The 55,940-nt window shown below is 66.9% G+C and carries 55 protein-coding genes (1 of these 55 running past the window's edge); 13 read left to right on the top strand and 42 right to left on the bottom strand.

What is annotated here, in order from left to right; all coding sequences use genetic code 11:
* A partial coding sequence (locus HTS88_RS22020) for a hypothetical protein (RefSeq protein ID WP_217432676.1) occupies window positions 1–190 on the top strand: 190 nt, incomplete at its 5' end.
* 144 nt (window positions 191–334) lie between these two features.
* Here the strand turns inward: HTS88_RS22020 and tyrS are convergent.
* Genes tyrS through HTS88_RS16690 form a run of 3 tightly spaced genes read right to left on the bottom strand, consistent with a single transcriptional unit; the run spans window position 335 to window position 4,639 of the window.
* Window positions 335–1,648 carry a tyrosine--tRNA ligase gene (gene tyrS / locus HTS88_RS16680; protein WP_174180312.1) on the bottom strand — a complete coding sequence of 438 codons (1,314 nt, stop codon included), beginning with the start codon at window positions 1,646–1,648 and terminating at the stop codon, window positions 335–337.
* A gap of 33 nt (window positions 1,649–1,681) precedes the next feature.
* Window positions 1,682–3,910 (bottom strand): HelD family protein, encoded by a 2,229-nt coding sequence (locus HTS88_RS16685; protein WP_174180313.1) that lies wholly within the window; start codon window positions 3,908–3,910, stop codon window positions 1,682–1,684.
* Window positions 3,911–3,961: 51 nt separating this feature from the next.
* Window positions 3,962–4,639, bottom strand: coding sequence for a DNA-3-methyladenine glycosylase (locus tag HTS88_RS16690; RefSeq protein WP_174180314.1), 678 nt, complete (start codon window positions 4,637–4,639; stop codon window positions 3,962–3,964).
* A gap of 114 nt (window positions 4,640–4,753) precedes the next feature.
* On the opposite strand from HTS88_RS16690, the gene HTS88_RS16695 reads away from it, so the two are divergent.
* Window positions 4,754–6,268 (top strand): DNA-3-methyladenine glycosylase 2 family protein, encoded by a 1,515-nt coding sequence (locus HTS88_RS16695; RefSeq protein WP_174180315.1) that lies wholly within the window; start codon window positions 4,754–4,756, stop codon window positions 6,266–6,268.
* Window positions 6,265–6,759 carry a methylated-DNA--[protein]-cysteine S-methyltransferase gene (locus HTS88_RS16700; protein WP_174180317.1) on the top strand — a complete coding sequence of 165 codons (495 nt, stop codon included), beginning with the start codon at window positions 6,265–6,267 and terminating at the stop codon, window positions 6,757–6,759. Before HTS88_RS16695 ends, HTS88_RS16700 begins: the two co-directional genes overlap by 4 nt.
* Before the next feature lie 8 nt (window positions 6,760–6,767).
* On the opposite strand, the gene HTS88_RS16705 is transcribed toward HTS88_RS16700, so the two are convergent.
* The 10 genes from HTS88_RS16705 to argC form a co-directional block, all read right to left on the bottom strand.
* Window positions 6,768–7,535: a maleylpyruvate isomerase family mycothiol-dependent enzyme gene (locus HTS88_RS16705; protein WP_174180319.1), complete on the bottom strand. Its 768-nt coding sequence runs from the start codon at window positions 7,533–7,535 to the stop codon at window positions 6,768–6,770.
* Between the two features lie 9 nt (window positions 7,536–7,544).
* The gene (locus tag HTS88_RS16710; RefSeq protein ID WP_174180321.1) at window positions 7,545–8,081 is read right to left on the bottom strand and encodes a pyridoxine/pyridoxamine 5'-phosphate oxidase; all 537 of its coding nucleotides are present in this window, start codon (window positions 8,079–8,081) and stop codon (window positions 7,545–7,547) included.
* Window positions 8,082–8,229: 148 nt separating this feature from the next.
* Complete coding sequence (gene argH, locus HTS88_RS16715; protein ID WP_174180323.1) at window positions 8,230–9,645, bottom strand: argininosuccinate lyase; 1,416 nt, start codon at window positions 9,643–9,645, stop codon at window positions 8,230–8,232.
* Window positions 9,645–10,850: an argininosuccinate synthase gene (locus HTS88_RS16720; protein ID WP_174180325.1), complete on the bottom strand. Its 1,206-nt coding sequence runs from the start codon at window positions 10,848–10,850 to the stop codon at window positions 9,645–9,647. Before HTS88_RS16720 ends, argH begins: the two co-directional genes overlap by 1 nt.
* A 46-nt stretch (window positions 10,851–10,896) precedes the next feature.
* Window positions 10,897–11,427: an arginine repressor gene (locus HTS88_RS16725; protein WP_174180327.1), complete on the bottom strand. Its 531-nt coding sequence runs from the start codon at window positions 11,425–11,427 to the stop codon at window positions 10,897–10,899.
* The gene (gene argF / locus HTS88_RS16730; RefSeq protein WP_174180329.1) at window positions 11,427–12,437 is read right to left on the bottom strand and encodes an ornithine carbamoyltransferase; all 1,011 of its coding nucleotides are present in this window, start codon (window positions 12,435–12,437) and stop codon (window positions 11,427–11,429) included. The genes HTS88_RS16725 and argF overlap by 1 nt, the downstream gene beginning before the upstream one ends.
* Window positions 12,434–13,648 carry an acetylornithine transaminase gene (locus tag HTS88_RS16735; protein WP_246256389.1) on the bottom strand — a complete coding sequence of 405 codons (1,215 nt, stop codon included), beginning with the start codon at window positions 13,646–13,648 and terminating at the stop codon, window positions 12,434–12,436. The genes argF and HTS88_RS16735 overlap by 4 nt, the downstream gene beginning before the upstream one ends.
* A gap of 53 nt (window positions 13,649–13,701) precedes the next feature.
* Window positions 13,702–14,655 (bottom strand): acetylglutamate kinase, encoded by a 954-nt coding sequence (gene argB, locus HTS88_RS16740; protein ID WP_174180333.1) that lies wholly within the window; start codon window positions 14,653–14,655, stop codon window positions 13,702–13,704.
* Between the two features lie 55 nt (window positions 14,656–14,710).
* Window positions 14,711–15,877 carry a bifunctional glutamate N-acetyltransferase/amino-acid acetyltransferase ArgJ gene (gene argJ, locus HTS88_RS16745; protein WP_174180335.1) on the bottom strand — a complete coding sequence of 389 codons (1,167 nt, stop codon included), beginning with the start codon at window positions 15,875–15,877 and terminating at the stop codon, window positions 14,711–14,713.
* Window positions 15,874–16,905: an N-acetyl-gamma-glutamyl-phosphate reductase gene (gene argC / locus HTS88_RS16750; protein ID WP_174180337.1), complete on the bottom strand. Its 1,032-nt coding sequence runs from the start codon at window positions 16,903–16,905 to the stop codon at window positions 15,874–15,876. The genes argJ and argC overlap by 4 nt, the downstream gene beginning before the upstream one ends.
* Window positions 16,906–17,050: 145 nt before the next feature.
* On the opposite strand from argC, the gene HTS88_RS16755 reads away from it, so the two are divergent.
* On the top strand, window positions 17,051–18,016 hold the full coding sequence (locus HTS88_RS16755) for a quinone oxidoreductase family protein (RefSeq protein ID WP_174180339.1): 966 nt from the start codon (window positions 17,051–17,053) through the stop codon (window positions 18,014–18,016).
* An 80-nt stretch (window positions 18,017–18,096) separates the two neighbouring features.
* Here the strand turns inward: HTS88_RS16755 and pheT are convergent, their stop codons facing one another.
* Window positions 18,097–20,640 carry a phenylalanine--tRNA ligase subunit beta gene (gene pheT / locus HTS88_RS16760; RefSeq protein ID WP_174180340.1) on the bottom strand — a complete coding sequence of 848 codons (2,544 nt, stop codon included), beginning with the start codon at window positions 20,638–20,640 and terminating at the stop codon, window positions 18,097–18,099.
* Window positions 20,641–20,642: 2 nt separating this feature from the next.
* Window positions 20,643–21,704, bottom strand: a complete 1,062-nt coding sequence (gene pheS / locus HTS88_RS16765) for a phenylalanine--tRNA ligase subunit alpha (RefSeq protein WP_174180341.1) — start codon at window positions 21,702–21,704, stop codon at window positions 20,643–20,645.
* A gap of 212 nt (window positions 21,705–21,916) precedes the next feature.
* On the opposite strand from pheS, the gene HTS88_RS16770 reads away from it, so the two are divergent.
* From HTS88_RS16770 to HTS88_RS16780, 3 genes are all read left to right on the top strand, one after another.
* Window positions 21,917–22,402 carry a hypothetical protein gene (locus HTS88_RS16770; RefSeq protein ID WP_174180342.1) on the top strand — a complete coding sequence of 162 codons (486 nt, stop codon included), beginning with the start codon at window positions 21,917–21,919 and terminating at the stop codon, window positions 22,400–22,402.
* A gap of 3 nt (window positions 22,403–22,405) precedes the next feature.
* The gene (locus HTS88_RS16775; RefSeq protein ID WP_174180343.1) at window positions 22,406–23,098 is read left to right on the top strand and encodes an SIMPL domain-containing protein; all 693 of its coding nucleotides are present in this window, start codon (window positions 22,406–22,408) and stop codon (window positions 23,096–23,098) included.
* 65 nt (window positions 23,099–23,163) lie between these two features.
* Complete coding sequence (locus HTS88_RS16780; protein ID WP_174180344.1) at window positions 23,164–24,276, top strand: Rv2578c family radical SAM protein; 1,113 nt, start codon at window positions 23,164–23,166, stop codon at window positions 24,274–24,276.
* Here HTS88_RS16780 and HTS88_RS16785 read toward each other — a convergent pair.
* The gene (locus HTS88_RS16785) at window positions 24,273–24,722 is read right to left on the bottom strand and encodes an NUDIX domain-containing protein (RefSeq protein ID WP_174180345.1); all 450 of its coding nucleotides are present in this window, start codon (window positions 24,720–24,722) and stop codon (window positions 24,273–24,275) included. The two genes, HTS88_RS16780 and HTS88_RS16785, sit on opposite strands and share 4 nt — an antisense overlap.
* A 162-nt stretch (window positions 24,723–24,884) precedes the next feature.
* Here HTS88_RS16785 and HTS88_RS16790 point away from each other — a divergent pair, with 162 nt between their 5' ends.
* Both HTS88_RS16790 and HTS88_RS16795 read left to right on the top strand, forming a co-directional pair.
* Entirely contained in the window at window positions 24,885–26,093 is a 1,209-nt protein-coding gene (locus HTS88_RS16790; RefSeq protein WP_174180347.1) for an MFS transporter, read from the top strand.
* A gap of 156 nt (window positions 26,094–26,249) precedes the next feature.
* Window positions 26,250–26,525, top strand: a complete 276-nt coding sequence (locus HTS88_RS16795) for a GlsB/YeaQ/YmgE family stress response membrane protein (RefSeq protein ID WP_009358633.1) — start codon at window positions 26,250–26,252, stop codon at window positions 26,523–26,525.
* A gap of 124 nt (window positions 26,526–26,649) precedes the next feature.
* Here the strand turns inward: HTS88_RS16795 and HTS88_RS16800 are convergent, their stop codons facing one another.
* The 4 genes from HTS88_RS16800 to infC form a co-directional block, all read right to left on the bottom strand.
* Entirely contained in the window at window positions 26,650–27,561 is a 912-nt protein-coding gene (locus HTS88_RS16800; protein ID WP_174180348.1) for a TrmH family RNA methyltransferase, read from the bottom strand.
* A gap of 64 nt (window positions 27,562–27,625) precedes the next feature.
* The gene (gene rplT, locus HTS88_RS16805; protein WP_013600575.1) at window positions 27,626–28,012 is read right to left on the bottom strand and encodes a 50S ribosomal protein L20; all 387 of its coding nucleotides are present in this window, start codon (window positions 28,010–28,012) and stop codon (window positions 27,626–27,628) included.
* A gap of 119 nt (window positions 28,013–28,131) precedes the next feature.
* A complete protein-coding gene (rpmI, locus tag HTS88_RS16810; protein ID WP_009358635.1) occupies window positions 28,132–28,326 on the bottom strand; it encodes a 50S ribosomal protein L35 in 195 nt (64 codons plus the stop codon).
* Window positions 28,327–28,441: 115 nt separating this feature from the next.
* On the bottom strand, window positions 28,442–29,443 hold the full coding sequence (gene infC / locus HTS88_RS16815) for a translation initiation factor IF-3 (protein ID WP_251424736.1): 1,002 nt from the start codon (window positions 29,441–29,443) through the stop codon (window positions 28,442–28,444).
* Between the two features lie 386 nt (window positions 29,444–29,829).
* Here infC and HTS88_RS16820 point away from each other — a divergent pair, with 386 nt between their 5' ends.
* Window positions 29,830–30,228 (top strand): DUF1844 domain-containing protein, encoded by a 399-nt coding sequence (locus tag HTS88_RS16820; RefSeq protein ID WP_174180349.1) that lies wholly within the window; start codon window positions 29,830–29,832, stop codon window positions 30,226–30,228.
* Between the two features lie 139 nt (window positions 30,229–30,367).
* On the opposite strand, the gene HTS88_RS16825 is transcribed toward HTS88_RS16820, so the two are convergent.
* The 8 genes from HTS88_RS16825 to HTS88_RS16860 form a co-directional block, all read right to left on the bottom strand.
* Window positions 30,368–31,666: an MFS transporter gene (locus tag HTS88_RS16825; RefSeq protein ID WP_174180350.1), complete on the bottom strand. Its 1,299-nt coding sequence runs from the start codon at window positions 31,664–31,666 to the stop codon at window positions 30,368–30,370.
* A 55-nt stretch (window positions 31,667–31,721) separates the two neighbouring features.
* Entirely contained in the window at window positions 31,722–32,603 is an 882-nt protein-coding gene (locus tag HTS88_RS16830) for an SseB family protein (RefSeq protein ID WP_174180351.1), read from the bottom strand.
* Window positions 32,604–32,617: 14 nt separating this feature from the next.
* Window positions 32,618–33,364: a bifunctional 1-(5-phosphoribosyl)-5-((5-phosphoribosylamino)methylideneamino)imidazole-4-carboxamide isomerase/phosphoribosylanthranilate isomerase PriA gene (gene priA, locus HTS88_RS16835; protein ID WP_174180352.1), complete on the bottom strand. Its 747-nt coding sequence runs from the start codon at window positions 33,362–33,364 to the stop codon at window positions 32,618–32,620.
* A gap of 39 nt (window positions 33,365–33,403) precedes the next feature.
* On the bottom strand, window positions 33,404–33,544 hold the full coding sequence (locus tag HTS88_RS16840) for a hypothetical protein (RefSeq protein ID WP_174180311.1): 141 nt from the start codon (window positions 33,542–33,544) through the stop codon (window positions 33,404–33,406).
* 18 nt (window positions 33,545–33,562) lie between these two features.
* Window positions 33,563–34,393, bottom strand: a complete 831-nt coding sequence (gene hisH, locus HTS88_RS16845; RefSeq protein WP_343045001.1) for an imidazole glycerol phosphate synthase subunit HisH — start codon at window positions 34,391–34,393, stop codon at window positions 33,563–33,565.
* Complete coding sequence (gene hisB, locus HTS88_RS16850; RefSeq protein ID WP_066274905.1) at window positions 34,390–35,016, bottom strand: imidazoleglycerol-phosphate dehydratase HisB; 627 nt, start codon at window positions 35,014–35,016, stop codon at window positions 34,390–34,392. Before hisB ends, hisH begins: the two co-directional genes overlap by 4 nt.
* A gap of 60 nt (window positions 35,017–35,076) precedes the next feature.
* The gene (locus HTS88_RS16855; RefSeq protein WP_174180353.1) at window positions 35,077–36,195 is read right to left on the bottom strand and encodes a histidinol-phosphate transaminase; all 1,119 of its coding nucleotides are present in this window, start codon (window positions 36,193–36,195) and stop codon (window positions 35,077–35,079) included.
* A gap of 73 nt (window positions 36,196–36,268) precedes the next feature.
* A complete protein-coding gene (locus HTS88_RS16860; protein ID WP_174180354.1) occupies window positions 36,269–36,685 on the bottom strand; it encodes a LysM peptidoglycan-binding domain-containing protein in 417 nt (138 codons plus the stop codon).
* Between the two features lie 323 nt (window positions 36,686–37,008).
* Here HTS88_RS16860 and lexA point away from each other — a divergent pair, with 323 nt between their 5' ends.
* The gene (lexA, locus tag HTS88_RS16865; RefSeq protein WP_174180356.1) at window positions 37,009–37,743 is read left to right on the top strand and encodes a transcriptional repressor LexA; all 735 of its coding nucleotides are present in this window, start codon (window positions 37,009–37,011) and stop codon (window positions 37,741–37,743) included.
* 149 nt (window positions 37,744–37,892) lie between these two features.
* Here the strand turns inward: lexA and HTS88_RS16870 are convergent, their stop codons facing one another.
* Together HTS88_RS16870 and hflX are read right to left on the bottom strand one after the other, a co-directional pair.
* Window positions 37,893–39,950, bottom strand: a complete 2,058-nt coding sequence (locus tag HTS88_RS16870) for an ATP-dependent DNA helicase (protein ID WP_174180358.1) — start codon at window positions 39,948–39,950, stop codon at window positions 37,893–37,895.
* On the bottom strand, window positions 39,943–41,526 hold the full coding sequence (gene hflX / locus HTS88_RS16875) for a GTPase HflX (protein WP_174180360.1): 1,584 nt from the start codon (window positions 41,524–41,526) through the stop codon (window positions 39,943–39,945). Before hflX ends, HTS88_RS16870 begins: the two co-directional genes overlap by 8 nt.
* 445 nt (window positions 41,527–41,971) lie before the next feature.
* Between hflX and HTS88_RS16880 the strand changes: the two genes are divergently transcribed.
* Window positions 41,972–42,595, top strand: a complete 624-nt coding sequence (locus HTS88_RS16880; RefSeq protein WP_174180363.1) for a class I SAM-dependent methyltransferase — start codon at window positions 41,972–41,974, stop codon at window positions 42,593–42,595.
* Here the strand turns inward: HTS88_RS16880 and dapF are convergent.
* From dapF to HTS88_RS16910, 6 genes are all read right to left on the bottom strand, one after another.
* Window positions 42,567–43,511 (bottom strand): diaminopimelate epimerase, encoded by a 945-nt coding sequence (gene dapF, locus HTS88_RS16885; RefSeq protein WP_174180364.1) that lies wholly within the window; start codon window positions 43,509–43,511, stop codon window positions 42,567–42,569. The two genes, HTS88_RS16880 and dapF, sit on opposite strands and share 29 nt — an antisense overlap.
* A gap of 32 nt (window positions 43,512–43,543) precedes the next feature.
* Window positions 43,544–44,443, bottom strand: a complete 900-nt coding sequence (gene miaA / locus HTS88_RS16890; RefSeq protein ID WP_174180366.1) for a tRNA (adenosine(37)-N6)-dimethylallyltransferase MiaA — start codon at window positions 44,441–44,443, stop codon at window positions 43,544–43,546.
* A gap of 3 nt (window positions 44,444–44,446) precedes the next feature.
* Window positions 44,447–46,006: a tRNA (N6-isopentenyl adenosine(37)-C2)-methylthiotransferase MiaB gene (gene miaB, locus HTS88_RS16895; protein ID WP_174180368.1), complete on the bottom strand. Its 1,560-nt coding sequence runs from the start codon at window positions 46,004–46,006 to the stop codon at window positions 44,447–44,449.
* Between the two features lie 18 nt (window positions 46,007–46,024).
* Window positions 46,025–46,648, bottom strand: coding sequence for a regulatory protein RecX (locus tag HTS88_RS16900; protein WP_377086860.1), 624 nt, complete (start codon window positions 46,646–46,648; stop codon window positions 46,025–46,027).
* Window positions 46,649–46,651: 3 nt separating this feature from the next.
* Complete coding sequence (recA, locus tag HTS88_RS16905) at window positions 46,652–47,707, bottom strand: recombinase RecA (protein ID WP_066274884.1); 1,056 nt, start codon at window positions 47,705–47,707, stop codon at window positions 46,652–46,654.
* Between the two features lie 190 nt (window positions 47,708–47,897).
* Entirely contained in the window at window positions 47,898–48,122 is a 225-nt protein-coding gene (locus HTS88_RS16910) for a DUF3046 domain-containing protein (RefSeq protein ID WP_066274882.1), read from the bottom strand.
* A 41-nt stretch (window positions 48,123–48,163) separates the two neighbouring features.
* Between HTS88_RS16910 and HTS88_RS16915 the strand changes: the two genes are divergently transcribed.
* Window positions 48,164–48,694 carry a MarR family winged helix-turn-helix transcriptional regulator gene (locus HTS88_RS16915; protein WP_174180370.1) on the top strand — a complete coding sequence of 177 codons (531 nt, stop codon included), beginning with the start codon at window positions 48,164–48,166 and terminating at the stop codon, window positions 48,692–48,694.
* An 80-nt stretch (window positions 48,695–48,774) separates the two neighbouring features.
* Here HTS88_RS16915 and HTS88_RS16920 read toward each other — a convergent pair whose 3' ends face one another.
* From HTS88_RS16920 to dapA, 6 genes are all read right to left on the bottom strand, one after another.
* Complete coding sequence (locus HTS88_RS16920; protein WP_041652016.1) at window positions 48,775–49,227, bottom strand: helix-turn-helix domain-containing protein; 453 nt, start codon at window positions 49,225–49,227, stop codon at window positions 48,775–48,777.
* Window positions 49,228–49,393: 166 nt separating this feature from the next.
* A complete protein-coding gene (locus HTS88_RS16925) occupies window positions 49,394–49,873 on the bottom strand; it encodes a CinA family protein (protein ID WP_174180372.1) in 480 nt (159 codons plus the stop codon).
* Complete coding sequence (gene pgsA, locus HTS88_RS16930) at window positions 49,870–50,514, bottom strand: CDP-diacylglycerol--glycerol-3-phosphate 3-phosphatidyltransferase (protein ID WP_174180375.1); 645 nt, start codon at window positions 50,512–50,514, stop codon at window positions 49,870–49,872. The genes HTS88_RS16925 and pgsA overlap by 4 nt, the downstream gene beginning before the upstream one ends.
* A 23-nt stretch (window positions 50,515–50,537) precedes the next feature.
* Window positions 50,538–53,444 (bottom strand): FtsK/SpoIIIE family DNA translocase, encoded by a 2,907-nt coding sequence (locus HTS88_RS16935; RefSeq protein ID WP_174180378.1) that lies wholly within the window; start codon window positions 53,442–53,444, stop codon window positions 50,538–50,540.
* A 136-nt stretch (window positions 53,445–53,580) separates the two neighbouring features.
* A complete protein-coding gene (locus tag HTS88_RS16940; protein WP_174180380.1) occupies window positions 53,581–55,272 on the bottom strand; it encodes a ribonuclease J in 1,692 nt (563 codons plus the stop codon).
* Between the two features lie 41 nt (window positions 55,273–55,313).
* Window positions 55,314–55,940, bottom strand: partial view of a 4-hydroxy-tetrahydrodipicolinate synthase gene (gene dapA / locus HTS88_RS16945; RefSeq protein WP_174180382.1) — the 3' portion only. Its footprint extends 282 nt past the window's final position; 627 of the gene's 909 nt are visible here — the last part of the coding sequence; the start codon falls outside the window, past its right edge; its stop codon occupies window positions 55,314–55,316.

Below are 55,940 nucleotides of genomic sequence, written 5' to 3' on the forward strand. Positions count from 1 at the left end.
TTCGAATATTCCCGAAACAATTCATTTTCATGAATTCTTTGTTTCGTATTTCTTCGCTGCGATGTTTCAATCTTATTTCATTCATTTTCACTTTGCAAATCCGGTTGTTTTCCCGGAATTCACTCGGTGGAATGAATCCGCCCATCATAAAGTGAAGCATTTCTTCGTTCTGCGCTTCCGCACATGGTGAAGTTGCTTCACTTTTTTGGTGGGGGTTTGTCGCTATTTTTCCGCTTCAGCGGCGGCGACTCAGAAAACATTACACGCTCCCCCGCGGCCGTGCAAATCGGCTGCGGAGGAGCGTGCAGGGGACTCTATGAAGCGGCGGAAGAGCCTAGGGAACCAGGACCTCCACGGTTGCCAGGTTCTTCTTTCCGCGGCGCAGGAGCAGGTACTGCCCATGCAGCAGTTCGGACTCCGGAATGACTGCCTCGGGGTCCGACACCTTCTCGTTGTTGACGTAGGCCCCGCCTTCGCCAACGGTGCGCCTGGCCGCCGACTTGCTGTCGGACAGCCCGGAGGCAACAAGCAGGTCCACAATGCCCATCTCGTCCACCTGCACAGTGGCGAAGGGGAGCTCGGACGTCGCCGCCTGGAGCGTGGGCTTGTCCAGGGCGGTCAAGTCGCCGTTCCCGAAAAGTGCGGCGGATGCCGCAATGACCTTCTCCGTGGCGTCCACTCCGTGAACGAGGGACGTCACTTCGAAGGCCAGCTTCCGCTGGCCTTCTCGGGCGAACGGCCGTTCAGCCACAGCAACGGAAAGCTCCTCGATCTCCGCCTTGGTAAGGAAGGTGAAGACCTTCAGCCGGTCCACAACGTCGGCATCCGCCGTGTTGACCCAGAACTGGTAAAAGGCGTATGGGCTGCACATGCCGGCATCCAGCCAGATGGCGTTGCCCTCGCTCTTGCCGAACTTCGTCCCGTCCGCATTGGTGATCAATGGGGTCCCAAGGGCGTGGACGCTCTTGCCCTCCACCTTGCGGATCAGTTCCGTGCCGCTGGTGAGGTTGCCCCACTGGTCCGAGCCGCCGGTCTGCAGCACGCAACCGTAATCACGGTAGAGCTGGAGGTAATCCATCCCCTGCAGGATCTGGTAGCTGAACTCGGTGTAGCTGATGCCCTCATCCGAGCTCAGCCGTGAAGCCACGGCGTCCTTGCGCAGCATGGTGCCCACACGGAAGTGCTTCCCAACGTCGCGCAGGAAATCGATGGCGCTCAGCGGCGCCGTCCAGTCAAGGTTGTTGACCATCTGCGCTGCGTTGTCGCCCTCGAAGCTGAGGAAACGGCGGACCTGCGCCTGGAGGTAGCCCACCCACTCGGCCACGATGTCCTTGGTGTTCAGCGTGCGCTCGGCCGTGGGACGGGGGTCCCCGATCATACCGGTTGACCCACCCACCAGTCCGAGGGGCTTGTGGCCCGCCAGCTGCAGCCGCCGCATGACGAGCAGCTGGACCAGGTTACCCAGGTGCAGGCTCGGCGCGGTGGGATCGAACCCGCAATAGTACGTCACCGGTCCGTCGGCGAGGAGTTTTTCAAGCTCCGCCTCGTCGGTGGAGACGTGGACCAGGCCACGCCACTTCAGTTCCTGCCAAATGTTGGCAAAAGTGGGGTCGTTCTGCTGCGATTCGAGGCTGATGAGTTCTGGCACGCCTTCTAAGTTAGCAGTATGCGGCGCGCCTGATCAGCGCTTGATCCCTGCCGGCACCGGTTCCGAAGCAATCAGGCGGAGCCGCTGGGTGGCCCGGGTCATCGCGACGTACAGGTCCCCCACTTTGCCGTGCTCATGGTTGAGCATCATGGACGGCTCAAGCACCACGACGCCGTCGAACTCCAGCCCCTTGGCTTCGCGGGGGCTGATCACCACGATGTCCTGCTCGTAGCTGCCGGCACCCGTGCCCACCCGGCGTCCGTGGGCGGCGCGCAGGGCGGCGGTGGCTTCCGGCAGGAAGTGTCCGTCGGCAATGACGGCGAGCAGGCCGCCGTCGAGCGCGTCCAGTTCCTCCGGCAGGACCTCAACCAGGCGGCTGACCACCTGGCCGGGATCCACCTCGTCGATGACAGGCGACCAGCGTCCTTCACGGACGGCCTTGGGCGCAGACACCACCAGCCCGGCCGCGTTGGCCATCCGGACGGCGGCTTCGGCGATCTGGGACGGCGTGCGGTAGTTCACCGTCAGCTCCTCCAGCTGCCAGCGGTCCCCGAACATGGGTGCGAGTGCGCCCTGCCAGGAGTTGGCCCCGGCCACCGAGCTGGTCTGCGCGATGTCCCCCACGATGGTGAAGGACTTCAGGGGGCATCGGCGGACCAGCAGGCGCCACTGCATGGGTGAAAGCTCCTGCGCCTCATCCACCACGATGTGGCCGAAGGCCCATGTGCGGTCGCTCGTGGCGCGCTCTGCGGCGGTTTGCCGCGTTTCCTGTTCCTGGTTCTGCTCGGCCAGTTCCTCGGCGGACATCAAGGGATCCACCCCTGCCGCCTGCATGTTCACGAGGGTCTGCTTGGCGTTGGCAAGGTCGCGGGCACGGTCGTGCTCCTGCTGGGCGAGCCCGCGTCCGGCGGCCGGGTCCAGTTCGCCGAGCAGTTCGGCGGCCTCGTCCAGCAGCGGCACATCGGACTCGGTCCAGGGGGCGTCGGCCGGGCGCTGCAGCAGCGCCCGCTCGGCCGGGGACATGGCGGGGGTACAGAATTCCAGTATGGCCGGCTTGCTGAAGAGCTCCGAGATCAGCTTCTCCGGCGTCATGGGCATCCAGCAGAGGTTGAGGGCGATCCGTACATCGCGTGCGGAACGGACGTCCTCCGCCAGGTAGGAACGGTCAGCGTTATTACCGATGTTCCCGGCTTCCACCAGTTCGGTCATCTGTTCAGTGAGTTCGCGCAGCAGGATCTTGACGAACGTCACGCGCGCCTCGTTGTGCGGCTTGCCGGTGGAGCGGGCACGCTCGCGGGCACGGCGCACCTGGCGCGGCGTCAGCACCAGCTTGCGGCCGTCCACCTCCAGGATCCGGTTTTCAGCGGGAATCCGTTGGCGGTTGGCCACGGCGTTGGCCACAACGGTGGCCATGTCCAGGCGGCCCTTGATGGCGGCGACGTCGGCGTCCGGTTCCGGCACGGCGTGGATGCCGGGCATCAGGCGGCCCACACTGGCCATCACCACGCCGGTCTCGCCCAGGGAGGGCAGCACCCTTTCGATGTACTTCATGAACGACGACGACGGGCCCACCAGCAGCACGCCTGCGGTCTTGAGGCGGTCACGGTGGGTATAGAGCAGGTAGGCAGCCCGGTGGAGGGCCACGGCGGTCTTGCCGGTGCCGGGTCCGCCCTGCACCACCAGCGCCCCGGAGATGGATGACCGGATGATGCGGTCCTGTTCGGACTGGATGGTGCTGACGATGTCGGACATCCGGCCGGTGCGCTTGGAGTTCAGGGCGGCCAGCAGGGCTCCTTCGCCCTGCAGCGATTCGTTGTCCGCCAGCATCCCGGCGTCAAGGACGTCATCCTCGATGGCCTTGACCTCACGGCCCTGCAGGATCAGGTGCCGGCGCCGGCGCACGCCCTGCCGGTCGAAGGCCGTGGCCTGGTAGAAGTGGCCGGCCTCGGGCGCGCGCCAGTCCACCATGAGCCGCTGCAGGTCCTCGGTGGTGAGGCCGATGCGGCCAATGTACTGGGCTTCGCCGGAGTCCAGGTCCAGCCGGCCGAAGACCAGCCGGTCGTCCACCGCGTCCAGCTGGGCCAGCCGGTCCTCGTAGAGGGCAGCAAACGCGTCGCGCTCGGAGACGTTCTGCATGGTGCCCACAGCCCCGGCCCGGCGGACCTGCGCCAGCTGGCGGCGCTTTTCCTCGCGCAGCTCTTCCAGCCGTGCGTACAGGCCGGCTACATAGTCGCGTTCGTGGGCCAAATCGGCGTCAAGCATTAACGTTCCCCTATCGCAAAAGACAGACCTACCATTCTACAACCATTTCCGTTAACGCCCGTGAAACGTTGCAGGATCCGGTTTGGCCCCCCTGGACTTCGCCGCCTTGTACTGGGAGACCGTGGGGTCGCCGGTGATCCAAAAGCGCCATGAGTACCGGTCCGTTCCACCTGCGCCGGAGACCCCAACCCTTGGCCCGGAGCTCACCGGCCCTGCCGGCCCGGGCGGAAGGACCAGCCCGAACGGCGGAGCGAGCGCATCACGGCCGCTGTCCGCCGTCGTCAGGCCCAACGCCTTGGCCAGCCGGGCGGGCCCCCTTGCCAGGTCGGCGGGGCTTTTGGAGGTGGTCCGCCGGTGCCGGGCAAGTTCCACCCCGTCCACGATTTCCCCTGCCCTCAGCAGGAGGGCCGAAGCCGTTCCTTCCGGCCCGCACACGATGTTCGTGCAGTGGTGCATCCCGTAGGTGAAGTAGACGTACAGGTGGCCGGCCGGGCCGAACATGGGCGCATTGCGGGGGGTGGGACCGCGGTAGGTGTGTGATCCGGGATCCGGGTGCAGGGAATCCTCGGGCCCCAGGTAGGCCTCCACCTCAGTGAGCCGCACCGACACAGCACCGTCCCTGGAGTCATGGGTCAGGACGGCGCCCAGCAGCAGGGGCGCCAGCTGGCGGGCGTCTCCGGAGAGGAACTCCCGCAGCGGCTGGCCGGCCGTCAGCGGATTTCTGCTCATGGCCAGACTCTATCCAACGCCGGCGCCGCCGCCCCGCCATTGACATGCTGGAGGAGCCACGGCCGTGTCCGATTTCCGCTAGCCGGGGCGTGGGAGGGCTGACAGGATGGAGGAATGGACTTCTGGCAGCGCTACCGGGCGATCGACGCCCGGGACACCCGGTTCGACGGGCAGTTCTACACTGCCGTCCGGACCACGGGCATCTACTGCCGCCCGTCCTGCCCCGCCAGGACCCCGAAGGCCTCCAACGTCACCTTTTATGAAACCTCCGCAGCAGCGCACGACGCCGGCTACCGGGCCTGCAAGCGCTGCCTTCCCGAGGCGGTTCCCGGCACACCCGCCTGGAACCTTCGCCAGGATATTGCCGGGCGCGCCATGCGGCTGATCAGTGACGGCGTGGTCACCAGGGACGGCGTCGATGGCCTTGCCGCCCGCCTGGGCTATTCCTCCCGCCAGCTCAACCGCATCCTCAGCCAGGAGCTCGGGGCGGGCCCCCTCTCGCTTGCACGGGCCGGCCGCGCGCAGACTGCCCGTACCCTGCTGGTCTCCACCTCCATGAAGCTCGCCGACGTCGCCTTTGCGGCCGGGTTCAGCAGCGTCCGCCAGTTCAACGAAACCATGGCGGAAGTTTTTGGCATGACCCCCACGGCGCTTCGCACCGCAAGGCATCCCAAGGCCCCCGCCGGCTCCACCGCCCTCACCCTCAACCTCCCCTACCGGGAACCTTTCGACCCCGGCGTCTTCACCTTCCTGGCTGTCCGCGCCATCCCCGGGATCGAAGCGGGAACGCCCGTGTCCTACGCCCGAACGCTGCGGCTGCCCCAGGGTGATGCGAGGTTCCGGGTGGATTACGACGCCGGCGCTCCGGGCCGGCCGCTGACCCTCACCATCGGCGCGGTGGACCTTAGGGACCTGCCGGCCCTGTTGAGCAGGGTACGGCGCCTCTTTGACCTCGATGCGGATCCAGTGGCGATCGACAGTGCGCTGGCAGGGGAAGCCAGGCTCGCTGCCGCGGTGGCGGGCACTCCGGGGATCAGGATGCCCGGTGCCCTGGATCCGGCGGAAATGCTGGTCCGGGCCATGGCCGGGCAGCAGATCACCGTTGCAGCTGCGCGGACCGCCCTCACCCGGCTGGCCGCCGTCGGACGGGCAAGCCAAAGCCCCGGCGAGGGCCTGGACCGGATGTTTCCCACCCCGGCCGAAATCGCCGGCGGCGGCTCCGCGGTCCTGCGTGGACCGCAGCGGCGGACCGCCGCCCTCCTTGCGGCAGCTGCCGCCATGGCGGACGGCGGACTCGATTTTGGCTATGGCGACAGCCCGGAAAGCCTGGCCGCCAAACTGCTGCCGCTGCCCGGCGTGGGACCATGGACCACGGGATACCTTGCCATGCGCATCCTCGGCGCCCCGGATATTTTCCTCGCCAACGACGCAGCCGTACGGAACGGGATCCGTGTCCTCGGGGAGGGAACCGCGGCCTCCACTCCGGACTTCAGGGAAGCCAGCCCCTGGCGCTCATACGCGACCATGCACCTGTGGCGGGCAGCAGCCCGGCCTGCGACCGGTACCCCCAGGCGCACAGCAGCACACTCAGACCACGGCACCAGACCAGCAGAGGAAGCGAACCGATGAAGGCCCAGCTGCTTCAGATGACCACCCCGGACGGTCCGTTCACCATCCTGGCCCAGGACGGCGTCGTGCTCTCCAGCGGATGGACAGACAACCCTGGTGAGCTGACCGGGCAGATCCATCCGTCCCTCCGGCCCGGCGTGCTCGAACCGGTCACCGGGCTGGGGGTCATCTCGTCCGCCGTCGAAGCCTTCTATGCCGGTGACCCGGTGCCGGCGATGAGCGTTCCCGTGCGGCAGGTGTCGGGACCTTTCCGGGTCCACGCCTGGGACGTCCTGCGGCTCGTGCAGCCGGGTCAGCCCGTCACGTACGCCCGGTACGCGGAGCTCGCCGGCAACCCTAGGGCCGTGCGGGCAGCCGCCAGCGCCTGCGCCTTCAACGCTGCCGCGCTGTTCGTGCCCTGCCACCGGGTGATCCGCACGGACGGCACGCTGGGCGGTTTCCGCTGGGGGCTTCCCGTCAAGCGGAGCCTGCTGGCGCGCGAAGCCGGTTAGCCCTTCGGTCAGCCCTGTGTGGCGGCGGGGGTTCCGGACGGCCACGGCAGCAGCCCGGGCAAATCCACGCGGTCGGCCGCGGCGGACGCCCTGAGGCTGCCAAGCGTCGGCTCGCGGCCGGCAAGCCAGGCTGCGATGTCGGTGATCATGCCGCTGATGACGGTGGACCGGGCGCCGCTGCCGAGGGCCAGCGGCTGGAGCCCCAGTGGCTGCAGCACGAGCCTGTCGTCTGGCTGGACCCTGGCCGCCAGGAAATCGAAAAGGTGCTCGCAGAACGGCCGGCTCCAGGTTTCCGGGCCCCTCCCCGCCAGCAGGTCCGACCCGTGGATGACCAGTTCCCGCCACAGCGCCAGTCCGCCGTCCAGGGCCACGCCCCCGCGATACGTGATGGGCGCGTACCAGCCGGTCCGGTTCGCGGCTGAATCCTTGACGCCGGGCAGTGCGTCGAAGGCCCTGAGTGCCCGGTCCAGCGCGGCGGTGAGGTCCGCGCGGTGGGTGGCGGCGTCGTGGCCCGCTGCCATGTCGATTGCTTTGTTCCGGCCTTCCATGCCGCCGTCGTAAAGCTCCACGGCCTCTCCGCGCGCAGCGTACTCAAGCTGCCGGGCCATGGCGTTGGAGATGCCTGTGAGGTGGGCCAGCACGTGCCCCCTCGTCCAGCCGGGCAGGGCGGAGGGCGCCTGCACCTCGGAGTCGCTGAACTTTGCAGCGTCGGCTGCCACGTCAGCTGCGGCCCTGTAGAGCGCCGGAAGCAGTTCGTCGGGTGCGGGAGCTGTCATGGCGACAGCCTAACCCAGGGGCGATCCGTCGGGGGCCACACGGTGACGGACATGGTTGCCGTCGTGGCTGGCCTGCCAGAACTCGATCTCGGCGGGCCGGAGGGCGTAGAGCTGCCAGTGCGGGTTGGTGCTGCCGTCGGCACGGGGCCGCTCCGCCCAGTCCCGCGCGGATGCCTCGGTGGACAGTTCGACGACGGCCCCGGCCACGCGGACCTGCCGGCCCTGGGACGGCCAGTAGAAGGTCATGGCGGCATGCGGGTTGGCGTTCAGTTCCCTGCCCTTGCGTGAGGTGCGGGACGTGGCGAAGTGCCAGCCGTCGTCGTCGATGTTCTTCAGGATCAGCATCCTGGACGACGGTTTGCCGTCTCCGCCCGCCGTGGCCAGGCTGCACGCATGCGGCTGCCGCTCCCCCGCCGCCAGCGCCTCCCCCAGCCAGTGCCTGAACAGCTCGGCAGGATCCGTGGGGGCGCTCTCCGGGTCAAAGCCCGGCAGCGTGTCCGGGAAATCGGGAAGCGCGCGGAGTTGCCTGCGGAACGGTTCGCTCATGGCACCATGCTAGCGGGCAGCGCCCGGCGCCTAAGGCCCAACGCTCTCTCACTTGATGCGTGAAAATCGGTAACGCTCTCTCACTTTCTTGAAGAAAGTGAGAGAGCGTCGGCCAAAAACCGACATTAAGTGAGAGAGCGTCTGACGGTTAGTGCGCGTACTCCCGGACGCCGGCGAGTTCGGCTTCCAGCGCAACCAGCTGGCGTTCGACGGCGGCGGGCGCAGTTCCGCCCTGGGAGTTGCGGCTGTTCAGCGAGCCCTCCGTGGACAGGACCGTGCGGACCTCCGGCGTCAGGTGCTCCGAGATGGCCGCGTATTCCCCGTCCGTCAGGTCCCACAGCTCCACGCCGCGGGATTCGGCCTGCTTCACGGCCGCGCCGGACAGCTCGTGCGCTTCCCGGAACGGAACACCCTGGCGGACGAGCCACTCAGCAATGTCAGTGGCCAGCGCGAAGCCCTGCGGTGCCAGCGACTCCATCCGTTCCGTGTTGAACTTCAGGGTGGCGATCATGCCGGAGACCGCCGGAAGCAGGAGCTCCAGGGTGTCTGCAGCGTCGAACACCGGCTCCTTGTCCTCCTGCAGGTCGCGGTTGTACGCCAAGGGAAGGCCCTTGAGCGTGGCCAGCAGCCCGGTCAGGTTGCCGATGAGCCGGCCTGCCTTGCCACGGGCCAGTTCCGCCACATCCGGGTTCTTCTTCTGCGGCATGATGGACGAACCCGTGGAGTAGGAGTCGTGCAGCGTGACGAAGGAGAACTCCTTGGTGGCCCAGAGGATGACTTCCTCCGACACCCGCGAGAGGTCCACGCCGATCATGGAACACACCCAGGCGAACTCGGCGAAGACGTCGCGCGAGGCCGTGCCGTCGATCGAGTTGTGCGAGGCGGAGAAGAAGCCCAGGTCCGCGGCCACCGCCTCCGGGTCCAGCCCCAGCGAGGAGCCGGCCAGGGCGCCCGAACCGTAGGGCGAGACGCCGGCGCGCTTGTCCCAGTCCTGGAGCCGCTGCACGTCGCGCAGCAGCGCCCAGGCGTGGGCCAGCAGGTGGTGGCTGAGCAGCACCGGCTGGGCGTGCTGCAGGTGGGTGCGGCCGGGCATGGCAACACCGTGGTGCGCCTTGGCCTGCTCCACAAGCGCATCCACCGTGGCCAGCACGCCGCGGGCGATGATCCGGGCGTGGTCCCGCAGGAACATGCGGCCCAGCGTGGCCACCTGGTCGTTGCGGGACCGGCCGGCGCGGAGCTTGCCGCCCAGCTGGGTTCCGGCGCGCTCGATCAGGCCCCGTTCCAGCGAGCCGTGCACGTCCTCGTCGGACTCCGCCGGCACATAGGAGCCGGAGGCCACGTCCTCATCCAGCTGCGTGAGGGCGGCCAGCATGCCTTCCAGTTCGGCGTCATCCAGCAGGCCGGCCTTGTGCAGGACACGGGCGTGCGCCTTGGAGCCGGCGATGTCGTAGCGGGCAAGCCGCCAGTCAAAGTGGGTGGACTTGCTCAGCGCCGCCAGTGCATCCGCGGGGCCGCCGGCAAACCGGCCGCCCCACAGTGCACCTTCGTTTGTTGCCGAGGCCATTACTGTCCTGCGACGCGGATGTCGCGGCCGGACGCAACCTTGGCGGACATGCCCCACAGCTCAATGAAGCCGCGCGCCATGGACTGGTCGAAGGTGTCGCCGGTGTCGTAGGTGGCGAGGTTGAAGTCGTAGAGCGAGGTGTCGGACCGGCGGCCGTTGACGATGGCCTGGCCACCATGCAGGGTCATGCGGATATCGCCCGAGACGTACTTCTGGGTGTCCTCGATGAACGCGTCCAGGGAGCGCTTCAGCGGGGAGAACCACTGTCCGTCGTACACCAGCTCGGACCAGCGCTGGCCAACCGTGGCCTTGAAGCGGGCCTGCTCGCGCTCCACGGTGATGTCCTCAAGGTGCTTGTGGGCCGTGATGAGGGCCATGGCGCCGGGGGCCTCGTAGATTTCGCGGGACTTGATGCCCACCAGGCGGTCCTCGACGACGTCGATGCGGCCCACGCCCTGGGCGCCGGCACGGCGGTTGAGCTCCTTGATGGCCTGCAGGGGGGTGACCTTGACGCCGTCGATCGCCACCGGGATGCCGGCTTCGAAGGAAATGACGACCTCGTCCGGTGCCGGGGGGAACTCCGGGGTGGCGGTGTAGTCGTAGATGTCCTTGGTGGGGGCGTTCCAGATGTCCTCGAGGTAGCCGGTTTCCACGGCGCGGCCCCAGACGTTCTGGTCAATGGAGTACGGGTTCTTCTTGGTGGTCTCGATCGGCAGGCCCTTCTCCTCGGCAAAGGCAATGGCCTTGTCGCGGGTGAGCGCCAGGTCGCGGACCGGGGCGATGCACTTCAGGTCCGGGCCAAGGGTCTGGATGCCCACTTCGAAGCGGACCTGGTCGTTGCCCTTGCCGGTGCAGCCGTGGGCCACGGTGGTGGCGCCGAATTCGCGGGCAGCCTTGACCAGGTGCTTGACGATGACCGGGCGGGAGATGGCGGACACCAGCGGGTAGTGGCCCTGGTAGAGGCCGTTGGCCTTCAGCGTGGGCATGCAGTATTCGTTGGCGAACTCGTCGGAGGCGTCGGCCACGTAGGCTTCGACGGCGCCGCAGCCCAGGGCACGCTGGCGGATGGTTTCCAGGGACTCGCCGCCCTGCCCGACGTCAACCGCCACGGCGATGACCTCGGCGCCGGTGGCTTCACCGATCCAGCCGATGGCTACTGAGGTGTCCAGGCCGCCCGAGTAGGCGAGCACAATGCGTTCAGTCACTTCGAATGCTCCTTGTGATTGGGGTTTGGTGATGTTGTCTTCAAGCTTATTGCCCGGCTTCTTCAGCCAGCTGCAGGAACCTGGCGGCGAGGTCCTGGCCGCCCTGCGGGTCCCGGGCCACCAGCAGCACGGTGTCGTCCCCGGCAATGGTGCCCAGGATGGACGGCATCACCGAGTGGTCGATGGCCAGTGCCAGGAAGTTCGCGGCCCCCGGCGGGGTGCGGAGCACGGCGATGTTGGCCGAGGCCTCCGCGGTGACCAGCAGTTCGCTGCACAGCCGGGCCAGCCGGGCGTCCAGGATCTCCTGGCTCACGCCGCTCCGGGCAGCCCGTTCGCCGCCTTCGCCGGGTACGGCGTACACCAGCACGCCCTCCTTGCCGCGGACCCGGACCGCACCGAGTTCCACGAGGTCCCGCGACAGCGTTGCCTGGGTGACCTGCACGCCGTCGTCCGCCAGCAGTGCTGCCAGCTCCGCCTGGGAACGCACGGACTCCCCCGTCAGGATGGCGGTGATGCGCGCCTGGCGGGCTGTCTTGGTCGCAGGGCTGGAGCCCGGCGACGCCGGTTGGGCGGACACTAGAACGTGCTCTCCCCTGTGCCTTCAACGGGTGCGAGTCCGTCGACGAAGGCCAGGCCCGACCGGTGCATCAGCCAGGCCATCAGGGCCTTCTGTGCGTGCAGCCGGTTTTCGGCCTCGTCCCAGACGATGGACTGCGGTCCGTCGATGACGCCGGCAGAGATTTCGTAGCCGCGGTAGGCGGGCAGGCAGTGAAGTACGACGGCGTCTTCCGCAGCCTGTGCCATGGCGGCCTCGTCCACGGCGTACTCCCGGAACAGCTGCATCCGGGCTTCCTTTTCCGCTTCCTGCCCCATGGACACCCACGTGTCCGTGGCAACGACGTCGGCGCCTTTCAAGGCCTCCGCCGCGTCACTGGTGATGAGCACCGAGCCACCCGTCTCCGCAGCGCGTTCCTCGGCTGCGGCCACGATGTCTGCTGCCGGCAGGTAGCCCTCCGGCCCGGCGATCCGCACGTGCATCCCGGCCGTGACTCCGGCCAGCAGGTAGGAGTTGGCCATGTTGTTGGCGGCGTCCCCCAGGTAGCTCATGGTGAGGCCTTTGAGTTCGCCCTTGTGCTCTTTCACGGCCAGCAGGTCCGCCAGCAGCTGGCAGGGGTGGTAATCGTCGCACAGGGCGTTGATCACCGGAACCCTAGAGTTCTCCGCCATGGCCACCAAACCGGCGTGGGCGCCGGTCCGCCAGACGATGGTGGACACCATCCGCTCCAGGACCCTGGCGGTGTCCTCCACGGATTCCTTGTGCCCGATCTGCGCCTCTCCAGGGTTGATGATCAGGGCGTTGCCGCCCAGGTCCGCGATCCCTGTGGCGAACGAGACCCTGGTCCGGGTGGAGGTTTTGTCGAAGATCACGGCCACTGTCTTGCGGCCGCTGCCCTCGGCGGCGTACGGCTGGACGCTGTAGGGCGCCGCCTTCATCCGGGCCGCGAGGCCGAGGACCTCGGCCTGTTCGGCGGGGCTGAGGTCCGTGTCCTTGAGGAAGTGCCGGGTAGCGCTGGCTGCTGGTGTCACTGGGCGTCCTTAGCTGCTTGGAGGATTGCCGGGAAGGCGGCGAGGAAGGTGTCTGCCTGCGCCGTGGTCAGGACCAGCGGCGGCGCAAGGCGGATGGTGCGGGGGCCGGGGCTGTTGACGATGAACCCGGCGTCAAGGCCGGCCTGCACCACGGCCGGGGCGACGTCCGCGTCCAGGTCGAAGCCGATGAGGAGGCCTTCACCGCGGACTTCGGTGACGCCCGGAAGGTGTGACAGCCCGGCCCGCAGGTGCCCACCCACGGCTGCGGCGTTGGCCAGCACGTGCTGGCTTTCGATGGCGTGGAGGGTGGCGAGGGCGGCCGCCGTCGCCACCGGGTTCCCTCCGAACGTGGTGCCGTGCTGGCCCGCAGCCAACAACGACGACGTCTCCGGACCGTAGGTGATCAGGGCACCGATCGGGAAGCCGCCGCCCAGGCCCTTGGCCAGGGTAACGGCGTCCGGCATGATCCCTGCATCCTCGCTGGCAAGCCACTTCCCGGTGCGGCCGATGCCGGTCTGCACCTCGTCGAGGATCAGCAGTGCTCCCACCCTTGCGGTCAGCTCTCGGGCGGCCCGAAGGTATCCGGGCGGCAGGGGGCGCACGCCCGCCTCGCCCTGGATGGGCTCCAGGAAGACGGCGGCCACGGTCTCGTCAACGGCGTCCTTCAGCGCCTCCACGTCACCGAACGGGATGTGCACGACGCCGGCGGGCAGCGGCTCGAACGGCTCGCGGTAGGCCTCTTTGGCGGTCAGCGCAAGGGCGCCCATGGTCCGGCCGTGGAAGGCCCCTTCCAGGGCGATGATCTTGGTCCGCTTGGCACCGCTGCCGCCCGTATTGCGGCGGGCCAACTTGAAGGCGGCCTCGTTGGCCTCGGTGCCGGAGTTGGTGAAAAACACCTTGGAACCGGCAGGGGCGTCGGTGAGGGCCAGGAGCTTTTCGGCCAGCGCGATCTGCGTGGGGCTGGTGAAGAAGTTGGAGACATGGCCGAGGGTGGCCAGCTGGCTGGAGATCACCGACGTGACGAACGGGTTGGCATGGCCCAGCGCGTTGACGGCGATGCCTCCGAGCAGGTCCAGGTACTCCTTTCCGTCGGCGTCCCACACCAGGCAGCCGGCGCCGCGGACCAGGACGCGCTGCGGGGTGCCGAAGACGCCCATGAGGGAGCTGGAGTAGCGGGCCAGCCACTCTGAGCCGCTGCCGCTGCCGGTCATCACGGAGGCTTTGGCGTCCCGGTCGCTGACCGGACTCGCGTCAACAGTTTCGTTCATGCGTTTGTCTCCTCGTCGGGGACCACCTGCGTGCCGATGCCCGCGGTGGTGAAGGTTTCCAGCAGCATGGAGTGGGCCAGGCGTCCGTCCACGATGTGCGCACGCTCCACGCCGCCGTCGATCGCCTTGAGGCAAGCCTCCATCTTGGGGATCATGCCGGATTCCAGCGAGGGCAGGAGCTCCCGCAGGTCCGATGCTTTCAGGGAGGAGATCAGCGAGCTCTTGTCCGGCCAGTTGGCATACAGTCCTTCGACGTCGGTGAGGATCACCAGTTTGGAGGCACCGAGGGCTTCGGCCAGGGCTGCCGCCGCGGTGTCCGCATTGACGTTGAGCACCTGTCCCGTGGTCTGGACGCTGCCGTCTGCTGCGAACCCCTCGACGTCGATCTCCGGGGCCACCGTGGAGATCACGGGGATGCGGCCGGCGGCGAGGATGTCCAGGATGCCTTCCGGGTTTACGCCCACCACTTCACCCACGAGCCCCAGGTCCACTTCCTCGCCGTCGATGACGGTGCCAGTGCGCACGGCGCGCAGCAGTCCGCCGTCTTCACCGGACATGCCCACGGCGTAGGGGCCGTGGGAGTTGATCAGGCCCACGAGTTCGCGGCCCACCTGGCCGGTGAGGACCATGCGGACCACGTCCATGGCTTCCGGAGTGGTGACCCGCAGGCCGCCCTTGAACTCGGACTCGATGCCCAGCCGGGCCAGCATGGAGTTGATCTGGGGCCCGCCCCCGTGCACCACCACAGGGTGGATGCCCACGTGGTGCAGGAACACGACGTCTTCGGCGAAGGCACGGCGCAGCTCGTCGTTGACCATGGCGTTGCCGCCATACTTGATCACCATGGTGGTGCCGGCAAAGCGCTGGATCCAGGGCAACGCCTCGATCAGGGTGCCGGCCTTGCTTTGGGCGTCGAGCGTGGACGTGGTTTCGCGGGTGCGGGTGTTCATCAGGCAGTTTCTCCAAGGTTGCCGGGCGCCGGAAGGGGCCGGCTCAGGTGGTGCGTCAGCTTGAGTAGGCGCTGTTCTCGTGCACGTAGTCGTGGGTCAGGTCATTCGTCCAGATGGTAGCCTCGGCGTCGCCGGCCTGGAGGTCGATTTCCACGAGGACCTCGCGCGGTTCCAGGTCCACCAGGCCGCGGTCGTCGCCAATGCTGCCGTTGCGGCAGATCTGGACACCGTTCATGGCCACGTTGAGCTGGTCGGGTTCGAAGACGGCGTCAGTGGTGCCGACGGCCGACAGTACCCGTCCCCAGTTGGGGTCCTTGCCGAAAATGGCGGCCTTGAAGAGGTTGGAGCGGGCCACGGAACGGCTGACGGTTTCGGCGTCCGCTTCGCTGGCAGCGTTGAAGGTGCGGATGGCGATGTCGTGGCTGGCACCCTCGGCGTCGGCGATGAGCTTCCGCGCGAGTTCGGTGCAGACCTGGGTCAGGCCGGCACCGAAGGCCTCTGCCGACGGCACGGCGCCGGAGGCACCTGAGGACAGCAGGACCACGGTGTCGTTGGTGGACATGCAGCCGTCCGAGTCTGCCCGGTCGAACGTGACCCGGGTGGCGTCGCGGAGGACGACGTCGAGCAGTTCCGCGTCCACGGCCGCATCAGTGGTGAGGACCACCAGCATGGTGGCCAGACCCGGAGCCAGCATGCCCGCGCCCTTGGCGATCCCGCCGATGGCGAATTCCTCGCCGTCCGCATCGGTGCCGATAAACAGCGCCGCCTTGGGAACGGAGTCGGTGGTCATGATTGCCGTCGCCGCTTCGGGGCCGCCGTCGGCGCTCAGCGCGGCAGCAGCAGCCTCCACGCCGGGAAGGATTTTGTCCATGGGCAGCTGCTCGCCGATCAGGCCGGTGGAACACACAAACACGTCCGTGGCGGAGATGTCCAGGACCTTGGCCACCTTTTCGGCGGTGCTGTGCGTGTTCTGGAAGCCGGCCGGCCCGGTGCAGGCGTTCGCTCCGCCGGAGTTGAGGACAACCGCGTCCACGCGGCCGTCCGAGACCACCTGGCGGGACCAGTGCACAGGTGCTGCGGCGACGCGGTTGCTGGTGAAGACGGCAGCGGCGGCCTTGGACGGGCCGTCATTCACCACCAGGGCAAGGTCCGGTTTGCCGGAGGCCTTGAGTCCGGCGGTGACGCCGGCGGCCCGGAATCCACGGGGGGCGGTAACGGTCACGGGGCAACTCCCTGCAGGTCAAGGCCGGCGGTTTCCGCGAGGCCGAGGGCAATGTTCATGGACTGGACGGCGCCGCCGGCGGTCCCTTTGGTGAGGTTATCGATGGCGCAGGTAACGATCACCCGGCCGGTGTGGGAATCGAATGCCAACTGCATGGCGGCATGGTTCGACCCTTGCACGGACTTCGTGGCGGGCCACTGGCCTTCCGGGAGGACGTGCACGAACGGTTCGTCGTCGTAGGCATCGGTCCAGGCCTGGCGGAGCTGCTCCCCCGTGGTGCCGGCTTTGACCTTCGCCGTCGCCGTCGTGAGGATGCCCCGGCTCATGGGCGCCAGGGTGGGCGTGAAGGACACGGTGACCTGTTCGCCCGCGGCGTTGGACAGGCCCTGTTCGATCTCGGGGGTGTGGCGGTGTCCGCCGCCAACGCCATAAGGGCTCATGGAACCCATGACCTCTGAACCGATGAGGTTCACTTTGGCGGCCTTGCCTGCACCCGAGGTGCCGGAGGCAGAAACGATGACGACGTCGTCGGGCTGGAGGAGCCCGGCGGCGAAGCCGGGCGCAAGGGCCAGCAGGGCCGACGTCGGGTAGCAGCCGGGCACGGCGATGCGGTTGGCGCCCTTGAGCGCTTCGCGCTGGCCCGGGAGCTCCGGCAGGCCATAGGGCCAGGTGCCGGCGTGGGCGGAACCGTAGAACTTTTCCCACGCCGCCGGGTCCTCCAGCCGGTGGTCTGCCCCGGCGTCGATGACGACGGTCCCCGCCGGCAGCTGGGCTGCTATCTCCGCGGAGGCGCCGTGCGGCAGGGCCAGGAAGACGACGTCGTGGCCGGACAGGTTCTCCACCGAGGTGTCCTCGAGGATGCGGCTTGCGAGCCCGTGCAGGTGGGGCTGCAGTTCGCCGAGCCGGGATCCGGCATTGCTGTGGGCTGTGATGGCTCCAATGGTGACGCCAGGATGCCCGGCCAAGAGGCGCAGGACCTCTCCCCCGGCGTATCCGCTGGCGCCGGACACTGCAACAGAAATAGTCATGACCACCACCATACAGCAAAAGTATTCACTGATACCGATATTTATGCATGCAGCGGAAGGTGCCCGCTATGGGGCTTCCGCGGACTGTCCCTAGGATGGTGGCAGCAGCCGGAGCCGGAAACGCCGGGACCGGGAAAGGTGAGCAATGACCCACGCAATCGTCGCACGTCAGGCAGGCGGACCGGAAGTCCTTACCTACGAGGACGTCGAACGCCCTGTCCCGGGGCCCGGCCAGCTTCTGGTGAAGGTGGGGGCTGCGGGCGTCAACTTCATTGACACGTACAAGCGCAGCGGCACCTACAAGGTCCCTTTCCCGTTCACCCCCGGGTCCGAAGCCGCCGGCACCGTTGAAGCGGTGGGCGATGGCGTCACGGGGTTCGTCCCCGGCGACCGGGTGGCCACGGCGGAGGGCATCAACTGCTACGCGGACTATGCGCTCGTTGATGAGGGCGCCGCCCTGCCGGTCCCGCGCGGCCTGGACGACCTGACGGCAGCTGCGCTTCCCCTGCAGGGCATCACCGCCCACTACCTGATGAACTCCACCTTCAAGGTGGAACCGGGCCACACCGTCCTGCTGCACGCGGGCGCGGGCGGCGTGGGCCTGCTGCTGATCCAGCTGCTCAAGGCCCGCGGTGCGGAAGTCATCACCACCGTTTCCACGGACGCAAAGGAGCAGCTCGCACGCGGGGCCGGCGCCGACCACGTGCTGCGGTACGAGGGCTTCGCCGAGCGGGTCAGGGAGATCACCAGCGGCACCGGCGCCGACGTGGTGTACGACGGCGTTGGGAAGGACACGTTCGACGGCTCACTGGCCGCTTTGCGCGTCCGGGGCATGCTGGTGCTTTTCGGCGCCGCCTCCGGACCCGTTCCGCCCGTGGATCCCCAGCGCCTGAATGCCGGCGGCTCGCTGTTCCTGACCAGGCCCACTTTGGGGCATTACCTGAGGGACGCTGCGGAGCGGCGCTGGCGCTCCGGCGAAGTGTTCGCGGCGGCGGCGGACGGCAGCCTGAAGGTCCGGATCGGCGCCCGCTACCCCCTGGTGCAGGCTGCCCAGGCACACCGCGACCTTGAGGGGCGGAAGACCACCGGAAAGGTCATCCTGGTTCCGTAGGACAGACAGCAACGGGAGACAGGGAAGGTCCCCGAGCCGTGCGGCTGCGGGGACCTTCCCTGTTGATGCGTGTTTTGCGGTCAGCGCTGGACGGCGCCGAAGCGCTCGGCCGCCAGGGCCACCGCGCCTTCCCGTGCGGCTGATGCCTCGTCCGCCGTGAGGGTGCGGTCGTTGGCACGGAACCGAAGCCCGAACGCGAGGGACTTCTTGCCTTCCTCGATGCCCTTGCCTGCGTAGACGTCGAAGAGCGCCACGTCCTCCAGCAGTTCACCGGCACCTTCGCGCAGGGCCGCCAGGACGTCGTCGGCGGGGACTTCGGCAGGAACCACCAGCGCCACATCCTGGGTGGCCACGGGGAACGTGGAGATGTGGCGCGCCACGATCACGTCCGGGGCCGCGTCGAACAGCGCGTCAGCATTGAGCTCAAGGGCCACCGAGCGTGCAGGCATGTCCGATGCCGCCAGCAGCTTGGGGTGCAGCTCACCGGCGTAGCCCACTACGTCCCCGTTGCGGAGCGACAGCCGGGCCGCACGGCCGGGATGGAAAGCCTGGTGGCTGCCCTGGCTGGCCAGGACCTCCACGCCCAGTACGTCCCCGGCAATGCGGGCAAGATCCAGCGCGTCAGCCCAGTCCCAGGGCCGCGGCGTATGGCCGGCCGCTGCCGGGGAATCGTGTCCCGTGAGCACTGCGGCGAGGTGGAATGGCTGATCCGGGACGCCGTCGTACAGTCCGTCCAGCACCTCATCGGAAGGCTTGGCCCCCAGCGGAGGGATGGAAGCGGTGCCTACCGTGCCGCCGGGCAGGAACACCAGGCCTGACTCGAAGAGTGCCAGGTCACGGAAACCGCGCGAGTGGTTCCGCTTGGCCACCTCGATGAGCCCCGGCAGGATGGACGTGCGCAGGAAGCCCTGCTCTTCGCTGATCGGGTTCGCCAGTTTGACCGCGGTCCGGTTTGCGCCCTGTTCGGCCACGCCGAACGTGTCATTGGCCGCCTTGGACACGAAGGGGTAGGACAGGACCTCGGTGAGCCCTGCATCCGCCAGGGCCTGGATCAGGCGGCGGCGCTGCTGCTGCACCCGCGTCAGGCCGCGCCCGGGAGGCGCCACAGGAAGCGTGGCGGGAATCTTGTCGTAGCCCACCAGCCGGGCAATCTCTTCGGAGAGGTCCTCTTTGGTTTCCAGATCGTTCCGCCAGCTGGGGGCCGTAACGGTCCAGCCGCCGTCGTTCCTTTCCACCGCGGCGCCAAGATCCTCCAGGGACGTGACAATCTGCTCTTCGGTGAAGTCGATGCCAATGCGGGCGGCAGCGAAGGCCTCCGGAAGTTCGATGCTGACGGAGTCCGGAGCGGTCCCCACATCGGTTCCGGCCTGGTCCGCCGTTCCGCCGGCCAGCTCGACGAGCAGGTCAACCACCCGCTGGGCGGCGATGCCGGCCACGTGCCAGTCCACGCCGCGCTCAAACCGCTTGGACGCTTCAGACGGCAGCTTGTGGCGGCGCCGGGAACGGGCAATGGACACCTCGTCGAAGTGCGCGGCTTCCACCAGGACGGTCGACGTCGAGTCGCCCACCTCAGTGGCGGCGCCACCCATCACTCCGGCAATGCCGATAGGTCCGGAGGCGTCCGTGATCAGGAGGTCCTCGGCGTCGAGCGCGCGTTCCTTGCCGTCGAGGGTGGTGATCTTCTCGCCGGCCAGGGCCCGGCGCACCACGATATCCCCGGACAGCGTGTCCTGGTCGTAGCAGTGCGTGGGCTGGCCGAGTTCCAGCATCACGTAGTTGGAAATATCCACCGGCAGTGAGATGGAACGGATGCCGGCGAGGCGCAGCCGTGAAACCATCCAGGGCGGCGTGGGCTTTGTGGCGTCAACGCCGCGGACGGTGCGGGCCACGAACCTGTCGCATCCGGGCTTGCCGTAGATGGGGGCATCGTCATTGATCTTGACGCCGTACCCGCCGGACAGCTCCGCCGGAGCGGTGACGCGGGAAGCAGGGTCCGTGAAGGTAGTGCCGGTGGCGTGGGCGTACTCGCGGGCAACCCCGCGGATGGAGAATGCGTAGCCGCGGTCCGGCGTCACATTGATTTCGGCAGCCTGGTCGTAGAGGCCCAGCAGCTCCATGGCATCAGTGCCGATTTCCGGGTCCAGCCCGATGCGGGACAGCACCAGGATGCCGTCATGGTCCTCGCCAATGCCGAGTTCGCGCACGGAGGCGATCATGCCCGCGGACAGGTGCCCGTAGGTCTTCCGGGCAGATATGTGGAAGTTGCCCGGCAGCACGGCGCCCGGCAGGGTGACCACCACTTTGTCGCCCTCAACGAAGTTGTGCGCGCCGCAGATGATGCCCTGCACGCCGGAGGGGTCGATGCCGTCGCCGGTGAGGGTCTGTTCCTGGCCCTCGGGAACCACCCGGACCTGGCACCAGTTGATGGTCTTGCCGTTGGTCTGGGGCTCCTTGACCAGGCTCAGGACCTGGCCCACCACGATGGGCCCCTGCAGGGTGTCCGTGGGGCGGTGGACGTCCTCTTCTTCGAAACCGACCTTGACCAGCTCGGTCATGACGTCTTCTGCCGTTGCTCCGGCCGGTACCTCTGCGAATTCACGCAGCCAGGAAAGTGGGATACGCACTGTTAGATCTCCATCCCGAAGTGCTCGCTGAAACGTACATCGCCTTCGATCATGTCGCGCATGTCCCCCACTTCGTTGCGGAACATAAGGGTGCGCTCAATGCCCATGCCGAAGGCAAAACCTGAATAGACGTCCGGATCGATGCCGGCGGCGCGGAGCACGTTGGGGTTGACCATGCCGCAGCCGCCCCACTCGATCCAGCGCGGACCGCCCTTGGCGCCGGGGTGCCAGATGTCCAGCTCCGCTGACGGCTCGGTGAACGGGAAGTAGTTGGGACGCAGCCGGATCTGGGCTTCGTCGCCGAACATCTGCCGCGCGAAGTGCTCAAGCGTGCCGCGGAGGTCCGCCATGCTCAAGTGCTTGTCGATGGCAAGGCCCTCGAACTGGTGGAACACCGGAGTGTGGGTGGCGTCCAGTTCATCGGTGCGGAACACCTTGCCCGGGCACAGCACATAGATGGGCAGCTCGCGTTCGAGCATGGAGCGGACCTGCACCGGCGAGGTGTGCGTGCGCATCAGCAGGTGCGCCTCGGGCGGTTCCACGAAGAAGGTGTCCTGCATTTCGCGGGCAGGGTGGTCCGGCTTGAAGTTCAGGGCGTCGAAGTTGAACCATTCCGATTCGACTTCCGGCCCCTCGGCGATTTCCCAGCCCATGCCCACAAAAATGTCCGCCACGCGGTCCTGGAGCGTGGAGAGCGGGTGCCGTGCACCTGCACGACGGCGGCGGGGCGCGGCGGTGACGTCAACGGTCTCTTCCAGGAGGATGCGTGCGTCGTTTTCCGCTTCCAGCTCTGCCGTGCGGTCGGCGAGCGCCTTGTTGACCCGTCCGCGCGATGCGCCCATCAGCTTTCCGGCGAGGGCCTTCTGGTCCTTGGGCAGCTTGCCTATCTCACGGTTGGCGAGGCTGAGCGGGGACTTCTCGCCGGTGTGGGCGAGCCGCACCGCCTTCAGCTCATCAAGGGTGCCCGCGCCGGCAATGGCGGCGATGGCCTGGTCTACAGCGGCAGTGATGGCGGCTTCATCCGTGGGGTTCGGGATGGCGGCGCCCGGCAAGGTTTCAGTCATCTACTGTTCTTAGCTACGAGTCGTGGCTGCCGGTGAACGGGGCAGCCCTGCACGGTTTCCCGGCGGCGCGTCCGTCACTGGCAGGTCATGGATGAATGTCCCCAATGCCAACTGTGCATTCCGGTTCATTCAATGACCAGGTCAGGGCACACCGGTTGAGCCGGCGGCCACTGCCCTCCAGTCTAATTGAAGGCTCCGGCTACCATAGCCTCATGACAGTGCCGCGGCGCCCGGGAGCCCAGAAGCGCCTCACGGCTGCGCAGAGACTGCGGCAGGCGGCGAACCTGGCCAACGGCAGCACTGCCCTTGGCCTGGCCGTGGCCCTTGCCGCGCGCACCCGGATCAGCAGCGGCCCCCGCGGCCTGATCCTTGCCTCCGGGTACAGGCCGCGGCTGCCTTTCGCCGGAGCTTTTACCCTGGGCAACGTGGTGCTGTGCCGGTGCACCGCCGCCGAGATGTTGTCCCGCCCGGCCCTGCTCGGCCACGAGGAAAAACACTGCACGCAGTACGCCTGGTGCCTGGGCGCGCCGTTCCTTCCCCTGTACTTCCTGGCCGCAGGCTGGTCGCTGGTGCGCTCCGGCAACCCGGGGACGCGCAACATCTTCGAGCGCCACGCCGGCCTTGAGGCCGGCGGATACCCGGCACCCGGAACCCGGCGCCGTCCCTCACGCCGCCGCCCGTCTGAAGTGGAGGTTTGAGCCATGGCCACTGCGTACGACGCCGGTAAAGCGGGTGGGAGCCCCACCGGCGGCAACGCTTCTCCCGGCACGGTCCGCGTGTCGGGAGCGGGCTCGGCGGAAGCTGCGCCGGACCTTGCGGTGGTCTCGATCGGAGTGGAGTGCCGGGCCGATTCGGTGGGGCAGGCCTACGCGCGGGCCGGAACCGGTTCAGACGCCGTGACGGCGTCCTTCCGCAGGCACGGGGTGGCCGACTCCGACATCCGCACGTCGGGCCTTAACGTCCGCGCGGAGCTCGCCTGGCGGGAAGGCGAAGGACAGCGGGTCACCGGATACGTGGCAGCCAGCACCCTCACCGTGAAGCTGCGGGACCCGGGTTCCGCTTCAGCCGCCATCTCGGAGGCAGTTGAGGCGGGCGGGAACGATGTCCGGCTGAACGGTGCGGAGCTCACTTTCAGCGATGACGCGGCTGTGCGGGTACGCGCCCGGGAGGCCGCCTGGCTGGACGCCCTCAGCACCGCCACGCAGTATGCGCAGCTTGCCTCTGCCCGGCTGGGACGGGTGCTTTCCGTATCCGAGGACGGACCGGCCCGGGGCCCGGTACCGCTGCCACGGATGCAGCGGGCAGCGGCCGTTGATTCCCTCAGCGTGGAGGCGGGCAATTCCGTGGTGGACGTGGCAGTCACCGTGGAATGGGAGCTCCTGGCCGGCGCCTAGACGTTCCCCGCACCACATACCGCCCATGCTTGACATTAGTTCGAACATAGATTCGAATGGACGGCATGAGATGGGACGCCCAAGCACTGATGCCCCGGCCAGCGGAAACGGCTGCGCACACCCCATCCCCCGCATTGCTTCCCCTGGCCGGGCTGGTCCGCTCCATCACAACCCCCGAGTTCGCTGGCATCACCTTCCATGAGGTCACCGCCAAATCGGTGCTCAACAAGGTGCCTGCCGGTTCACGGATGCCCTTCGAATGGACCATCAACCCGTACCGGGGCTGCAGCCACGCCTGCGTGTACTGCTTTGCCCGCAAGAGCCACACCTACCTTGATTTTGACGCCGGGCTGGACTTTGACAGCCAGGTGGTGGTGAAAGTCAACGCGGCCGAAGTTCTCCGGAAGGAACTGGCCAAGCCATCGTGGACGCGTCCGCAGGTTGCCCTGGGTACCAACACGGATCCTTACCAACGGGCCGAGGGCCGCTACCAGCTCATGCCCGGCATCATCACCGCACTTGCCGAGTCCGGCACTCCCCTGTCCATCCTTACCAAGGGGACCCTGCTTGCCCGCGACATTCCCCTGCTCAAGAGCGCGGCCGCCCAGGTGCCCGTGGGCATAGGCATCTCGCTGGCCATGACGGACGAAGCCCTGTCCGAGGCCATCGAGCCTGGAACGCCCGGGCCCCGGGCGCGCCTCAAGCTCGTTTTCCGCCTCCGTGAAGCCGGTCTGCCCTGCGGTGTTATGGCCATGCCCATCCTGCCGTGGCTTTCGGACAGCGATGAGGCACTCGACGCGCTGTTCGCGTCCCTGGCGGCGGCGGGCGCAACCGGCGTCACGGCCGGGGCCCTGTACCTCAAGCCCGGGACAAGGGAGTGGTTCATGAAGTGGATTGCTGCCAACCATCCCGGGCTGGCGGGCCGCTACCGGCGGCTCTACGGGACAGGTTCGTACGCGTCCAAGGAGTACCGCTCGTGGCTCGCGGGCAAAGTCCGGTACTTCAAAGCCCGCCACGGGTTTACCAACACGTCCGGCTTCAGCCACAGGGACCTCGAGGACGATCCCCGCGGCGAGGAAGCCGAATATCCCGCCGGCATCGTCCCCCAGGCGGCAGCGCCCGGCCAGGCACTGACCGGAAAAAAGGCAGCCTCCGAGGGGCAGGCAACGCTCTTCTAGGACCGTGCGCCTGCTGCCCTGACGGCGACGGCACCGAGCAGGGCCCGGACTATCGGGAAGTCCGCGGGAATCCACGGCAGGCCCAGGACGCCGCTGTGGTCCTCCAGCGCCACCCACCGGAGTTCATCGTGGTCCTCGAGTGCTTTCGGCTCCCCGTGGGCAATTTCCGCGAACCACACCCGCATGCTGGCCCGGTGGTTCAGCGGCCAGCCGCCCGGAACCTGCGCCGGGAGCTCAGCGCCGAGCCGGACGGCGATCCCCAACTCCTCAAGCAGTTCGCGGGCCAGCGCCGCCTCCGGCTCCTCGCCGGGCTCCACTTTTCCACCGGGGAACTCCCAGAGTCCTGCCAGCTGCTCCGGAGCGCTGCGCCGCGCCACCAGCAGCATGGAGGGTTCCGCCAGGCTGTCCACGACGGCTCCGCCTACCACCTGTATCTGTCCGTTCACCGCCCCATTCTATGGGGGACAATGAATAGACCAGCTGCAAATTTCCTCCCACACCGGGAATACGGGTTCCCCTTTCCGGGTTATTTGCAGGGTCCGGACTTCATCAGCCCCACTGCCGTGGCATTGGTCCACCACCACTTTCCTCCTTCGAAAAGCAGGCTTATGAGCAGCGTCCTCCAAACGTCCACGGCAGCCCCCGCCCGATCCACCAACCTGGCGATGGCCATCCTCGCCCTGGCCATGGGCGGGGTGGGCATCGGGGTTACCGAATTCACCATGATGGGCCTGCTGCCGGAGGTCGAACAGGGCCTTGGGGTTTCCACGCCCGAGGCAGGCCACCTCATCTCCGCCTATGCCCTGGGGGTGGTGGTGGGAGCCCCGCTGCTGGCCGCGGTGGGCGCGAAGCTCCCCCGCAAGCACCTGGCGCTCGGACTGATGGTGTTCTTCACGGTGGCCAACCTGGCGTCCTTCCTCGCCCCGGATTACGGAACAATGCTGGTGTCGCGCTTCGCCGCCGGGCTGCCGCACGGCGCATTCTTCGGGGTCGCAGCAGTCATCGCGGCCTCCCTGGTTCCGCCCACGCGTCGGGGCTGGGCCATCTCAATGGTGATGGCCGGCCTGAGCATTTCCAACGTGGTGGGAGTTCCGTTTGCCACCTGGATGGGCCAGACCTACGGCTGGCGGCTGCTGTTTATCCTGGTGGGACTGATCGGCCTGCTGACCGTTGGCCTGGTATGGAAATTCGTCCCGTTCCACGAAGCCCACCCGGATGCAAGCATCCGGCGCGAACTGGGCGCGCTCAAACGCCTTCAGGTGTGGCTGGCCATTCTGATCGGCATTGTCGGTTTTGGCGGCTTCTTTGCCACCTACACCTACATCGCCCACACCATGACCATGGTGGCCGGCATCCCGTCCTCGCTGATTCCCCTGGTGGTGGCCCTGTATGGGCTGGGAATGGTGGCCGGCAACATCGTGGGCGGCCGGATTGCGGACAGGTCCGTGATGGGCACCCTCTACAAGGTGTTGCCCGGCATCGCCGTTGCCCTGGTGGTGTACGCCGTGGCCGTCCAGTGGCCGTGGTCCGCCTTTGTCATGGTGTTCGTAGTGGGCGCTTCCGGGTCCATGCTGATCCCCGCACTGCAGACCCGGCTCCTTGACGCGTCCCCCGATGCCCCCTCCCTGGCGTCATCGCTGAACCATGCTGCGCTGAACGTCGCCAACGCCCTCGGGGCATTCCTGGGCGGACTGGTGATCGCCCTGGGCTGGGGCTACACAGCCCCCGCCCTGGTAGGCGCCGTCCTCGCCCTGCTGGGGCTCGGCGTCGCGATCACCAGCGGACTGCTGGAGCGGAAGAGGCCGCTGGCGGCCTGATCCGTGGAGTGCTGATTCGTTCGCGGCCCGGCACCCGGCGGCCTTCCCGCAGGCCTGACGGGCAAACTGCCTGCAGGCCTGCTGACTTTAGGGGACCCGTATGTTAGCTTGAGCCACATCGGGACCATGAGATCCCGGTCACTATAAGGAGGAGACATGGGTTTTCTTGCTTGGATTATTCTGGGCCTCATCGTAGGGGCCATTGTTAAGGCTGTTATGCCCGGACGGGTTGGCGGCGGCTGGGTAACCAGCCTGGTGCTGGGTGTCGTGGGCGCCATCGTCGGCGGCTGGATCGGAAGCCTCCTGTTCAACAGGGGCGATCTTGCCTTCTTCGACCTCGGCACCTGGATTCTCGCTATCGTCGGCGGCCTGGTTGTGGCCGGCATCTATGGAGCTATCACCGGTCGCGGCAAGGCCACCCGCGCACCCTGATCCGCTCCCGGGAAGAACATCAACAAGCAAGGGCTCCGGTGAACCGGAGCCCTTATATGTTTAATCCCGCCTGCCTGCTGAGGTGCGCACTGCCTGATGCGCAGGCAGCCGCGGCGTCCAGATCCTAGGCGGTTACCGGGACCGGAAGGTGCTGGGAACGCGCGCTGGCATAGAGGCAGACCGTGGCGGCTGTCCCCAGGTTGAGGCTTTCCGCGGAACCATACACCGGCACGGCTACCCGGTGGTCCGCCAGCGCGAGCTCCTCCGGGGACAGGCCCTGGGCCTCGTTGCCGAACAGCCAGGCCGTGGGCCGCTCCAGTGCGTACTCGGATTCCGGCCCGTCTCCGGTCAACCGGCGCCGGGCGTTCTCGTCCTGGAGGGTGTCGAGGTTGAGGGTCCCATAGCCGTCCGCCGCCAGGACGCCGATCCCCCTGGCACGGCAGGCGGCCGCAAGTTCGTCAATGTCCGCTCCCAGCACCACAGGTAGGTGGAAAAGCGAACCGGCCGTGGACCTGACGGCCTTGGGGTTGTAGATGTCAACGCTGGACGCCGTGAGGACCACGGCGTCGGCTCCTGCTGAATCCGCCGCGCGGAGGACCGTTCCGGCGTTGCCGGGGTCCCGGACCTGGCAGAGCACGGCAACCAGGCGGGGGCCGGCGTCGAGCACTTCCTGCAGCGTTACGTCAAGGAAACGGCAGACGGCGATGATCCCCTGCGGGTTGACGGTGTCCGCCATGGCAGCCAGGACCTCGTCGGTGGCCAGGCGGGCATTGACTCCCTGGGACAGTTCCTCGAACTCCGGGTGCCGGTCCAGGCAGCTCTCACTGGCGAACACTTCGGTGACCACGCCTGGCTGGCCCGCGGCAAGGCGCTGCTGATGGAGCCTGAGCGCTTCCCGCACTGCCTGCGGCCCCTCGGCAAGGAATTGTCCACGCTTTAAACGGGCCGGGCGCCCGGCAAGCTTTGCCACATCCCTGACCCGATCAGCTCGGGGATTGGACAGTGGAAAATCTTGCGGGCGCCCGGTTTCGTTCATATAAGAACTTTAGTGGCTGCTGCCACCGGTTCTTGAACTGTCCCTGACGGGGAACAGCCGTTTGCTAGGCGACAGCCTTCTTGGCGGAGGTGTCGGCAGGCAGGGAATCCTTGGCAACCTTGACCAGCGCTGCGAAAGCGTTGGCGTCGGAAACGGCCAGCTCGGCCAGCATGCGGCGGTCAACCTCAACCTCAGCGGCCTTCAGGCCCTGGATCAGGCGGTTGTAGGTGAGTCCGTTGGCGCGGGACGCAGCGTTGATGCGCTGGATCCACAGGCGGCGGAAGTCGCCCTTCTTCTTCTTGCGGTCGCCGTAGCTGTACACAAACGAGTGCAGCAGCTGCTCTTTGGCCTTGCGGTACAGGCGTGAACGCTGTCCACGGTAGCCCTTTGCGCGTTCAAGGATAACCCGGCGCTTCTTGTGGGCGTTGACCGCCCTCTTCACACGTGCCACGTGCGTACTCCTTCGAAAATTCTGCTCCCAAGCATCTACTGCCGGTATTCCCGGCGGCCTGAGAAGGCTTTTTGGTAGGTGACTTACACCAGGTGGTGGTCAGTCAAAGAACTTGGAAACTAGATGCCGAGCATCTTCCGGATGACCTTGGCGTCGCCCTTGAAGACGATCTTGTCGCCGGCGAGGCGGCGGGTCAGCCTGGAGGACTTGTGCTCGAGGTAGTGGCGGCGGTTGGCCTGCTGGCGGCGCAGCTTGCCGCTGCCGGTCAGCTTGAAGCGCTTCTTGGCACCACTGTGGGTCTTCATCTTCGGCATGGGAACCGATCTCCTTACGTTCCGCAGGCTGGGCCTGCAGCTCTATCGCGCAGCTGCCCCTCAGGGCGGCGTGCTGGTTGCTGACTGCCGGAGGGCGACCTCCGGCAGCTGTGGACTAAGTGGTCTTCTTGCCGGCCGGCTTTGGCGCTGCCTTGGGGGCGGGCCGTGCGGCAGGCTTCGGCGCAGCGGGCCTGGCCACCGGCTTCGGCGGAGCAGGCACTGCTGCCGGCTTCGGCGCGGCGGCCGGAGCAGCTGCAGCGGGCTTCTCCGCTGCGGCCTTCGGTGCCGGTGCCGCCTTGGGCTCTGCTGCCTTGGGAGCAGCAGCCGCCTTGGGAGCGGCAGCCTTCGGGGCCTCCTGCTTCGGGGCTTCAGCCTTGGGTGCTTCCTGCTTCGGCGCCTCGGCGGCCTTGGCGGGGGCTTCGGCTGCAGCGGGCTCGACGACGGCGGCCGGCTCCTGCGCAGGTGCCTCGGCTGTTGCCTCAGGTTCGGTCGAGACGGTGAATCCCTCAGGCAGCAGGTCGGCCAGTGACTGCGTCATGGGTGCCTGGTCGTCGCCGGAGGTGTCAACGCGGCCGGAAGCCTTGGCTTCGTTCTGCGCTTTTGCCTCGGCACGCTGCGTAGCGCGGCGGGCTTCGGCCTTGGCCTCTGCCTTGTTCTTCAGCGGACCAACCACCATGACCATGTTTCGGCCGTCGATGCGGGGGCTGGACTCAACAACGCCAACTTCCGCAACGTCGTCGGCGAAGCGCTGGAGCAGGCGGATGCCCATTTCCGGACGCTGCTGCTCGCGGCCACGGAACTGGATCATGGCCTTGACCTTGTCCCCGGCGCCGAGGAAGCGCAGTGCGTGCCCGCGCTTGGTCTCGTAGTCGTGGGTGTCGATCTTCAGGCGGAAGCGGATTTCCTTCAGAACGGTGTTCGTCTGGTTCTTCCGTGCTTCACGTGCCTTAACCGCGGCCTCGTACTTGTACTTGCCGAAGTCCATCAGCTTGCACACCGGAGGCTTCGCCTGAGGTGCAACTTCAACGAGATCAAGGTCGGACTCGGCAGCCAGACGCAGGGCATCCTCAATACGGACGATTCCTACCTGTTCACCTGCAGGGCCGACCAGCCGCACCTCGGGGACGCGGATACGCTCATTGATTCTTGGCTCGCTAATGTTAAAGCTCCTGTTTTTGTTGTGGAATCCGGCAAATAGAGAAGGCCCCCAATTGCCGGAGCAATCGAAGGCCTCTGAAAGATCGGATGCAGGTCCCGCGAAGGGACTGCGCACACAGGTCCGGCTCATGCCGGCTCCATGCCCAACCAGGTACCCGGCAACCTTGCGTTCCTGAATATAGGAACAGCGGCTGGCGCGGGTGGGAGAGAACTCCGCTTGCAAACTGCATGCCATCTTACAGAAAAAATTCCCGTCAACGCTGTGCAGCGCCGGTGGGAACCTTGATCGTTTGGGACAATCTCTGAAATAACGACATCCAGTCGGTCTGTGTCAAGCTTACCAGTATGAGCACCCCAGACAGTAATTCATACGTTTTCGAGCCTGCGGCGGATGAGGCAGGTGCCGCCGGCGACGTCTCGCAGCAGATCCGCGACATTTCCGAAGTGCCGGCGATCGAGGTCATCACCACAGCCGCCGTCCACCTGATGAGCGCAGCCGCGGTAAAGCTGGGGCTGGCGGCCGAGGACAACGCCGAGGAGCTGAAGGACCTGGACGAGGCCCGGAAACTGATCACCGCCCTGGCCGGCCTGGTGACTGCCGCCGCCCCGGAGATCGGATCCCAGCACGCCGGACCCCTGCGTGACGGACTGCGTTCGCTGCAGCTGGCATTCCGCGAAGAGTCTTTGATCCCCGATGCCCCGGGCAAGGGCCCGGGCGAGAAGTACACCGGGGCAGTGAACTAGGGATAAACCAGCCCAAGCAGTTGACGACGGCGGGACGGCCTTCACAGGTCGTCCCGCCGTCGCGCTTTTAATGGAGTTCTTGTCCAGCTATGCAGACTTCAGCGCCTCGGAAGCCTGCGTATCCGGACAAAAACCCGGCCTACTGGGCTGGGGATTTGCCCCGGCGGCGCTGCTGGAGGATAAGGCCTGCGAAGCAGAGTACGACGCCGGCAGCACCCACCGAGACGAAGCCTCCGGACGGCCCCGTCACGTCGATGAAGACACCCGCAAGCGGTGCACCCAAAGCCACGCCGCCGGTCAGTGCCGAGCCGTACCAGCCCATGGCCTCCCCGCGGCGTTCCTCGGCCACCAGGTCCGCAACTTTTTCCGACGCGGACGACAATACGGGTGCGCAAAGAAGTCCCGGCAGGATCGCGGTGAACGCCAGCGACCACGTATCGTGCGCGAAACCCATTGGGATTGTCAGCGCAGCCATTCCGAGCAGCAGGAGGATCGGCGAGACCGGGCGGTGCATGGCCCCGTATACCAGGCCCCCCACCACGGACGCGGCGCACCAGAAGAGGAAGACGATGCCGATTTCTGCCTGGCGTCCCCCGGTTTCCAGGGCGGCGACGATGCCAACGTCGGTTCCGCTCAGCACCATGCCCGCTCCCGCCGCCACGGCGAAGACGGCCGCCACGGTGGCGGTGAACCAGGCGAAGTTGTGGGCCACCTTGCTGCGCAGGCCCGGTCCGCGGTGCGTTGCGCCCGCAGGCACCAGTTCTGCCGCCGCCTCCTGCAGGTGGGCAGGGGCGGCGGACACCACGGCGGCCTCGGCGGCGTGGCGTTCATCGGCACTGCATTCCTCATCCTGCGCAGGGCTCCGGGTGGGCGGGTTGAACCACATGAGGAACAGCCCGGCCAGCGAGGTGGAAACTCCCACGATGGTGAGGCCAAGCACCGTAAAGCCGCTGGTAGCAACGATGGCGCCTGCAGCGGGACCGATCATGAACACCACCTCAGTGGTGATCGCATCGAGGGCGAAGGCCGTACGGCGCTGGTCGCCGTCGGCCAGCACACCCAGGGACTGGCGCACCACGCTGAAAATGGGAAGCGTGAGCAGGCCGCCCACAAACACCAGCGGAAGGAGCCACTGGTAGGACACGTGCGGGACAACCGACCAGATGACCGCTTCCGAGATGACGGAGGGGATGAGTGCTGTCCGGAGGCCCACGGTGTCAACCCGCCTCCCGCGCCATGGTGCGCCGACCGCAATGCCGATGGTCATGACGGCCGCGGCAGCGCCAGCGGCGGCGTACCCCTGGTCCAGGCTGAGGACGATGTGCAGGGTCAGCAGCACTCCGGCAGCGGAGTGGGGAATGCGGGCAACCATGCCCACCAGCAACAGCCGGCGGATAGGCCGTACGGCAAGCAACTCCCGGTAGAGAGCGAAATTCACGGAGTGATCCTTAAGTCCTGCCGCAGTGGCCGGGGATCACCCCGCTGGCTGCCGGCTAGTGGTCTGCACGCCTCAACTTGATGTCGATCGAGTCGACGCGCTCCCCAAACAATACATTCCGAGACCATTCGGCCTGGAGTCCGCCCACCAGCTCCTGGACCCCCGCGGCATCCAGCCCGTCCTCCAGGTAAAGCACCACCTGCAGTTCCGGCCCGGCGCCGCCGCCTGCCGCCACGGTCCCGTCGGCGGCACGGGCGGCCACTCCCCTGCCCTGCACCAGTTCGAGGTTCCGGACAGCGGGAAAAACGGCCGCCGCCCTGCCCATCTCGGCAGCGAGTTCCTGGTCCTTGTAGGACGGGGTCCACTGCTGCTGCTGGGCCAGCGCCCACACGGCAGGCCGCCGCACCACGAAGGTGAAGGCAGAGCCCGGATCAAGGACCAGCAGTTCTGCGCCTTCGGCGACGGCCGAGAGCGCGGCGCGTGCGGCGTACACGGCAACGGGCCTGGCTCCGGGATGCCAGGCGGCCAGGGCCGCCGTGGAGGTGAAGGCTGGCATTGCGGTCCTGCCGTCGGCGGCTTTGAGCGTGACCAGCGCCATGTCGGCCTGCTTGTCGGCCTGCAGGCCGTCCTGGCCTTCCGCTTCCTCCGCGAGCTGGGCAACAATCGGGATGAACACCCGTGCGGTGGCCAGCGAGGCGACGACGGCCGCCTCGTCCCCGGTTCCGCCCAGGAGTGCGGCTATGGCGGCGAGATAGGCACCGCTGGCCGTCCCGTCGTCGTTCTCGAAGTTGTGGATCCTGGCGTCGTCGCCGGCCAGGCTCCGGCCTGCCCAGGGCTGGCCCGCGGAGTCCGTGGCACCGCCGGCACCTGCCAGCGCCGCAGCGATGTGCCCCGGCAGCTGGCGGGCTGACGGAGTCCCTGATTCATTGCTGGCCATGCCGGTGTGCGCCCTTAGCGGCGGCCGGCGACGTCGAGGGCTTCGGGCAGCGTAAAGGCGCCCGCGTAGAGGGCCTTGCCCACGATGGCACCTTCAACGCCCAGGGGCACCAGGGAGCGGAGGACCTTGAGGTCGTCGAGGCTGGAGATGCCGCCGGAAGCCACTACGGGCTTGCCCGTTTTCTCCACCATCTGGCGGAGGAGTTCCACGTTGGGCCCCTGCAGGGTTCCGTCCTTCGTCACGTCCGTGACTACATAGCGGCTGCAGCCGGCTTCCTCAAGGCGGCCCAGGACCTCCCAGAGGTCTCCGCCTTCCTTCGTCCAGCCGCGGCCGGCCAGCGTGGTTCCGCGGACGTCGAGCCCGACGGCGATTTTGTCACCAAAGCGCTCGATGGCCCGGCGGGTCCATTCGGGGTTTTCCAGCGCGGCGGTTCCCAGGTTCACGCGGGCAACGCCGAGGTTCAGTGCCGCTTCGAGCGTTTCATCGTCACGCAGCCCGCCGGACAGTTCCACCTTGATGTCCAGCCTGCCCACCACTTCGCGGAGCAGCTCCGCGTTTGAGCCGCGGCCGAAGGCTGCATCCAGGTCCACCAGATGGACCCATTCAGCTCCCTGCTGCTGCCAGTTCAGCGCCGCTTCGAGCGGCGTCCCGTAACTGGTCTCACTGCCCGCTTCCCCCTGCACCAGCCGGACGGCCTGGCCGTTGACGACGTCGACGGCGGGCAGCAGTTCGAGAACGGGAAGGTCAGTTGCAGTGGTCATGGTGAATCCTCAGGGTGGGGGCAGGATGGCCTGCCGCGGTCAGTTGCCCGGCAGCGTCAGCAGATAGGCGGCGAGCAGCGACATGCCCGCAAGAACATAAAACGAAATCTGGGTCCAGAGCGGCTTGTGCTGCTGCCTGAAGGAAAGGGCACCGCCGACGAGCACGCCGGCAAGCCCCATCAGGAGAACGGACCACATCTAAGCGGTGCCGCTTTCCGGCGCCGGCGTCCCGCCGTTGGCCGGGTTGCTGCCGGACGGGGTGTCGGCGGCTGTGCTGCCTTCGGCGTGGTGGGTGTTGTTAGCGTGGCCGCCGGCAGCGGGCCTGCGCAGCGCTTCCACCCAGTTGTGGAGCAGGCGCGCCCCCGCATCACCGGATTTCTCCGGGTGGAACTGGGTAGCGCAGAGCGGGCCGTTCTCGACGGCGGCAATGAACGGGGCGCCGTGCTCGGACCACGTCACCAGGGGCGCTGCCATCCGTGGCTGGATGACATCGAAGTTCCATTCCTGGACGCCATAGGAGTGCACGAAGTAGAACCGCTCGTTTTCGACGCCGGCAAACAGCTTCGAGCCTTCGGGCACCTTGACGGTGTTCCAGCCCATGTGCGGCACGACGTCGGCCGGCAGGAGTTCCACCTTGCCGGGCCATTCACCCATGCCTTCAGCTTCGGTGCCATGTTCAACTCCGGCCTCAAAGAGAACCTGGAGGCCGACGCAGATACCCAGGACCGGCCGCCCGCCGGCCACCCGCCTGCCGATGAGGCGGATGCCGTCCACGGCTTTGAGCTCACGCATCACGGTTTCGAACGCTCCGACTCCGGGGACCACCAGGCCATCGGCGTTCAGGACGTCCTCGGGCTTTGAGCTCAGGATGACTTCCGCACCGGCCCGTTCCAGCGCCCGCACGGCGGACCGGACGTTTCCGGAGCCATAATCCAGGACGGTGACGGTGGGCTTGCCCTCGGGCGAGGGCAGCTTCCGGGAGGCCGAGGGATCGACGATGGCACCATCCCGCAGGACCTGGCCGCTCACAGCGCACCCTTGGTAGAGGGGATCCCCTCAACGCGGGGATCCGGTTCCACAGCAGCACGGAGCGCCCGCGCGAACGCCTTGAACTGGGCCTCGACGATGTGGTGCGGATCGCGGCCTGCGATGACGTTCATGTGCAGGCAGATGCCCGCGTGCAGGGTGATGGCCTCGAAGACGTGGCGGGTGAGGGATCCGGTGAAGTGGCCACCGATCAGGTGGTATTCCTGGCCCGCGGGCTCGCCGCCGTGCACCAGGTAGGGGCGCCCGGAAACGTCGACGACTGCGTGGGCAAGCGCCTCGTCAAGGGGAACGGTAGCCTCTCCGAACCGGCGGATGCCGGCTTTGTTCCCCAGTGCGGTGCGCAGCACCTCTCCGAAGGTGATGGCGACGTCCTCCACGGTGTGGTGGACGTCGATGTGGATGTCGCCCGTGGCTTTGACGGTCATGTCGATCAGCGAGTGCTTGCACAGCGCCGTGAGCATGTGGTCGTAGAACGGTACCGACGTGTCGATGTCCGAGGTGCCGGTGCCGTCCAGATTGATTTCCACGAGCACGGACGACTCACTGGTGGCACGTTCCATGCGCGCAGTGCGGGCCGCAGCCACGTTCGATCCGGTGGTACTCATGCGTTGGGTCCTTTTGGGCAGAAGGGGCGGTTCAGGGCGTCCAGCGCCGCTGCTTCCAGTCTAGGCGGGAAGCGTGGCCTGGCTTGCAAGGATGCTTTCCAGGGATGTGAGGAAGGCTGTGGTTTCGGTCTCAGTTCCGGCCGTGACGCGGAGATGGCCTGGGATCCCGACGTCCCGGATCAGCACCCCGGCCTCCAGCAGTTCCTGCCAGACCCGGTGCGGGTTCTCAAGTCCGCCGAAAAAGACGTAGTTGGAGTCGGACGCCGCCGGCTTGAGGCCCATGCGCGTCAGCTCCGACACGATGCGGTCCCGCTGCTTTTTGATGTCTTCCACATCCGCCATCAGCGCCTCGCGGTGCCGGAGGGCGGCCAGCGCGGTGGCCTGCGTGATGGCGGAGAGGTGGTACGGCAGCCGGACCAGGCGCAGCGCATCGGCGACTTCGGGTGCTGCAGCCATGTAGCCCAGGCGTGCCCCCGCCAGCGCGAAGGCCTTGCTCATGGTCCTGGACACGATCAACCGCTCCCGGCCGGGCAGCAACGTCAGCGCGCTGGGCGTCCCGTCGTGGGCGAACTCATGGTAGGCCTCATCCACAATGACGATGGTCTGGCTTGCTTCACCGGCCTCGTAGACGGCCTCCACGACGTCCAGCCCCAGCCCCGTCCCCGTGGGGTTGTTGGGGGAACAGAGGAAGACGATGTTGGGCTGCAGTTCCTTGACCTGCCGCGCTGCGGATTCAGCGCTGAGGCCGTAGCCTTCGGCGCGCTCACCGACGATGTATTCGGTGTCCGTTCCACTGGCCAGCAGCGGGTACATGGAGTACGTGGGCGGAAAGCCGAGCGCTGTGCGTCCGGGGCCGCCGAAGGCCTGGAGGATTTGCTGGAGCACCTCGTTGGAGCCGTTCGCGGCCCAGAGGTTGGTCTCGTCCAATCCGTGGCCGAGGTATTCCGCCAGCGCTTTCCGCAGTTCCGTGAACTCGCGGTCCGGGTAGCGGTTGAGCCCGGCGGCGGCCTCGGACACCGCCGCGCTGATGGCGGCCCGCACGTCCGCCGGAACACCATGGGTGTTCTCGTTGACGTTGAGAAGGATTGGGACGTCCAGCTGCGGCGCACCGTAAGGGGTAAGCCCGCGGAGGTTGCTGCGGAGGGGAAGCCGGTTCAGGCGTTCTAGCTGGTCATTCACCTGAACAGTTTAGTGCCCGTGCCGGGTGCCGGAAAATGTGACGGCATCCTGTTCGCCCTCGGCATGTGCCGGATCAGCCGGCGGGGACGAACAGCTGCTGCCCGGGGAAGACCGCACCTGCGGACAGGTTGTTCAGCTGCACGATGTCCGCCACAACATCGCGTGCGTCGCGCTCCGGCGCAACGGTGGCCGCGATGCCCCACAGTGACTGGCCGGGCTGGACCGTCACGGTGACCGCGGACGTTGTCTCAAGGTCCGCAGCAGAGTCGGAGGCTTTCGCCGGGGAGTTGAAGAAGCCTGCCAGTGAGAGCAGCAGGGCGGCCAGGAGCACCAGGGGAATCCCGATCAGCACGATGCGGCCGCGGCGGGTCAACCGCAGGGGCGGAAGGGCTGCCGGCCGTTCCGGCTGCCGCTCTTCAGGCCGGGAGAGAAGTTGCCGCACTGAGAGCAGCTGTGGACGTGAACCCCGCGAAACAGATGTAGCTGACATGAACTGAGCCCTCCTGGACCATACTGTGCTGCCCGGATGTTCTGCTCCGCGCCCCTCTGGGGGCTTCCCGGTGCCATCTTCGAATGGCCGAGGTTCGCAGTAGAACATATATTCGAACTTTGCTTTCTCTGTTTTAGCACCTATCAACGAACATTGTCGAGACTCGCTAGAACAAATGTTTGAAAAAGCAGTGTGGCTGGCCTAGTTTTGAACGAAAGAACAACCACCCGGACAGTCGATCAGCAGGGTCTGACATTATGGGGCGGGATCCTCCAGGGCCTGGCCGTGGAGGGGCCGGCGGACACCGAAAGGCATTGGCGAATATGGCAGCAGCAGCCGCCGGGGGCAGGGCAACCGCGCAACCGAAGAGGACCGCCAAGGGCCTGACGCCACGGCAGAAAAAAATCCTCGAAACCATCCAGCGCTCCGTCAATGAGAACGGTTACCCCCCGTCCATGCGGGAGATCGGTGACACGGTGGGGCTGGCCAGCCTTTCAAGTGTCACGCACCAGCTGGCCCAGCTGGAGAAACTCGGCTACCTCCGCCGTGACCCGAAGCGTCCGCGCGCCATGGAAGTCCTCATGCCCCTGACCCTGGACGGCGGTGCGGCCAAGCCAAGCAGCCAGCCATCAGCCGGACTTCCAGCCGGCGGTGCCACCGTCACGGAGCTGCCTACGGCCCTGGACACCGCGATGGTCCCGCTCGTTGGCCGCATCGCTGCTGGTGGTCCCATCCTTGCCGACCAGCAGGTGGAGGACGTTATGCCGCTCCCCCGGCAGCTGGTGGGCCAGGGCGAACTGTTCATGCTCAAGGTGGCCGGCGATTCGATGGTGGACGCAGCCATCTGTGATGGCGACTGGGTGGTGGTCCGCCGCCAGGCGGACGCGGCCAACGGGGACATCGTCGCTGCCCTCCTTGATGACGAGGCCACTGTGAAGACGTTCCGGCAGCGTGACGGCCACACCTGGCTGCTCCCCCAGAACACCCAGTACGAGCCCATCCTCGGGGACCACGCCACCATCATGGGCAAGGTCGTGTCGGTGCTCCGCTCGCTGTAGCCGCCCGCTCCTGGCCCCAGGCAGGGCCAGCCCACAACACAGTCAGCCCGAGGCACATTCGGCCGTGCGCAGCGCTGGCCGGATCCACCTTGGGCAGATCCGGCCCTGCGCAGTGCGGGCTTCCCGGAGCCCCGGCATGTGAAGGGACGTCAGGCGTTCTCCCCGGCCAGCCTCTCCAAGGCGGCGATTGCCGTCTTCCGGTCCGTTGTGGACCAGAACGGCGGCAGCGCTCCCCGGAGGAACCCGGCGTAGCGCTCGGTGGCGAGCCTGGAGTCAAGTACTGCCACCACCCCCTTGTCCCCGGTAGAGCGGATCAGGCGGCCTGCGCCCTGGGCAAGCCGGATGGCGGCATGGGTGGCCGAAACTGACATAAAGCCGTTTCCGCCGGCCTGCGCCACGGCGCGGGAGCGCGCCGTCATGAGGGGATCGTCCGGCCGCGGAAAGGGAATCCGGTCTATCACCACAAGCCGGCATGAACCGCCCGGAACGTCCACGCCCTGCCACAGGGACATGGTTCCGAAAAGGCAGGTGTCGGGCTCGTCGGCGAACTGCTTCACCAGTGCGGTCATGGTGGAGTCACCCTGGCAGAGGACCGTCATGTCCAGCTTTGGGCGCAGGGCCTCGGCGGCTTCCTCTGCGGCGCGCCGGGAAGAAAACAGGCACAGTGCGCCCCCGCCGGAAGCGCGGATCAGGGACTCGAGCTCGTCCAGCGCTTCCGGGGATGCGCCCCTGCCGGGCTTCGGCAGGTGCCCGGCCACATAGAGGATGCCCTGTTTGGGGTAGTCGAACGGCGAGCCCACGTCCACGCCCTTCCAGCGGGGAGCACCCTCACCCACCAGGCCCAGTCCGCCGGCGGCAGGTTCAAAGGCTGAACCGATGGCCAGCGTGGCGGAGGTCAGCACAACGGTGTGTCCGGCGAACAGGCCTTCCCGCAGCCGCCCGGCCACTGAGAGGGGTGCGATGTTGATCAACGCCGGCGCTGTGTCATCCGGCGGGGAGAACCCCTGTGCGGGGTCAAAGGAGCTGGCGCGGGAAAACCACACGACTTCGCGGTTCTCCCGGGCAGCGAGAAGCCGTTCGCAAAGTTCCAGGATGAGCATCAGGCGGGACCGCGCAAGCTGCCGGCCGCCGTCAGGCGTCGTAGTGCTGTCGCCCTTCGAATCCGAGAGGGCGGCCCGGCAGGCGTCGCGCAACTGGTCCACGCAATCAAGCTGTTCGTCATTCAGTCCGTTGGGCAGCAGTCCGTTCGGTACGCCGGCAAGGGCGAGCTCCAGGTTGGCGGCCGCGGCGTTGAGGGCGTCAACGGTGATGGCGGTGTGCTTGCGGGCACCGGCGGCCGCGGCGTGCACCATGGCCACCGAGAGCTGGCCGGACACTGCACCGGTAACCCTGTCCTGGAGTTCGTGCGCCTCGTCCACCACCACCACGTCATACTCGGGCAGGACCGCCAGCCCCTCAAAGGCGCTGACTGCAAGCATGGCGTGGTTCGTGACCACAACGTCGGCCTCGGCAGCGTCCTGGCGGGCAAGTTCGCTGAAGCACTCTGCTGCCATGGGGCACTTTTGGGCGCCCAGGCATTCCATGGACGTCACGGACACCTGGCGCCAAGCCCGGTCCGTGACACCCGGCAGGAGCTCGTCCCGGTCACCCGTGGCGGTCTTCTCCGCCCACTCCCGCAGCCGCACCACTTCCTTGCCGAGCTGGGACGAGGGGCCGCCCACGGCTGCCGCGAAGTGCGGGACGCTGGTGTCCTCGCCCAGGCTGAACAGCTGGCCTTCCGACGGTTCCTCGCTCGGGAAGCCGCCTTCCAGCTTGTGCCTGCAAACATAGTTGGACCGCCCCTTGACCAGGGCCACTTTGACAGGCCGGTCCAGGGCAGGAGTTATGGCCTTGAGCAGCCGGGGCAGGTCCCGGCCCACGATCTGGGTCTGAAGAGCAAGCGTGGCGGTGGACACGAGCGCAGGCTTGTTGCTTTCCAGGGCGTGCGCAATGAGGGGTATCAGGTAGGCCAGTGACTTTCCGGTGCCCGTGCCTGCCTGGACCAGGAGGTGGTCCCCCGTTCCCAGCGCACGGGCCACCTGCCTGGCCATCTCATGCTGGCCGGCACGGCTTTGCCCGCCCATGCCGGCAACGGCCCGGTCGAGCAGTTCGATCACGAACTGCTCGCCGGCCGCTTCCGTGGCTTCCGGCGCCACGAGGTCAGTCATTGCTGACGAAGGGTTCCAGTTCGGCCGCAAAGCCTTCACGGACCATCACCACGGCCCGCGTGCCTTGCTCCACGTGGTCCACGCTGATGATCTCGGCGTCGGACTCGTGGAGTTTGCTGACCAGGTCTCCGCGGTCGTACGGGATGAGCAGCTCCAGCTTGACGCTTGGCCTGGGAATGGCGTCGCTGATGGCCTTCAGCAGCTCCGCGATGCCCTGCCCCGTGCGGGCGGACACCACCACATGCCGCGGCTCGCGCTGCCTGAGCCGTTCCACCACAAAGGGGTCAGCGGCGTCGGCCTTGTTGAGCACGATGATTTCGGGCACCTTGCGGGCATCCACTTCGCTGAAGACCTTGCGGACGGCAGCGATCTGACCCTCAGGGTCAGGGTGCGAAACGTCCACCACGTGGAGGATCAGGTCTGCGTCGGCAACTTCCTCCAGCGTGGAGCGGAACGCCTCCACCAGTTGCGTGGGCAGGGACCGGACGAAGCCCACGGTGTCCGCGAGCGTGTATCCCAGTCCGTCCGCGGTTTCCGCCTTGCGGACAGTCGGGTCCAGGGTGGCGAACAAAGCGTTCTCCACCAGGACGCCGGCGTCGGTCAGGCGGTTGAGCAGCGAGGACTTGCCCGCGTTGGTGTAGCCGGCGATCGCCACGGACGGCACGGCATTACGACGGCGGTTGGCCCGCTTGGTCTCGCGGGCCGGCTTCATTGCGGCGATCTCCCGCCGCAGCTTGGCCATCCGGGTGCGGATGCGACGGCGGTCCAGCTCGATCTTCGTTTCACCGGGACCGCGCGAGCCCATGCCGGCGGCGGCACCGCCCACCTGGCCGCCTGCCTGGCGGGACATCGACTCGCCCCAACCACGAAGGCGTGGCAGGAGGTATTCGAGCTGCGCCAGCTCCACCTGGGCTTTGCCCTCGCGGCTCTTGGCGTGCTGGGCGAAGATATCCAGGATCAGGGCTGTCCGGTCGATGACCTTGACCTTGACGATATCCTCCAGGCCTCGGCGCTGGGAGGGTGCAAGCTCGGCATCCACCACCACGGTGTCCGCGCCGGTGGACATCACGATGTCCCGAAGCTCAAGCGCCTTGCCCGAGCCCAGGAATGTCCCCGGGTCCGGCTTGTCCCGGCGCTGGACCAGTCCGTCAAGGACCTCGGAGCCGGCTGTTTCCGCAAGGGCGGCGAGTTCCCGGAGCGAGTTCTCGGCGTCGGCCAGGGTGCCTTCGGACCAGAGCCCTGCCAGGACCACCCGCTCAAGGCGCAGCTGGCGGTACTCGACCTCGGTGACGTCTTCCAGTTCGGTGGACAGTCCTGCGGTACGGCGCAGGGCGCGCCGTTCCTCAAGGTCCTGCTGGTCGCCGTCGTACGTTGAATGTTCTTCGTCAAGGCGGGAAATTGCCTGGGCTTTGCCGAACACTGCCTTTCCGTCGCTGCCCTTCCCGTCGCCGCTTTGCGTGCCGGGGTTCCTGGCAGGTACGTCCTTGGAGAGAATCCGGTCGATGACAGCCTGGATTTCCTCGGGACTCATGTCCTGGGCGGCTGGATCTGATCCGGTGTTGGGCTGGCTGGTCATGGTCTCCTTTGAAGATTCGGCAGTTCCAGAATAGTGCCGATTGCTGGTGGTGGGGGAAGTATTCGCGCTGGGCTGACGGCCTGCGGTCATCCACGCCTCCTGGCATGCTGGGCCGGTGCCGCGGAGGGCAACGCCGGCAGACGTGCCACGTACGGATACGCGGCGGAAGGAAAGCAGCCGGAAACGGCGATAAGTTCAGCGGGAGGCTGACTTTCGAGTGTGGTCCGGCGACCGGAGCAAACGGGATCCGCTTGGTCCGGTGCACGCAGCGGAAGGGTCGAAAGACCGGCGTCGCTGGTGGGACGTGCTGCCGCTGGAGGGCAGGCTTCGGGACGGGCGTGGCCCGTGCCGGTTACTCGAAGATCAGGAACATGCCCTCCAGCGTAGCAGAGCGCCCTGCCCGCGGTTTCCCTTTACGCTGCAAGGGGAACTACTCTGGCCAGTTATGGAGTCCGCACATTATTTCAGCGCAACACCCGCCGGCCCTTTTACCCGCAAGCCCCTGACTGTTGAGCTGGCAGGGGAAACGCGCAGGCTGCAGACTTCCTCCGGCATCTTCAGCCCCGACGGGATCGATAAAGGCACGGCCATCCTGCTTACCGAGGTGCCCGCTCCGGCGCCGCAGGGAAACCTCCTGGACATCGGCTGCGGCTGGGGGCCGATTGCCCTGACCATGGCCCTCAAGGCGCCGTCCGCCCGGGTCTACGCGGTGGACGTCAATGAGCGCTGCATCGCGCTGACAAACGAGAACGCCGCAGCCCTGGGGCTGGCCAACGTGACTGCCAGCACCCCTGACGCGGTGGACCCCGACCTGCGTTTCGACACGATCTGGTCCAATCCGCCCATCCGGATCGGCAAGGACGAACTGCACTCCCTGCTGAAACTCTGGCTGCCCCGCCTGGCTCCGGGCGGAACCGCCTGGCTGGTGGTGCAGAAGAACCTGGGGGCGGACTCGCTGCAGCGGTGGCTTGCAGCTGAGCTGGACGAATCGTTCACCGTCAGCCGGGAAGCCACCTCGAAGTCGTTCCGGATCCTCAAGGTCAGGAAAGCGTCCCGGTTGCCACAATGACTGCCGGCCCGCTGAGCTCGACATGTTCGTGGCCTGCGGGACCAGCGAAGAACTTCACTCCCACGATGCCCCCGGGGACGTGGACCCGCCAGGAGTCCGGGGCTTCCGCCCCAGCCCAGTGGCGGATGGCCACAGCGGCGGCGCAGGCACCCGTTCCGCAGGACTGGGTCTCCCCCACGCCGCGTTCATGCACCCGCATGGTCACGGATCCGACGCCGTCGTGCACCAGCGGCTCGGACGGGACCACGAATTCCACGTTGGTCCCGTTGGCGGGGACGGGGTCCACCACGGGCGCGGTGAACAGCCGCGTTCCGGCAAGTTCGGAAAGCTCGGCAAGGGCAACAACGGTGTGCGGGTTGCCCATGCTGACGGACAGGGCAGGGCGGGGAACTTCCAGGCCTTCGGCGGTCACCAGTGAATCCATGGCCTTGGCCGTAGCTTCCCCGGGGAAGATGAACTCCCACGGCCCCATGTCCACGGCGTAGTCGTCGCCCGTGCGCACCACGGTCTTGATCCCGGCGCGGGTGCCGATGGCCAGGGCGCCGCCGTCGGGCAGTTCGATCAGGCCCTCGGTCCGGAGGAAATGGACAAACACGCGGACGCCGTTGCCGCACATTTCGGACAGCGAGCCATCGCCGTTGCGGTAGTCCATGAACCACTCAGCGTCAGGGTCGGCGGCCAGCAGCTCGCGGCCCTCCGGAAGCAAGCGCGACGGGACCGCCCGGATGAGGCCGTCCCCGCCGATCCCCCGGTGCCGGTCGCACAGGGCGGCCACGGCGTCGGCACTGATGGTGTGGACGCCCTCTGGATCAGCCACCAGGACGAAGTCATTGCCGGTGCCGTGCCCCTTGGAGAAGCGGAGCCCGCTCAGGGTGCGCAAGGCCGGCTCGGTGGTTTCTGCGAGGCTTGTGTCCATGGTTCCAAGGGTACCGGCCGGGCGGTGCAGCGCTAAAAACAGGAGAGCGCCGCCGCTCTGTCCACCAGGGCCGGATCCTGCCAGTCCAGCCAGTGGATGCGCGGATCGGCCCGGAACCAGGTGAGCTGGCGCCGGGCGAACTGCCGGGTGGCCACGATGGTGGCCTCCGCGGCCTCGGGAACGGTCCATTCGCCGTCGATAACCCGCAGGAACTGTGAGTATCCCAGGGCGCGGGGGGCGGTCTTTCCCTGCCGCAGCCCGCGGGCGTCCAGCCGTTGGACTTCGGCGGGCAGGCCGGCGTCAACCATGCGGTGGACGCGTCCGGCGAGCCGGTCCCGAAGCACCTCGCGGTCCACTGCCAGGCCGATCTGGACGGCAGGCTGGAAGTACTCGCGCTGCGGCATGAAGGAGCTGAACGGCCGCCCGGTGAGCTGATGGACTTCCAGGGCCCGGATGATCCGCCGGTCATCCGAGAGCCTGCCGGCGGACACAGGGTCCACCTCCCGCAGCCGCTCCAGCAGCACCGCGGTCCCCTGCGCAGCGAGTTCGGCTTCCAGCCGTTGCCGCACCAGCGGATCAGTCCCCGGGAACTCAAGGACGTCCAGCGCGGCCCGCACGTAGAGGCCGGACCCGCCGGCCAGGATGGCGCGCTTGCCGCGGCCGTGGATGTCCGAGATGAGTTCCCGGGCCTGCTGCTGGAACTGCGACACGCTGGCTTCCTGGGTTACCTCCAGGATGTCCAGCAGGTGGTGGGGAACTCCCCTGCGTTCAGCGTCCGTGATTTTTGCGGTGCCGATGTCCATGCCGCGGTAGAACTGCATGGCGTCGGCGTTGATGACTTCGCCGCCGAGTTCAAGGGCAAGGCTTACGGCGAGGTCTGACTTGCCGGACCCTGTGGGGCCAACGACGGCGATGACAGGCGGTGCGCCCACCGGTCAGCGCGTGCGGACAGGCAAGGAGGGCATGCCCAGCGAAACGCCCTTGCCGCCTGCCCCTGCCCCGGGCGTGGGTGCTCCGCAGGAATCTGCCTGCGACCTGTCCCAGGCGTCGCCGGCCCGGGAACGCCGGAGGCTGTAATCCTCCAGGGCCGGATCGGCGACGAGGTGGAATGCGGCGGCCTCGGTGATGGTCACCGTGACCAGGTCTCCCGGCCGGGGAGCGGGAGCACCCTCAGGAACCGAGAAGTGCACCAGCCGCTGGTCCTGCGAACGGCCGGACAGACGGTGCGTCTCGCCTGCCTTCCGTCCGGACTGCGCCGTCACCATAACCTCAACGCGGCGGCCGAGCTGGAGCCGGTTCTCCTCTGCCGCAATCCGGTCCTGGAGGGCAGTCAGGCGTTCGAACCGTTCCTGGACCACTGCCTTGGGAAGCTGGTCCGGCAGGTCAGCGGCAGGGGTTCCGGGGCGCTTGGAGTACTGGAACGTAAAGGCGGTGGCGAAGCGTGACTTCTCCACGACATCCAGCGTCGCCTGGAAGTCCTCCTCGGTTTCGCCGGGGAATCCCACAATGATGTCGGTGGAGATTGCCGCGTGCGGGATCTTTTCGCGCACTTTGTCCAGGATCCCCAGGAACTTGCTGGACCGGTAGGAACGCCGCATGTCCCGAAGAACCTTGTCCGACCCCGACTGCAGCGGCATGTGCAGCTGCGGCATCACATTGGGGGTCTCGGCCATGGCGTCAATGACGTCGTCGGTGAAAGCGGCTGGGTGTGGGCTTGTGAAGCGGACCCGCTCCAGGCCTTCGATGTCCCCGCAGGCCCGGAGGAGCTTGGAGAATGCCTGGCGGTCGCCGAACTCGACACCGTAGGAGTTGACGTTCTGGCCCAGGAGCGTGACTTCGATGGCGCCGTCGTCCACCAGGGCCTGGATCTCCGCCAGGATGTCTCCCGGCCTGCGGTCTTTCTCTTTTCCGCGGAGGGCGGGCACGATGCAGAAAGTGCAGGTGTTGTTGCAGCCGACGGAGATCGATACCCAGCCTGAGTAGACGGAGTCCCTCTTGGTGGGAAGCGTGGAGGGGAAGACGTCCAGCGACTCGAGGATTTCAAGCTGTGCCTCGTTGTTGTGCCGGGCGCGGTCCAGCAGGGCGGGCAGGGCGCCGACATTATGGGTGCCAAAAACGGCGTCCACCCACGGGGCCTTCTTCAGGATGGTTTCCCTGTCCTTCTGCGCGAGGCAGCCGCCCACAGCAATCTGCATGCCGGGGTTTGCTGCTTTCACCGGAGCCAGGATGCCAAGGTTGCCGTAGAGCTTGTTGTCAGCGTTCTCCCGGACCGCGCAAGTGTTGAACACCACGACGTCGGCCTGCTCACCGTCTGCCGGCACGTACCCTGCGTCCTCCAGCATCCCGGCCATCCGCTCCGAGTCGTGGACGTTCATCTGGCAGCCAAACGTCCGCACCTGGTAGGTGCGGGGCTTGGGAGCACCGGATTGCGGAGCACCGCCAGCTTCTGCAGAGGGGCTGGTACCGGGAAAAGGGGAAGGGATGGTCAAACTCACCTGTTAAGGGTACCGGTTTTACGGGTTGCCACGGTCGGCTCCGGCGCAGGAGTCCAGGACCTCGTTGACGATCCGGAACGCCTGCGAGGGCTGATAGCCCTTGCGGGCCAGCATGGAGGCCAGCCGCCGGGTTGCCTTGTCCCTTGCAGCCTGGTCCTGCAGATCCGTTCCCGGGCGGAGCTTCCGCTCCACGAGCTGCCGGGCGGCGGCTTCCTCATCCGCGTCTGTCAGCTGGTCCAAGGCTGCGGCGGCGGTTTCCTGGTCGATGCCCTTCTCCGCGAGTTCGCGGCGCAGCGCGCCTTTTGCAAGTTTGCGCGACTGGGAGCGGCTCCTCACCCACATGTCCGCGAATTCGGCGTCGTTGATCAGGCGTGCTTCCTGGAAGCGGTCCAGGACTGCCTCGGCGACGTCCTCCGGGATGTTCCGTTCGGCGAGTTTCCGGGCGAGCTGCAGCCTGCTTTTGGCCGACGCGGTCAGTTGCCGGTACACGATGTTCTGCGCAACGGACACCGGATCCGGCTCTGCGTCCCCGGCAACGGAAGAGCCGTGGTCCGGGCCGTCCTGGAACGCGCCGTCATCTGAAACTCCGCGCCGCCCGCCGGCTTTCGCCCGGCGGGGACGCGGATTGTCGATACCGGTCAACGGCTAGAACCCGTCAACGGCCTTCAGCTTCGGGGAGTCTTTGGACTCCGGTTCTGCGGGCTTGACGCCCACGCCGAGCTTTTCCTTGATCAGGCGCTCGAGTTCGGCAGCAAGTTCAGGGTTGTCACGGAGGAACCTGCGGGAGTTTTCCATGCCCTGGCCAAGCTGGTCGCCGTCGTAGGTGAACCAGGAGCCGGACTTCTTGATGATGCCGTGCTCGACGCCCATGTCGATGATGCCGCCCTCACGGGAAATGCCCTGGCCGTAGATGATGTCGAATTCGGCCACCTTGAAGGGCGGAGCCATCTTGTTCTTGACGATCTTCGCCTTGGTCCGGTTGCCAACGGAATCGGCACCTTCCTTCAGGGTCTGGATACGCCGGACGTCGATACGGATGGAGGCGTAGAACTTCAGGGCCTTACCGCCGGTGGTGGTTTCCGGGGAGCCAAAGAAGACGCCGATCTTCTCGCGGAGCTGGTTGATGAAGATCGCAGTGGTCTTGGTCTGGCTGAGGCGGCCGGTGATCTTACGCAGGGCCTGGCTCATGAGGCGGGCCTGGAGGCCGACGTGGCTGTCACCCATGTCGCCCTCGATTTCGGCGCGGGGCACCAGCGCTGCGACGGAGTCGATCACAATGACGTCCAGGGAGCCCGAGCCCACCAGCATGTCCATGATTTCCAGCGCCTGCTCGCCGGTGTCCGGCTGGGAGACGAGGAGGGCGTCGGTGTCCACACCGAGCTTGGCGGCGTACTCGGGGTCAAGGGCGTGCTCGGCGTCGATGAAGGCGGCGATGCCGCCCAGGCGCTGGGCGTTGGCCACGGCGTGGAGCGCCACGGTGGTCTTACCGGACGATTCCGGCCCGTAGATTTCAACAACGCGGCCACGGGGAAGGCCGCCAATTCCCAAAGCAACATCCAGGGCAATGGATCCGGTGGGGATGACCTCGATCGGGGCCCGGACTTCGTCGCCGAGCCGCATGACCGAGCCTTTACCGAACTGTTTGTCGATCTGGGCCAGCGCTGCTTCGAGCGCTTTTGCACGATCCGGGGCTGCCGCCATGGTTCACACCTCTAATGCTTTCTCGCTTTGGAGTGGCCTCAGCGGCCGTTTATTGGTCATCTCTGACGCTACTGGGACCCACTGACATTCCGGCCGGGTGAGGGCGGCTATGTGGATAACCCGCTAGGAAAAGCATAGCTTTACCCGAACAGGTATTCGAACAACCGCACGGCGTGTCAGGAGAAACCGGCTAGTCGGTGCGGGGCTTGATATCCCGGCCCAGGCGGCGCTCGGCGGGAACATCCTGCACGTCGCAGACGGCCAGCCACACCCTGCGGGGCTCTATGCCGGCGGCAAGCGCCTGGTCCGCGGTGCGCCCGCCCACCCCTGCCAGGACAAGGCTGCTGCTGAGGACCCGCGAGTACCCGGCGCCGAATTCGTCGTCCATGAGTCGCCAATAATCGCTGATTCGCACCAGAAAAGTCTCTCACGATCCGGCGCACTAGAATTGTTGCCATGAGCAACTCCCCTGACGTCCCCTCCCCGCAAGGCCGCCATGATGAGGCGACCGTGGACGCCGCGGTACAAAACGTGGAACACCAGATCAGTCTCTTCTGGCGGCGCGCACGGTCGATCTCCAACCAGCTTTCCCGCGAGGTCCATCCGGACATGGAGCCGGCGGCGTACGGCCTCCTGACGGTGATCCGTCGTGAGGGACCGATCCGCCTCACCGACCTGGCGATGAACATCGGCGTCGGCAAGCCGTCCGTCAGCCGGCAAATTGCTTTCCTGGAGAGCCTGGGTCTTGTGTCCAAGGAGGCTGATCCCCTGGACGGACGGGCGCAGGCAATCCGGCTGACCGCCAAGGGCGAGGAAAAGATGCACCAGGTCCAGGACGCCCGGCGGCAGGTGTTCCGGGAACGCCTCGGCGAGTGGCCGGTGGAGGAACTCGAGGAACTGGCCCGCTGCATGGCCAAGCTGAACTCCACCTACGAACGGGACGGCTTCCCGAAGGATGGCCCGGCGCCCACCCTGGAAAATCAATAGCAGAAACGCACTGAAGCCCCCGGCCGCGGCCGGGGGCTTCAGTGTTTGCTACATTCCGGGAGCCGCCTTCCGGCGGAACCCTACCGGGCGCCGGAAAGGAGGCCCGTGGAAAGTTCGTCGTTAAGTTCAGTGTTGAGGTCGCGCTCAAGGTCGCGGCCATAACGCTGGGAGAATTCCTGGGGAACGGTGTCCGGAACGGCAACGCCTTCTGCCACCGCCACCCTGTCGCTCACCTCGCGAAGCATGCTGGACAACGGAACGTCCAGGGCCGAGCAGATCGAGGACAGCAGTTCGGATGATGCTTCCTTCTGGCCGCGCTCCACTTCACTGAGGTAACCCAGGGAGACACGGGCGCTGTGCGAAACTTCACGGAGCGTACGCCCCTGACGCTGGCGGACATCGCGCAGGACATCACCAATTTCGTGACGAAGTACAACCATCTTGCGCTCCTTCTGTTCGCTCTTGCCCTGATCGGCGAGGCCCACATCCTTCCAGCGGACAACGCCGTTTACGGATACGGGCTGCTTTACCATCTGTATCGCCTTGCTCCCTCATTGGTCAGGTCCGCCCTAAGGCGAACCGTCGTGGTCATTTCATCCTAGGCGCCTCCGCTCTCCGGAAGCGACACAATGTAATAACTAATCGGTACCGGCTTTTGTTCCCGTCAACTTTACGCCCAGTAACTTCGGGAAACCGGGCCTACCCGGACAGGGCTTCGAGGAGCCTTTCGAGGGCCGCCCCGCACGCCTGTCCGCGGATCTCGGCACGGCTTCCAGAGAAGGCGTATTCGAAAGCGGCCGTTCCGGCTGCGGTGGCTATGCCGACGTAGACGGTGCCCACGGGCTTTCCGTCGTGTGCCTCCGGCCCGGCAACGCCTGTGGTGGAGACGCCGATGTCAGCGTTGAGGACGGCGCGGGCTCCTGCCGCCATGGCCGCGGCAACGTCCGGGTCGACGGATCCGACGCGCGCCAGGAGCACGGACGGGACATCCAGGACTTTTTCCTTAACGGAGTTCTGGTAGGCAACCACGCCGCCCTGCAGGATGCCTGAGGCGCCTGGGGTGTCCGCAAGGACTGCGGACACCATGCCGGCGGTCAGTGATTCGGCGGTGGCCACGGTCCGCCCTGCGTCGAGGGCTTTGCGGACCGCTTCAGCCGACAAGTGGTGGAGATTGGTCATGCGGGTTCCTGGCCTTTTTCGTTGCGCGCCTGCAGCTTTCCCTTGGCCCGGATCCGCAGTGCTTCCACCACGTATTCCACGCCGGTCCACACTGTGATCACCACAGCGGCCATCATCACTGCAAACGCCACCCACACGAGCCACGGTGCAAAAGAGCCCAGCGGCAGGAGGTACAGGAAGATCGCTGCGGTCTGGACCACGGTCTTGAGCTTGCCGCCGCGGGAGGCCGGGATAACGCCGTAGCGGATCACAAAGAAGCGCAGGGCCGTGACGCCCCATTCGCGGACGAGGATGAGTACGGTAACCCACCATGGCAGTTCGCTGAGCACCGAGAGCATCACCAGCGCCGAGCCGATGAGGAGCTTGTCCGCAATGGGGTCGGCGATCTTGCCGAAGTCGGTGACGAGGTTCCGGCTCCTGGCGATGTCGCCGTCGAGCTTGTCCGTGTAGATGGCGACGGCGAACGCAAGGACCGCCGCCCAGCGCCACACGCCTGCCTCACTGCGCAGCCCGGGGGCGTCCGCGATGAGGAACCAGACAAAAAACGGCACCAGTGCGATGCGGATCATGGTCAGGATGTTGGGAAGGTTCCAGACCCCGGCACGGCCTGGGCCGGCGGCGGTTGCATCGGTGCTAGTCACGTTTCTAGGCTACAGTCCCCGGGCTAACGCCCGGTCAGGGACCAGGCGTCCTCGGAGCCGTCTTCGTCGTCATAGCCGCCGGACGGGGAATCCGAGCCGTCGTAATATTCGACGTTCTGCTTCCGCTGGTCAAGGTCTGCGGCCACCAGGTCCTCGGCGTAGCCGCCCTGGGCGATGTTGGCGTTGGCGTTGTCGCTCAGCGCGGCGGTCTGCGAATCGGGTGCTGCCGGGGCTTCCTGCCCCTTCATGGCGGCAAGGACGGGTGCGAGGTCGTCCGGTTTCACCAGGACATCCCTGGCCTTGGAGCCTTCGGAGGGGCCAACGACCCCGCGCGATTCCAGCAGGTCCATCAGCCGTCCGGCCTTGGCGAAGCCGACCCGCAGCTTGCGCTGCAGCATCGACGTGGAGCCGAACTGCGTGGTGACCACCAGCTCGGTGGCCTGCAGCAGGACTTCGAGGTCGTCCCCGATGTCGTCGTCGATCTGCTTCTTGGGCGCTTCGGCTGCGACGTCGTCGCGGTAGGTGGCCTGGAGCTGTCCCTTGACGTGCTCAACCACCTTGTGGATTTCCGATTCGGTGACCCATGCGCCCTGGACGCGCATGGCCTTGGAGGCACCCATGGGCAGGAACAGGGCGTCACCCTGGCCGATAAGCTTTTCGGCCCCGGGCTGGTCCAGGACCACGCGCGAGTCGGTCACCGAGGACGTGGCAAACGCCATGCGTGAGGGCACGTTCGCCTTGATGAGGCCGGTCACCACGTCCACGGACGGCCGCTGGGTGGCCAGGACCAGGTGGATGCCGGCGGCGCGGGCGAGCTGGGTGATGCGGACAATCGAGTCTTCAACATCGCGGGGAGCCACCATCATCAGGTCGGCAAGCTCGTCCACGATCACCAGCAGGTACGGGTAGGGCCGGATGACGCGCTTGGAGTCCACCGGCGGCTGGACCTTGCCGGCGCGGACCGCCTTGTTGAAGTCGTCGATGTGCTTGAAGCCGTAGTTGGCGAGGTCGTCATACCGGGCGTCCATCTCGCGGACCACCCACTGGAGCGCCTCGGCCGCCTTCTTCGGGTTGGTGATGATGGGCGTGATGAGGTGCGGGACGCCTTCGTAGGCGGTGAGCTCCACGCGCTTGGGGTCCACCATGACCATGCGAACCTCATCGGGGGTGGCGCGCATCAGGATGGAGGTGATCATCGAGTTCACGAAGGATGATTTACCGGCACCGGTGGCACCGGCCACCAGGAGGTGGGGCATCTTGGCGAGGTTCGCCACCACGTAGCCGCCCTCCACGTCCTTGCCAACGCCCATCACCATCGGGTGGTCCGTGCGGCGGGCGTTCTGGCTGCGAAGGACGTCGCCCAGGGAGACGGTTTCGCGGTCGGTGTTGGGGATCTCAATGCCGATGGCGGACTTGCCCGGGATGGGGCTGAGGATGCGCACGTCACTGGACGCCACGGCGTAGGAGATGTTCTTGGACAGTGCGGTGACGCGCTCCACTTTGGTGCCCGGGGCCAGCTCGATCTCGTACCGGGTCACGGTGGGGCCGCGGCTGAAGCCGGTGACCGTGGCATCGACGTTGAACTGCTGGAGGGTGTCGGTCAGGGCAGCGACGACGGCGTCGTTCGCTTCCGTGCGCTCCTTCGGGATGGATCCGGGGGTCAGGTAGTCCGAGGCCGGGAGCGTGTAGGTGACGTCGCCGGCGAGGGACAGCTGCTCGGTGCGCTGCGGGATGGGAACCGGCGGTGGTGCGGGTGCCACCGGGTTGGACGGCACGGTGGGCGCGGCGGCCGGCTTTGCCGCTGGCGGGGCCATGCCGGGGGTGATCATAGGGATGGCTTCGGTGGCGTTCTCCCCCGCGGAGGGCGGGGCGCCGGCACCGAGTCCCTGGGCCGCCTTGATCTTTTCGACGGCGATCTCCGCCTGGGTGGGACGGCGGACGCCGGGGGCCGGCCGCGGCGGCTTCGGGTCGTCGTCGTCGATCACGGCGTGCTCGAACGCTTCGTCGCCCACATAGCCTTCCAGTCCGGCGTCGCCGTCCTCCTCATCCTTGCCGAAGAAGCGGCGCTTCTTCTTCCTGGCATTCTTGGGGGGTGCGGCGGCGGGGGTCCGTTCCAGGTAGCTGCGGTCGTGCTTGTCACGGTCCTGTTCATCCAGGAGGTCGATGCCCATGAGGTGGTCGTAGGCAGCGTGCAGCCTGCGCGGGACTGCAGTGAACGGCGTGGCGGTGATGATCAGCAGTGAGACGAACGCCAGCAGGGAGTACAGCACCAACGGAACAGCGGAGTGGATGGCGGCCAGGGGCGATGCGGCAAGGAATCCGAGCATTCCGCCGGCCTGGCGGAGGCCGTCAAAGCCCTGGGCAACCGTGGGCTGCCCGCCCAGGACGTGTGCCAGCCCGCAGCCGGCAAAGGTCATGATCAGGAAGCCGATGCCCACCCTGTTGTTGCCCCGCCCGTCGGACGGCTGGCGGAAGAGCCGGAACGCGCAGACAAACAGCATGAGCGGAAGCAGGAGTGATATCCAGCCGAAGGTTCCGTTGACCACGGCATATACGGCGTCCGGGAACCAGCCGGTAAGGCCCCACCAGGCAAAGGTGGCGATGAAGATTCCGAGGGCGAGGTTGAACAGGGCGGCGCCGTCCCGGCGGTCCTCTGACGGGAGGTCGCTGACGTCATGGCCGATGCGCCGCACCCCTCCGCCTACCAGGTGGCCGAGGCCCAGCCATGCCCCGCCCACCACGCGCAGCAGCCACGGCTGGTGGTGCTCGACGGCGGGAAGCTGGCGGGTGCGTGCAGTGCTCGTGGAGCCGCCGGCACGTCCGGTTTTGGCGGCCGTTGAGCCAGCGCCGCGGCCGGAGGAGCTGCCGGTTTTGCTGCCGGCGCGGCCCCTGCTGGATCCATTGGGCGCGGAAGTAGTACGAGTGGCCATACTAGCCACGGTACCCGAGTTGGGCCGGATTTCCGGGGATTTGGGTGCCGCCGTTCCCCGGTTCGCGGCCCCTTAAACGCCTCCGGCCCGCGGTCCCGTGGGGCACGGGAACGCAGGCCGGCAGCGGCAGCGGATGTCAGGCCTCGAGCACCACGGGAATGATCATGGGCTTGCGGCGCAGCTTGCGGTTGACCCAGGTGCCCACCACCCGGCGGACCACCTGCTGGAGCTGGTGGCTGGTGTGGTCCGCATGGTTGAGCACGGCTTCCTCCAGCGCAGCGTTGATCTTGGGGATGATGTCGTCGAAGACGGAATCATCCTCTGCCACGCCGCGGGCGTGAATTTCCGGCCCGGACACCACCTTGCCGGTGGCGCGGTGGATGACGGTGATGATGGAGATGAAGCCTTCGTCGCCGAGGATCCGGCGGTCCTTGAGGTCGGCGTCGGTGATCTCGCCCACGCTGGAGCCGTCCACGTAGACGAAGCCGACTTCGACCTGTCCCACCACGTCAGCGCGGTGGTCCTTGAGGTCGATGACCGTGCCGTTGTCCGCGAGGATGACGCTTGCTTCCGGAACACCGGACTCGATGGCGATCTTGCCGTTGGCGATCAGGTGGCGGGTTTCACCGTGCACCGGCATGGCGTTCAACGGCTCGAGGATGTTGTAGCAGTACAGGAGCTCCCCGGCCGCGGCGTGGCCGGAGACGTGGACCTTGGCGTTGCCCTTGTGGATCACGTCGGCGCCCAGCTTCAGCAGCCCGTTGATGATCCGGAACACGGCGTTCTCGTTGCCGGGGATAAGGCTTGAGGCCAGGATGACGGTGTCGCCGTCGCCCACCACCACCCGGTGGTCGCCATTCGCCATCCGGGACAGTGCGGCCATGGGCTCGCCCTGGGATCCGGTGGACATCAGCACCACGCGGTTGTCCGGCAGGTTGTCGATGTTCTTGATGTCGACGATGAGGCCCGGGGGGACGTCCAGGTAGCCAAGTTTTTCGGCAATCGCCATATTGCGGACCATGGAGCGGCCAACGAAGGCCACCTTGCGGTTGTGCTTGGCGGCTGCGTCCAGGACCTGCTGCACGCGGTGTACGTGCGAGGAGAAGGACGCGACGATGATGCGCTTGGTGGCCTGGCCGAAAAGCCGTTCCAGCGTGGGGCCGATTTCCTTCTCGGCGGTAGTGAAGCCCGGGACATCGGCGTTGGTGGAGTCGGACATAAAGAGGTCCACGCCTTCTTCGCCGAGCTTGGCGAAGTGGCGGAGGTCCGTGATGCGCCCGTCCAGCGGCAGCTGGTCCATTTTGAAATCGCCGGTATGCAGCACTGTGCCGCCGGCCGTCCGGATGAACACGGCGAGGGCGTCGGGGATGGAGTGGTTGACGGCCACGAACTCACATTCGAAGGGACCGAACTTCTCCACCTGCCCTTCCTCAACAGTGAGCGTGTAAGGCCGGATGCGGTGCTCCTGCAGTTTCGCCTCAATCAGGGCGAGGGTGAGCTGGGAGCCCACCAGCGGGATGTCGTTGCGGCGCCGCAGCAGGTACGGAACGGCCCCGATGTGGTCTTCGTGGCCGTGGGTGAGGACAACGGCCACGATGTCGTCCAGCCGGTCCTCGATGTAGGAGAAATCGGGCAGGATCAGGTCAACGCCGGGCTGGGTTTCCTCGGGGAAGAGGACGCCGCAGTCCACGATCAGCAGCTTGCCGTCGATCTCGAACACGGCCATGTTCCGGCCGATCTCCCCCAGTCCGCCCAAAGGAACAATCCGGAGCGTTCCCTGCGGCAGGCGGGGAGGGGTGACAAGGCCGGTGAGGGCAGTTTGGGTCATATTGCACTACTTTCCAGGCGGAAGGGTGCTGGTCTTACTCCTCAGGAAAAGACCAGCCCCGCTTCCGCCAAATCCCCGCGGATGGTTTCGATCTCGGCTTCGTCCGGCTCCACGAGGGGCAAACGGACAATCGAGTTGGGCAGGACTCCCTGCCATTTAAGAATCTGCTTGGCCGCAACGGCGCCCTGGACCCGGGTCATGGTGGCACGCACCACGGGCTGGAGTTCAAAGTTGATCTTGCGGGCGGTGCTGAGGTCGTTCGCGTTGACGGCGTCGATGAGCTCGCGGAAGCGGCGCGTGGCCACGTGCGTTGTAACGCCCACAAGGCCGACGGCGCCCAGCGCCATCCATGGAAGGGTCAGTCCGTCGTCACCTGAGTAGAACAGGAGATCCGTCTCGGCCATGACGCGGGTGGCAGCGACGAAGTCGGCCTTGGCATCCTTCACCGCCACGATGTTCGGGTGCTGTGCCAGCCGGATCATGGTGTCGGGCTCGATCGGGATGGAGGATCGTCCGGGAATGTCGTACAGCATCACGGGGACGTCCACGGCGTTGGCGACGGTTTCGAAATGCGCGCGGACACCGGCCTGGCTGGGCTTGTTGTAGTACGGCGTCACCAGCAGGAGGCCGTCGACGCCGAGGGCTGCGGCCTGCCGGGACAGGTGGAC

The organism is Pseudarthrobacter oxydans, from assembly GCF_013314975.1.
In the GTDB taxonomy this organism is placed as follows: Bacteria; Actinomycetota; Actinomycetes; order Actinomycetales; family Micrococcaceae; genus Arthrobacter; species Arthrobacter oxydans.

Excerpts from the sequence above, each read along its gene's own strand:
- HTS88_RS16685 (WP_174180313.1), bottom strand. The coding sequence starts at position 3,910 with ATGCTTGACGCCGATTTGGCCCACGAACGCGACTATGTAGCCGGCCTG.
- HTS88_RS16690 (WP_174180314.1), bottom strand. The coding sequence starts at position 4,639 with ATGAGCAGAAATCCGCTGACGGCCGGCCAGCCGCTGCGGGAGTTCCTC.
- HTS88_RS16695 (WP_174180315.1), top strand. The coding sequence starts at position 4,754 with ATGGACTTCTGGCAGCGCTACCGGGCGATCGACGCCCGGGACACCCGG.
- HTS88_RS16700 (WP_174180317.1), top strand. The coding sequence starts at position 6,265 with ATGAAGGCCCAGCTGCTTCAGATGACCACCCCGGACGGTCCGTTCACC.
- HTS88_RS16705 (WP_174180319.1), bottom strand. The coding sequence starts at position 7,535 with ATGACAGCTCCCGCACCCGACGAACTGCTTCCGGCGCTCTACAGGGCC.
- HTS88_RS16710 (WP_174180321.1), bottom strand. The coding sequence starts at position 8,081 with ATGAGCGAACCGTTCCGCAGGCAACTCCGCGCGCTTCCCGATTTCCCG.
- argH (WP_174180323.1), bottom strand. The coding sequence starts at position 9,645 with ATGGCCTCGGCAACAAACGAAGGTGCACTGTGGGGCGGCCGGTTTGCC.
- HTS88_RS16735 (WP_246256389.1), bottom strand. The coding sequence starts at position 13,648 with ATGACCGGCAGCGGCAGCGGCTCAGAGTGGCTGGCCCGCTACTCCAGC.
- argB (WP_174180333.1), bottom strand. The coding sequence starts at position 14,655 with ATGAACACCCGCACCCGCGAAACCACGTCCACGCTCGACGCCCAAAGC.
- argC (WP_174180337.1), bottom strand. The coding sequence starts at position 16,905 with ATGACTATTTCTGTTGCAGTGTCCGGCGCCAGCGGATACGCCGGGGGA.
- HTS88_RS16755 (WP_174180339.1), top strand. The coding sequence starts at position 17,051 with ATGACCCACGCAATCGTCGCACGTCAGGCAGGCGGACCGGAAGTCCTT.
- pheS (WP_174180341.1), bottom strand. The coding sequence starts at position 21,704 with ATGACTGAAACCTTGCCGGGCGCCGCCATCCCGAACCCCACGGATGAA.
- HTS88_RS16770 (WP_174180342.1), top strand. The coding sequence starts at position 21,917 with ATGACAGTGCCGCGGCGCCCGGGAGCCCAGAAGCGCCTCACGGCTGCG.
- HTS88_RS16775 (WP_174180343.1), top strand. The coding sequence starts at position 22,406 with ATGGCCACTGCGTACGACGCCGGTAAAGCGGGTGGGAGCCCCACCGGC.
- HTS88_RS16780 (WP_174180344.1), top strand. The coding sequence starts at position 23,164 with ATGAGATGGGACGCCCAAGCACTGATGCCCCGGCCAGCGGAAACGGCT.
- HTS88_RS16790 (WP_174180347.1), top strand. The coding sequence starts at position 24,885 with ATGAGCAGCGTCCTCCAAACGTCCACGGCAGCCCCCGCCCGATCCACC.
- HTS88_RS16795 (WP_009358633.1), top strand. The coding sequence starts at position 26,250 with ATGGGTTTTCTTGCTTGGATTATTCTGGGCCTCATCGTAGGGGCCATT.
- HTS88_RS16800 (WP_174180348.1), bottom strand. The coding sequence starts at position 27,561 with ATGAACGAAACCGGGCGCCCGCAAGATTTTCCACTGTCCAATCCCCGA.
- rpmI (WP_009358635.1), bottom strand. The coding sequence starts at position 28,326 with ATGCCGAAGATGAAGACCCACAGTGGTGCCAAGAAGCGCTTCAAGCTG.
- HTS88_RS16820 (WP_174180349.1), top strand. The coding sequence starts at position 29,830 with ATGAGCACCCCAGACAGTAATTCATACGTTTTCGAGCCTGCGGCGGAT.
- HTS88_RS16830 (WP_174180351.1), bottom strand. The coding sequence starts at position 32,603 with ATGGCCAGCAATGAATCAGGGACTCCGTCAGCCCGCCAGCTGCCGGGG.
- priA (WP_174180352.1), bottom strand. The coding sequence starts at position 33,364 with ATGACCACTGCAACTGACCTTCCCGTTCTCGAACTGCTGCCCGCCGTC.
- HTS88_RS16840 (WP_174180311.1), bottom strand. The coding sequence starts at position 33,544 with ATGGGGCTTGCCGGCGTGCTCGTCGGCGGTGCCCTTTCCTTCAGGCAG.
- hisB (WP_066274905.1), bottom strand. The coding sequence starts at position 35,016 with ATGAGTACCACCGGATCGAACGTGGCTGCGGCCCGCACTGCGCGCATG.
- HTS88_RS16860 (WP_174180354.1), bottom strand. The coding sequence starts at position 36,685 with ATGTCAGCTACATCTGTTTCGCGGGGTTCACGTCCACAGCTGCTCTCA.
- lexA (WP_174180356.1), top strand. The coding sequence starts at position 37,009 with ATGGCAGCAGCAGCCGCCGGGGGCAGGGCAACCGCGCAACCGAAGAGG.
- HTS88_RS16870 (WP_174180358.1), bottom strand. The coding sequence starts at position 39,950 with ATGACTGACCTCGTGGCGCCGGAAGCCACGGAAGCGGCCGGCGAGCAG.
- hflX (WP_174180360.1), bottom strand. The coding sequence starts at position 41,526 with ATGACCAGCCAGCCCAACACCGGATCAGATCCAGCCGCCCAGGACATG.
- HTS88_RS16880 (WP_174180363.1), top strand. The coding sequence starts at position 41,972 with ATGGAGTCCGCACATTATTTCAGCGCAACACCCGCCGGCCCTTTTACC.
- dapF (WP_174180364.1), bottom strand. The coding sequence starts at position 43,511 with ATGGACACAAGCCTCGCAGAAACCACCGAGCCGGCCTTGCGCACCCTG.
- recA (WP_066274884.1), bottom strand. The coding sequence starts at position 47,707 with ATGGCGGCAGCCCCGGATCGTGCAAAAGCGCTCGAAGCAGCGCTGGCC.
- HTS88_RS16915 (WP_174180370.1), top strand. The coding sequence starts at position 48,164 with ATGAGCAACTCCCCTGACGTCCCCTCCCCGCAAGGCCGCCATGATGAG.
- HTS88_RS16920 (WP_041652016.1), bottom strand. The coding sequence starts at position 49,227 with ATGGTAAAGCAGCCCGTATCCGTAAACGGCGTTGTCCGCTGGAAGGAT.
- HTS88_RS16925 (WP_174180372.1), bottom strand. The coding sequence starts at position 49,873 with ATGACCAATCTCCACCACTTGTCGGCTGAAGCGGTCCGCAAAGCCCTC.
- HTS88_RS16935 (WP_174180378.1), bottom strand. The coding sequence starts at position 53,444 with ATGGCCACTCGTACTACTTCCGCGCCCAATGGATCCAGCAGGGGCCGC.
- HTS88_RS16940 (WP_174180380.1), bottom strand. The coding sequence starts at position 55,272 with ATGACCCAAACTGCCCTCACCGGCCTTGTCACCCCTCCCCGCCTGCCG.